Raw genomic sequence first — 57,671 nt, forward strand, 5'->3', positions numbered from 1 at the left:
CAGCGCCTCGATGTCGAAGGCCCGCAGGATCGGCTCGAAGTTCGCGCCCCGCACCGCCCGCGCCACCGGAAGAGCCTCGTCCGCCACGTTCGTGTGTCGCACGACGCGGAGGAAGATTCGCTCGTCGTCGGATCCGTTCCTCTCCCAGCGAAGGACCTGCGTATTCGCCTTCTGGCCTCCGTAGCCCATCCCCTCGGGAACCGCCGCCAGACGGCTCACGAGGAGGATGTCGCGCCCCAGAACCTCCTCCGGAATCTCGAACAGCCATTTGTCGTCCACCCGGTGGACGTGGACCATCCCCGAATCCGTGACCGCTTCCTCCGTGACGACTTCGGCATAGGGCTCCGGCCCGTCTTCGTCATCGCCGCCGCCGCGGGGGCCGGGTCCCCCTCCGGCCGAGGCGGTCGGGGCGGGCGCGGGCCTGGCGAAGGGCCGGATGCAGCCCGTGGCCACGACGAGGAGCGAGAGGCTAAGGATGAGGACGAGGGGGCGTGTACTGCGCACGATCTGGACCATGCTATGGCTTTCCGGTTCGGGAAAAAGTATGGAAGGGGTCACGGTCTTCGACCCGGGCGCTCAACGTAAGCGGGGGCGGAATGGCGGGCCAACCTCGCCGGTCCGGCTGCCCCGGCCGATCCGCACGCCCGCCGCATTGACGGATCCGCCTTGAAACGCCTAACGTTCCGGCAGTTACGCCTTGTCTCGTCGACGTTCGCCGCAGTGAAAGGCACGCGTGCGGAGGGCGCGGCGTCTTATTTCGAAGGAGGTACCCCGATGCGCATCCGCACCCTGGCTCCCTTCGCCCTGGCTCTGACCATCGCCTGTGGCGGGGCGGAGACGGAAGAAGCCGCGACGACGGAGGAGATGACGGAGGCGATGGACGATGCCCCGGCCATGTCCGATGCCGAAGCGGCGATGACGGAAATCACCGATTACTACGAGACTCATTTCAACATGGGTCACGGCAGCATGGTCGGCGGCCGCTACTCCGAGGACGGACTCCTCTGGAGCGCCTCCGGCGCCATGGTCTACGGGAGCGAGGCGGTCGGCGCCGCCCTCCAGGCGCGGATCGACGCGGAGGGCTCGCAGCTCGCGATCCATCCGGGCGAAACCATGGGCTTCGGCGACCAGATCGTTTCGCGCGGACACTACGTCCTCACCGGCACGGTGGACGGAGCGGAGGCCCGGAACTCCGGGTACTACATGGCGGTGGCCGAGAACGTGGACGGCGAGTGGTCGCTCAAGGGGGTCGTGAGCAACTACGACACGCCCGACCAGTCGATGTCCGCCGGCCAGATGATGGACATGCCCGAGGGGATGGGGGGCGACCTCATCCAGGCGAGCGGCGACTACTTCGCCACGCACTACAACATGGGGCACGCCTCGATGGTCGCGAACACCTTCACGGAGAACGCGGTCGCGATGATGCCGGGCGAGCGGGCCCGCGAGGGTCGCGCGGCCGTGGAGGAAGGGCTGCAGGCGATGTTCGACGCGGGCGTGACGTTCAGCGGGATCAGCGGCTGGTCCGCGCACGAGCTGGACGAGGGTCATGTGGTCGGCATCGGCACCTACGGCACCGAGGGTCCGGACGGGGCCGGGGGCGGCCACTTCGCGGGGCTCTACTCGCGAGGCGAGGACGGGGGTCTCATGCTGCACTGGCTCGTGATGGGAGCGCACGCCTCCGGCATGTAACCGCCGGTCCGGGCAGTCTCCAGGGGCTGTGGCGGCCGGGCCGTTCCCCGCGGTCCGGCCGCCTCCGCGGCCCCCCGCCCGTGATTTTTTCTGCTACGAGCCGAGGTGCGCCCAGTCCGGCAGGACGCCGGGCTCGATCCCGAACAGGAGCGGCCCCACGGCGCGGAAGATCAGCGTGATCACGATCGCGCCGATGAGGTTGAGGAACAGTCCCACCCGCGCCATCTCCGCGATCCTCACCCGGTTGCTCCCGAACACCACCGCGTTGGGCGGCGTCGCCACCGGCATCATGAAGGCGCACGAGGCGGAGAGCGTCGCCGGCACCATCAGCAGGAGCGGGTGAACGCCGGTCGCCACGGCCACCGCCGCGAAGATCGGGAGCACCATCTCCGTCGTCGCCGTGTTCGAGGTGAGTTCGGTGAGGAACGTCATCGCGAGGCAGATGACGAGGATCAGCACGAGCGGCGGCACCGTCGACAGCCCGCTGAATCCTTCCCCGACGAACCGCGCCAGCCCGGTGGTCTGGAAGCCGTGCGCGAGGGCGAAGCCTCCCCCGAACAGCAGCACGATGTTCCACGGGAGCCGGCGCACCACGCCGGGTCCCATGACCGTGGCGGTCTTTGCGCCGGGCGACCTCGTGGGGACGAGAAAGAGAATGGAGGCCATCGTGATCGCCACGGTCCCGTCGTCGATCAGGTGACCGTAGGGCAGGAGCGACGACCAGCCCGGGATCGCAAGCCGGCCGATCTCGATCGGCGCCCGGAACACCCACAGCAGGGCCGTCGCGGCGAAGACGGCGAGGATCGCCCGCTCCTCGAAGGCCACGGGGCCGAGCTTCCGCATCTCGGACTCCACGACATCGCGGTCGACCGAGACCTCATCGGGCACGCGGAAGAAGACCCGGGTGATCAGGATCCACGCGAAGACGAGCATGAGCGCCGCGATCGGAAGCGCCATGACGAACCACACGCCAAAGGAGATGTGCGGGGCGTCCGGGAAGGTGATCGCGAAGATGCGCTGGAGGGAGAGGTTCGGCGGCGTGCCGACCAGCGTCGCGATCCCGCCGGCCGAGCAGGCGTACGCGATTCCCAGCATGATCGACACCGAGAAGGCGCGCGTCCGGCCGCGCCCGAACTGCTCCTCCATGCGGAGGATGACGGCAAGTCCGACCGGGACCATCATGATCGCGGTGGCGGTGTTCGAAATCCACATGGAGAGGAAGGCCGCCGCGAGCATGAAGCCAAGCACGATGCGGGCGGGGCCGCCGCCCACCGCGCGGATGACCCAGAGGGCGATTCGCCGGTGGACGTCCCACTTCTCCATCGTGAGCGCGATCATGAAGCCGCCGAGGAAGAGCACGATCGTGCTGTTGAAGTAGATGGGCGCCGTCTCCCCGGTCCGTTCGATGCCAAGGACCGGGAACAGGAAGAGCGGAAGCAGCGCGGTCGCGAACAGCGGAATCGCGTCGGTGATCCACCAGGTGGCCATGAGAACGGCCACCGCCGCCATGCGGGTGACTTCGGGCCGACCCGGCTCGAGGTCGAGCAGCAGCATCAGCAGGAAAAGGAGCGGTCCGAGCCACAGCCCGATGCGTTGGCCGCGCGAGCGCGTCCCGGACCGGTTCTCCGATCGGTGTTGTGCCATGAGCTTCCTCGCCGCTCCGGGCCCCCGGGTTTTAGGCCCCGCCCGCGCGGGGCCCGGCGCGCGCCGCCCGAGATGGCGCGCCGCCGCCTAGGAACGTACCATCCGGCGCGAGACGCCGCGTAGTTTCCTCTCACGGGCCGCTGGGCTAGCTTTGCGTCCCTTTGCCACGGGCCGCCAGGCCGGGGTCGCTCGTGCCCCCGCCGCGGGCCCGCGATCACGAGACCCACGAAGAACGGTGACAATCTAGATGTTCGGTTCGGTACGCTGGCGATTGGTCTGGATCGCCGTTCTGGTAGCCATTTGCGGTTTCGCCCTGGTTCCCGAGACCATCGTGGACGAAGTCACGGGCGAGTCCGAGCGGGTCTGGCCGCTCAAGCTCGGACTGGACCTGCAGGGCGGCATGCACCTCGCGGTCGAGATCTACGACCCGGAGAACACCTTGAGCGGTCAGGACCTCGACGATGCGGTCGAACGCACGCTCACGACGATTCGGAACCGGATCGACGAGTTCGGCGTCCGCGAGCCGACCGTCCAACGCTCGGGCAACCGGATCATCATCGAACTCGCGGGGGTCGACGACTCGGAACAGGCGAAGCGGATCGCCACGGAGACCGCGTTCATGGAGTTCAAGATCGTCACGGACGGTCAGGAGTTCATGGACGCCCTCGAGCGGATCGACCGCGCGATCGTGAACGAGGTGGGGATCGAGAACCTCCAGGTCACGACGCTGGAGACCGAGCCGGAAGTCGACCTCAGCGACATCCTCGGCGGCGCCGCCGATTCCGCCACGGCGGAGGACGCGGCCGACGCGGAGGATGCGGTCGAAGGAGAGGGCCCGGCCGACGGGGAGGATCCGGCCGCCGATTCGCTCGCGACCGAAGAGGAGGCTGCCGACGCGGTGGATGAAGCCACCGCGCGGCCGCTCGCTGCCCTGCTCGGACAGGGACGGATCCTCGGCGAGTACCTGGTGCCGCAGGAGGATCAGCCTACGGCGGCGGCCTGGCTGGAACTCGAGGGCGTTCGGGAAGCGCTCCCCAGGGGCGTCACGCTACACTGGGGAGTGGAGCAGGTCGGGGCGGGCGCGGGATCCTACGTGCCGCTCTATGTGCTCGATGCGGAGCCACTCATCACGGGCGACATGCTTCAGGACGCGGGTCCGGCGAACCGCGACCCGACGTTCAACCAGCCGATCGTCCCCTTCGAGACGACCCGGCGCGGCTCGCGGGTCTTCGAGCGCGGTACGGCGCGCAATATCGGCCAGAACATGGCCATCGTCCTTGACGACCGGGTCCAGAGCTACGCCGTCATCCGCAGCGTTCTGAGCCGTCGCGCCCAGATCGAACTCACCCCCGGAGCGTCCTTCCAGGAGGCGCAGGAACTCGCGCTCGTCCTTCGGGCCGGTGCGCTGCCCATGCCGATCGAAGTGGTCGAGGAGCGCAACGTGAGCGCCTCGCTCGGCGAAGATTCCATCCGGCAGGGCCGCACCGCCTTCATCATCGGGATCGTCGGCGTGATCATCATCATGATGATCTACTACCGGGCGGCAGGAATACTCGCCGTCGGGGCGCTGCTCACGTACGTCATCTTCATGCTGGGCGGTCTGGCCGGCCTCGAGGCGACGCTCACCCTGCCGGGCATCGCGGGTCTCATCCTCTCCATCGGCATGGCGGTGGATGCGAACGTCCTCATCTTCGAACGGGTGCGCGAGGAACTCGCGGCGGGGAAGACGCCGCGCACGGCGGTGGACGCGGGATTCGGCAACGCCCTGTCGGCGATCATCGACGCGAACCTCACGACACTCATCACCGGGATCATCCTCTTCCAGTTCGGGACCGGCGCGGTGCAGGGCTTCGCGGTGACGCTCTGCATCGGGATCCTCGCGTCGTTCTTCTCCGCGATCTACGTGACGCGGACGCTCTTCATCATGTACCTGAACCGACGCGGCTCCCGGGAGTCCGTGAGCATATAGGAACGAAGTCATCATGAGGGTCTTCCAGAACGCGAGCTACAAGTTCCTTTCCATGCGCCGGCCGGCGTACTTCGCGTCGGCCGCGATCATCACGATCGGCCTCCTGTCGATCATCTTTCGCGGCGGGCTGCGGACGGGCGTGGAGTTCACGGGAGGCGTCCTGCTCGAGGTCCAGTTCTCGCAGATGACCGATGTGGGTCAGATCCGCGACGCACTGTCGGTCGGCGGCACGACGGGCGTGCAGATTCAGCAGCTGCGGACGGTCGGAGCGGAGACGTACGATTTTCTGTTGCGCGTGCCGGTCGGGGAGGAGGAGGACCAGAACGCGATCCGGGACCAGATCAGGGCGAGCCTCGAGACGCAGTACTCCGCGGCCAGCTTCGAGATCGCGCGCGGCGATACGTTGAGCGCCAAAGTGGGGGACGAGTTCCAGCGCACCGCGGTCATCGCCGTGCTGCTTTCCTTCCTCCTGACCCTGATCTACCTCGCCTTCCGCTTCGAGTGGCGGTTCGGCGTCGCCGCCGTCATCGCGACGGTGCACGACATGCTCATCACCTTCGGGTTCATCTCGCTGTTCGACATCGAGATCAACCTCGCGACCGTCGCCGCGATCCTCACGATCATCGGATATTCGCTCAACGACACGATCGTCGTCTTCGACCGCGTACGGGAGAATCTCAGAAAGAAGCGGAAGGAACCGTACGACGCGACGCTTAACCGCAGCCTGAACGAGACGCTGCCCCGAACGGTTCTCACCAGCGGCACGACGCTGATCGCGCTGCTCTCGCTGGTCGTGATCGGGGGTGCCGTGATTCGGCCCTTCGCGGGCGTGCTCATCATCGGCGTGCTCATCGGGACGTATTCCTCGATCTTCGTGGCGTCGCCCGTGCTCGTCGAGATTCACGACCGGGCGCGCAGGCGCTCCGCGATCGCCGCCCGCACCTAGCGGCACCGGGCCAGGCGTGACCGGTACGGGAGCCGGGACGACGCTCTTCGACTCGCACCTTCATCTGACGGCGGCCCGCTTCGCCCCCGATCTCGAAGAGGTGGTGGACCGGGCCCGCGCGCGGGGCGTACACCGGATGGTCACGGTCGCCTCGGATCCCGAGGACGCCGAGCAGGCGCGGGCGCTGGCCGCGCGGACGCCCGGTCTGTGGGCGACGGCGGGACTTCATCCCCACGCGGCGGACCGGACCTCGGCCTCCCTCATGAGCGAGATCGACCGCATCGCCGAAGCCCCGGAGGTCGTCGCGATCGGCGAGACGGGGCTCGATTTCCATTACGACAATGCGGCCCGGACGGCGCAGCTGGAGAACTTCGAGGCGCACCTCGGGCTCGCGGCCCGGCTCGGTCTGCCGGTCGTCGTACACTCGCGCTCCGCGGAGGCCGAGACGGCGGAGCGGGTGAGGGAGTACGGCGACGGCGCCGCCGGAGTGCTGCACTGCTTCACGGGAGGCGAAGCACTCCTCCATGCCGCCCTGGATGCCGACTGGTACGTCTCCTTTTCGGGCCTCATCACGTTCGTCCCCGAGCTGGCCGAGTGGGCCCGCGCGGTGCCGGCGGAGCGGCTCCTCATCGAGACGGACGCCCCCTACCTGGCGCCCGCTCCCCGCCGCGGACGCCGAAACGAACCCGCCTACCTCACGCACACGTGCGAGCGGCTGGCGCAGGTGCGCGGCATGTCCTTCGAGGAAGCCGCGGCGCTCACGGCGGGCAACGCCCGCCGCTTCTACGGCGTGGAGGACGAGGCGTGAACCGCCCGGGGGCGGGCGGCGTTCAGATCCTGCCCGACCATGTCGCGAACCAGATCGCGGCGGGCGAGGTGGTGGAGCGTCCGGCCTCCGTCGTGAAGGAACTCGCCGAGAACGCAGTCGATGCCGGGGCGCGTCGCGTCGAGGTCACGCTCCGCAACGGTGGAAAGACCGAGATCCGGGTCTCGGACGACGGGAGCGGGATGAATCGCGAGGACGCCGTGCTCGCCCTGGACCGGCACGCGACAAGCAAGATCCGGAGCGTGGACGATCTGCGGAGCGTGCGCTCCTTCGGCTTCCGCGGCGAGGCGCTGCCCTCCATCGCGGCGGTCAGCCGTTTCGAACTGCACACGGCGCTGAGTCCGGAAGAGGGCGTGCGGGCGCGCGTGGACTTCGGGCGCATCCGCAGCGTCGATGACGTCCCGCGTCGGCGCGGGACGACGGTGACGGTCCGCGCGCTGTTCCACGACCTTCCCGCGCGTGCGAAGTTCCTCCGGAGTTCGGCCGCCGAGACGCGGGCCGCGGGCGAGGCGCTCGTGCTCCTCGCGCTCGCGAACCCGGCCGTCGGCTTTCGCCTCGAGTCGAATCGCCGCGCGTCCATGGATCTCGCCCCCGCGCGGGACTGGCTCGCACGGATCGGACAGCTCTGGGGCGACCTCGCCCCCACGCTCATCCCCGTGGAAGATGCGGGCGGGGCCGTGCGCGTCCGGGGCTTCATCCAGCGGCCCGACGCGGCGCGCGCGAGGGGAGGGCGCCGCTACACCTTCGTGAACGGTCGACCCTTCCGGGATGCCGCCCTCCTGCGGCTGGTGGATGACGCGTTCCGGACGACGGTCGTCGAGGGTCTTCGGCCGAGCCTCTTCCTGCGCATCGAGACCCCGCCCGCAGCGGTGGACGTCAACGTCCATCCGGCCAAGGCGGAGGTGCGCTTCCGCGACCGCGAGAGCGTCGAGACGGCGGTTCGCGACGCCGTGCGCGCCGCGCTGGCCCGGCTCGATTCGACGAAGCCCGTGGGGGTCCGCGGCAGCGCGCCCGACGCCGAGCCGGGGCATCGAACGTCCGCCCGCGGCCGCGCCGCGAAACCTCGCGGCGAGCCGACCGCGGAGATGCCGCAGTTCGCGCTCTTCGTCTCCGGACGCGACGACGCCGGCGGGCCGGGCGGGCCGGGGGTCGAAGCTGGCGCGGCCGGGCAGAGCGGCGCGGCGGAGGCGCCGTTCGCCGGTCCGGAACTGTGGCAACTCCACGACCGTTACATCCTGGCCGCGACCCGCGAGGGGCTCCTCATCGTCGACCAGCACTCGGCGCACGAGCGCGTGCTCTACGAGGAGATCATGGCGCGGTTCGAAACCGGAGGAGGCACCTCCCAGGCGCTGCTCTTTCCCGTCACCCTGCAGTTCTCCCCCCCGGAGGCCGAGGCGCTCGAGGACCTGGCCGGATTGCTCGCCCGGCAGGGTTTCGAGTTGGAGCCGTTCGGCGAGCGGACCTGGATTCTGACCGCGGCCCCTCAGCCCCACTCCCGGTTCGACGCCGAGCGCTGCCTGCGCGAGATGGTGCGGGAACTGGCAGAGGGCTCGCCGCTCGTGGACACGGCGCGCAACCAGCACGAGCGCCTCGCGAAGAGCATGGCGTGCAGGGGAGCCATCAAGGCGGGCGAGCCCATCTCGCCGGAAGAGGCGAGGGAACTTTTCGACCGGTTGTTCGCGACGCCGCTGCCCGGACACGATGTCCACGGCCGCCCGACGATCGTGCGCCTGAGCGTCGAGGAGCTCGACCGGCGGTTCGGCCGCGGGTAGCCGCCGCACCCGTGGGGAGTTCGCCCGTGCCCGTCATCGCGGGGCCTACGGCCTCGGGCAAGACGTCCGTCGCCATCGAGGTCGCGCGCCGGCTGGATGGCGAGGTCATTTCCATGGACAGCCGCCAGGCGTACCGGGGCTTCGCCATCGGGACCGCGGCACCCTCGGTCGGCGAACTCGCGGCCGCGCCGCACCTCGGCGTCGGCTTTCTCGACCCACACGAACGCTACGGCGCGGGTCGCTTCGCACGCCTGGCGACCCGCTGGCTCACCGAGATCCGTGCCCGGGGTCGCGTCCCCCTCCTCGCCGGCGGGACAGGATTGTTCCTGCGTGCGCTCACGCACCCGATGTTCGAGGAGCCCCCGCTCGACCCGGCGCGCCGGGCGGCGCTGCACGCCTGGCTGGACCCGCTCGAACGGGAGGAACTCGCCCGCTGGGCGGCACGCCTCGATCCGGCGCTGGCCGAGCGGCGCCGTCCGCTCGACCGGCAGCGCGCCGCGCGCACGGTGGAGCTGGCGCTCCTGACGGGCGAGCCGCTCACCCGCTGGATGACGAGCGCCCCGTCCGAACGCGCGCCGCTGAGGACCGCGACCTATGTGCTGGAGTGGCCCGGGCCGCTTCTCCGCGAACGGATCGAGCACCGCGCCGAGGCGCTGATCCGCGGTGGCGCCTGGCCGGAGGAGGTTCGCGACCTCCTGGCACGCGGCCTCGACGGATCGCGCGCCTTCGACGCGCTGGGCTACGCGGACGTGGCGGCGCTCGTCCGGGGCGAGGCGGGGGTGGACGAAACGATCGCGCGCGTGTCGAGGGCTACCTGGCGTTACGCCCGCCGGCAGCGGACATGGTTCCGCCACCAGGTCCCCGAGGACGCTGTCGTGCTTCGGGTGCTGGACGGGTCGACGACGCCGGGGCAACTTGCGCGCCGCATTGCAGCCGACTGGCGCGAATCAGGATGAAGACGGGACGATGAAGATCGGGATCACGTGCTATCCGACGTACGGGGGCTCCGGGGCGATTGCGACCGAGCTGGGGCTCGGCCTCGCCCGCAGGGGGCACGAGGTACACTTCATCTCCTATGCCCAGCCGTTCCGTCTCACCCACTTCATCGATGGCGTCTACTTCCACGAAGTCGAGGTCAATCGCTACCCGCTGTTCGAGTATCCCCCCTACTCGCTCGCCCTCGCCGTCACGATGCACGAGGTGGCGCGGGGCGAGGGACTCGACCTCCTCCACGTGCATTACGCGATTCCGCACGCCACGGCGGGATGGATCGCGCGCGACATGCTGCGGGACGGGGGTCGCGACGTGAAGCTCGTGACGACGCTGCACGGCACGGACATCACGCTCGTGGGCCAGGATCCGTCCTACTGGTCGATCACGCGCTTCTCGATCGAGAAGTCCGATCGGATCACCGCCGTCTCCGAGTGGCTCCGCGAGCGGACCCACCGCGACTTCGACTGCAGTCGCTGCGCGATCGAGGTCATCCCGAACTTCGTCGATCCGAAGATCTACGACCGCGGGCGCCACCGGGGTCGGCACCGGCTCGCGCGGGCGGGAGAGAAGGTCGTGATGCACATCTCGAATTTTCGCGCGGTCAAGCGAATTCCGGACCTCATGGAGATGTTCGCGCGGATCCAGCGCGCCCTGCCGGCCCGCCTCATCCTGGTGGGAGACGGTCCGGAGCGGCAGCGCGCCGCGGAGATCGCCGGGGATCTGGGCATGGCGGACCGCGTGGTCTTCCTCGGCAAGATCGACTCCGTCGCCGAACTCCTTGCCAGTGCGGATCTCTTCCTGCTCCCAAGCGAGCAGGAGTCCTTCGGGCTCGTGGCGCTGGAAGCGCAGGCTTCCGGCGTTCCCGTGGTGGGGTCCTCCGGGACGGGCCTCGACGAAGTCGTGGAGCACGGCGTGACCGGCTACCTCCATCCGGTCGGAGCGGTCGACGCCATGGCGACATCGGCGATCGCGCTGCTGAGCGATGAGGCGCGCTGGGACGCGTTCTCGCGTGCGGCGCGGGACCGGTCCCTCGAGCGCTTCACGATCGACCGCATCGTCCCCCGCTACGAATCGCTCTACCGCAGCGTCCTGGCCGACGCGGACCGCTCCGGGGTTCGGACAGAGTGAACCCGTTCGAGGCCTTCGTCCTCGGCGTCGTCCAGGGCCTCACCGAGTTCCTGCCCGTGTCGAGTTCCGGGCATCTCGTGCTCGGGCAGGCGCTGTTCGGGATCGAACTCCCCGGCGTCCAGTTCGAGGTCACCGTGCACGTCGCGACGCTGTGCGCCGTGTGCTGGGTCTACCGCCGACGCCTCGCGGCGCTGGTGCGGGGCGTGTGCTCGGCGGATCGCGGGAGTATCGGAGATGTCGGACTCCTGGCGGTGGCCACGCTCCCTGCCGCCGCCGTCGGGGTCGGCCTGCGGGGTGCCTTGGAGCCCACATTCGAGCAGCCCGTGCTCGCGGCGGCGATGCTGCTCGTCACCGGGGCCGTCGTCTGGTCGATCCGGCGCCTGTCTCGCCGGGCCACGCGCACCCGGCCGGCGGTCACCGGGGCGCTGGCGATCGGCCTGGCGCAGGCCGTCGCCATCCTGCCCGGCATTTCCCGCTCCGGGAGCACCCTGGCCGCGGCGACCGCCGCCGGCGTCGAGCCCCGCCGCGCGGCCGAGTTCTCGTTCCTCCTCTCCATCCCCGCGATCGGAGGGGCGGCCGTGCTGCAGGCGCCGGGTCTCGGGGGAGGCGGCCTCGCGGCGGGCGTGCTGCCCCTCTCGATCGCCTTCGCGGCCGCGGTCCTGTCAGGGGTCTTCGCCATTCGTATCTTCCTGCGGATGCTTGAAAGGCGTGTATTCCACCGCTTCGCCTGGTACTGCTGGCTCATCGGCGGAGGGTACCTGGCCGCCGCCGCGATCTGGCCGGCGCTGCGCGGATGACCGTCGAATGACTGACGCCGGAGCGACCATGCTCGCAGAAGGAGTGGAAGACTGGGCGGGAAAGCCCATCGGAGCGCTGCGCGAGCGCTGGGACCGGGAGTCGGTCTTCGCCTTCGACCGCATCCCTTCGACGAACGATCTCGCCCGCGAGTTGATGGAAGCCGGGGCGCCGTCCGGCACGATCGTGCTCTGCCGCCAGCAGACGGCCGGGCGGGGAAGGGCGGGGCGGAGCTGGGCGTCTCCGGCGGGCGCCGGCGTCTATCTCACCATGGCGTTCCGCCCTCGTGCCGCCACCGTTCCGCCGCTCGTCACGGTCGTGGCCGGCGTCGATCTCGCGCGCGAACTGAACCAGCGCTTCCCGGGCCTCGGCGCGGCCGTGAAATGGCCCAACGACCTCATGGGGCGGGAGCGAAAGCTCGGCGGCATCCTGGCGGAGACGGCCCGGGCGGATGGCCAGGAGGCCTTCCTCGTCGTCGGTGTCGGCATCAACGTCGAATCCGACCGACTGCCGGATGACGTGGACGGCGCGGTGGCCCTGGCCGACTGCGTGGATCCGACGCCCCTCGTCGACGTCGCGGATGGGGTGGTGGCGGGACTCGAGCGCCGACTCCCCCGCGTACCGACTTCACTCGACGCGGCGTCGCTCGAGGAGCTCGACCGTCTCGACTGGTTGAAGAATCGCTGGGTCGAGCACCGGCTCTCGGACCGCGAACCCACCGTCGGCCTCGCGGCCGGGATCGCTCCGGACGGCGCCCTTCTGCTGCGGCCGCGCGGGGGCGCCCTGCGCCGCGTCGTCGCGGGTTCCATCGCTCCCGGCGTAGGCTGATCCCATGCTCCTCACCGTAGACATCGGGAACACCGAATCCGTCCTCGGGTGGTTCGAGGATCTCACCCCCGTGCACACGTGGCGGATCGCGACGGACCGCCGCCGCACGGCGGACGAGATCGGACTCCAGATCCGGGGGCTCCTCGGGGCCCGCGAACTGCCCGCTCCCGAGCGGATCGTGGTCGCCTCCGTCGTCCCCACGCTGCACCGCGTCTGGCTCGCGGTGGGGAGGACGCTCGACGCCCCGTTGTGCTTCCTCAACGGCGGCTCGCCGATCCCCGTCCGGCTGGACGTCGACCACCCCCTGGAAGTTGGCGCCGACCGCATCGCGAACACGCTTGCCGCGGCGGAACTCTACCGTCGTGACACCATCGTCGTGGATCTGGGGACGGCGACGACCTTCGATTGCATTACCGCCGATGGCGTCTTTGTGGGCGGCGTCATCGCGCCCGGGCCCACGGCCGGAACGGACCAGCTCGCGCGCGCGACGGCGCAGCTCCCGCAGATCCATGTGGAGAAACCGGCCCGGGTCATCGGCCGCAATACGAAGGACTGTCTGCGGAGCGGCGGCTTCTACTCGGTTGTGGAGGGGATCGACGGCATCGTGCGGCGGATCGTCGCGGAATGGGAGCGCGAGCCGCTCATCGTTGCGACGGGCGGACTCGCGCGAGTCGTGGGGCCGCACTGCCGCACCGTGGACCGCATTGAACCGGCGCTGACGATCACCGGCCTCGCGATCGCGGACCGATACCTGTTCGAACCGCCGGCCGGCGCCGACGGCTAGCAGCCAAGGGCCGCGAACGGCCCGCGTCCGGCTTCAGGACCCGCGGAAGTAAGCAGCGGTGCCGCAGCACTTCTCCTTCATCTTGTTCGCGAACTCCGGATTGATCATCCGCACGACCAGGTAGAAAACCGCGACGAAGATCGCGACCTTAACGACCATCCACACGAGGGGCAGGACGACGGAGAAGAGGATCCCCGTCACCCACAGACCCACCGCGCCCGCGGCCACCAGCACTACTGCTGCACGAAACATGTCGACCTCCCTTTCTGGCCGCCCCTACGATAGGCGTACAAGGCGGGTTTCATAACCCCCCGCAGCCGGCGGGCTCATCTCGCGAACCTGTGCGGCGGCCGCTCCCGACGGCCGGTGACGAGGCCGCGCGCGTCGGCTGTCCGAAGCCCCTTGATCGGAACCCTGCACCCGCATATCTTCGCCTCGCCTTAGCACTCGCCGTGCCAGAGTGCTAACAGCCGCGGGATCCCTCGCGGCTTTCACCGGAAGGACAACCCAACACCGAAGGTCCAAGGAGGGACAGGCAAGATGGCAACCGCCTCGAACACGAAACTGAACATCTCCCCCATGGCCGACCGCATCGTTGTCGCGCCGCTCGAAGAGACCGAGGAGATGCGCGGTGGTCTGTACATTCCGGACACCGCGAAGGAGAAGCCGCAGCAGGGCACCGTCGTCGCCGTCGGTCCCGGCCGCATGAATGACGACGGCGCGCGCATCCCGATGGAAGTCAAGGCCGGAGACCGGGTTCTCTACGGCAAGTACGCCGGGACCGAGGTGTCGCTGGATGGCGATGACTACCTGATCGTGAAGGAAAGCGACGTTCTGGCCGTCCTCTAGCCGCTGGAGCGGGAGACGGCGGTTCAAAACCGTTGACTGATGCGCCCGAGTGACCGGGCGAAGGAGACGAAATGGCGAAGGATCTTGAATTCGATACCGCGGCACGGCAGCGCCTGAAGGCGGGCGTGGACAAGCTTGCGCGCGCGGTCAAGGTCACGCTCGGCCCCAAGGGGAGGAACGTGGTTCTTGAGAAGAAGTTCGGCAGCCCGACGATCACGAAGGACGGCGTGACGGTCGCGAAGGAAGTCGAGCTGGACGACCCGGTCGAGGACCTCGGCGCGAAGATGGTGAAGGAAGTCGCGACGAAGACGTCCGACGCGGCGGGTGACGGCACGACGACGGCGACGGTGCTCGCGCAGTCGATCTTCACCGAAGGCCTCAAGAGCGTGACGGCGGGCGCGAATCCGATGGCGCTCAAGCGCGGCATCGACAAGTCCGTCGAAGCGATCGTCGCGAACCTCCACTCGATCTCCGTCGAGACCTCGGGCAAGACGGAAATCGCCCAGGTTGCCGCCATTTCGGCGAACAGCGACCAGGAGATCGGCGAGCTGATCGCCGACGCGATGGAGAAGGTCGGCAAGGACGGCGTCATCACGGTCGAGGAGGCCCGCGGCCTCGAGACCGAGCTGGAGACCGTGGACGGGATGCAGTTCGACCGCGGTTATCTGTCGCCGTACTTCGTCACGGATCCGGACAAGATGGAGGTCGTCCTCGACGAGCCGATCATCCTGATTCACGACAAGAAGATCTCGGCCATGAAGGACCTGCTGCCGGTCCTCGAGAAGGTCGCCCAGATGGGCAAGCCCCTCCTGATCGTGGCGGAGGATGTCGAGGGCGAGGCGCTGGCCACGCTCGTCGTCAACAAGCTGCGCGGAACGCTGAAGGTCGCGGCCGTCAAGGCTCCGGGCTTCGGCGACCGCCGCAAGCAGATGCTGCAGGACATCGCGATCCTCACGGGCGGCCAGGTGATCTCCGAGGAACTCGGCTTCAAGCTCGAGAACACGGTGGTCGGCGACCTCGGCCAGGCGAAGCGGATCGTCATCGACAAGGACAACACGACGGTCGTTGACGGCGCTGGCGACGCAGATCGGATCCAGGGCCGCATCAGCGAGATCAAGGTCGCGATCGACAAGTCCACGTCCGACTACGACCGCGAGAAGCTGCAGGAGCGGCTGGCGAAGCTGGCCGGCGGCGTGGCGGTGATCAACGTGGGCGCCGCGACCGAGACCGAGATGAAGGAGAAGAAGGCCCGCGTCGAGGACGCGCTGCACGCGACGCGCGCGGCCGTCGAAGAGGGCATCGTGCCCGGCGGCGGCGTGGCGCTGCTGCGGAGCCAGGGGGCGCTGGAGGGCGTCGAGGGCTCGGATGCCGACGAGACGATCGGGATCCGGATCGTGCGCCGCGCGGTTGAGGAGCCGGTGCGCACGATCGCGTCGAACGCCGGGGCCGAGGGCTCGATCATCGTCGAGAAGGTCCGGGAGGCGGATGGCCGTAACACCGGCTACAACGCGGCCACGGGCGAGTACGAGGACATGGTGAAGGCGGGCGTCATCGATCCGACCAAGGTCACCCGTACCGCGCTCCAGAACGCAGCCTCGATCGCGGGTCTGCTGCTCACGACCGAGGCGGTCGTGGTGGAGCGGCCCGAGGCGGAGGATCCCGCGGCGGCCGCCGGCGGCATGCCGGGTGGCGGCATGGGCGGAATGTACTAAGCCAACCGCTGAGTATGGCGGGGGCGGACAGCCGTCCCCGCCGTCCGCTGTCAGGGAAGTGCGGGAGGCCCGGCTTCGGCCGGGCCTTCGCGCATCTGCCCCCCGGGGTTAACGTCGTCCGATGCGGCATTTCGGATCCCGCCCCGGCCACCCCGCAGCTACAACGGCTCGCGCGCGTGTCGCGCGGTCGGCGCTATGTCTTGCCATCCTGACGCCGCTGGCCTGTGCGGACGCCACGGGCCCCGCGGGCCCCGCGGACGAACTCTGTCCCCTGGCGGTGGGGCGCGGCGCCACTCGGGTCACGCTGTCGCTCGCGGCCGGGGAGATGTGCGTGCTGCCGGCGGGAGGCGTCCAGATCGTGGAGATCGGAGCGGGCAACGCCGCGGCGCGGTATCTGATGGTCGTGCAGAGCGCCCTGCGGCGGCCGGGGGCGACGACGCTTCTCAGGCTCGATGCGCGGGCCAGGGGGGCGGCGGCGGCGCGGGTCCCACCGCTCGTCGCTCCGGCCCGGGCGCTGTCGGCCGACCTGTTCGGCTTCGAGAATGACGGACGCCGCCTCGATGATGCGTCGCGGGCCGACCTCACCTTCCGGACGAATGCCCGCCGCGCGGTGCTGGGCGCGCGCCCGCTCCGCCCGCTGCCCGCCGCGTCGCCGGCCCCGGGGCCGACGCGCGCGAATACGGCTCCCACGGTCCCGACCCGCCCTTCCGTCGGCGACACGGCGATCTTCAGCAACGCGGTGCATCCGAATCTCGACGTGGACTGCGATGGGATCCACGACGTGACGGCCGTCGTCCGGGCGGTGGGCCCGAACTTCGCGATCGTGGAAGATCTCGATGGGGCCGGCGTCGTGACCGGCGGCCGCTACGACGCCGTCCTCGGATCGCTCGAGAGGTCGGTCCGGCCCGTACTCTCGGCGTATTTCGGCGAGCCCGCGGATATCGACGGGAACGGCGTCGTATGGGTCCTGTTCACGCCCGTCGTGAACCGGACCACGCCCCGCGACAGCAACACCAGGATCCTGGGGTTCTTCAATCCGGCCGATCTGGCCGACCCCGAAGACTGCGCGGCATCCAACGGCGGGGAGATCCTCTACCTCCTCGCGGCCGATCCCGACGGTCGGTTCTCCAGACCCGTACCCCTGTCCTACGCGACGAACGGGGCGGTCGGCGTGGCCGCTCACGAACTGGCGCACCTCATTTCGGCCGAGCGCCGCACCGTGCTCGCCGCGGGTTCGTTCGCCTCCCTCGAGGAAACCTGGCTGAGCGAGGCGCTGGCGCACTCGGCGGAGACGTTCGTCGGAATGTCTGGCGCCTTTCTGAGTCCCGGCGGCAACTACGACTTCGCGGAACTCTCCGCCAATTCCGCCAACTTCGGAACCTATCTCTTCCCGAACTTCCGCCGCTCCGCGTTCTACATGCTCGGCCCGCACCGGACTCCCGCGCTGGGCGACGCCTACGCGCGGGACCCCGACGGAATCTCCTCGCTCGCGATGCGGGGCTTCGGGTGGCTCTTCCTCCGCTGGCTCGCGGATCAGTACGCGCCGGAGGGCGGCGGACTGCTCGGCGGTGCCGCCGAGGAGGCCATCTTCCACGACCTGGCGGGCGGCGGGCCTGCTCGCACGCGGGGCGTGGAGAACGTCGAGCGGGTCGCGCGGGCGCACGGCGCCCCGGGCGCATGGGAGGACCTGCTCGCGGCCTGGGCGCTGGTCCCGATCGCGGATGATCTGCCCGGCGCTCCCCCCGCGACGCAGGTGAAGACGGTGAACCTTCGCGATGTGTTCGCCGCCCTCCACCGGGAACTGGAGGGAAGGGCTCCCTTCGCGCGCGCCTTCCCGCTCGAGGCGCTGGATATTCCGCTCGCCGATGGGACGGATGCCCGGATCGACTTCGAACTTGCCGCCTCGACCGGATACTATTTCCAGTTCGAGAGCGACGGGCCGCACCCGGAAGTCCGCCTGAGGCTCACGACGCAGGCCGGACTTGCCGTCCCCTCTTCCGAGGGCGTCCGCATCGTCGTGCTCCGGACTCGTTGACCTTGCCACCCCCCGCGGGCACGGATCGCGAAGGGCGGGTATCTTGGCCGCCGGAGGGGTGCCGGCCCGCTGGCCCCGCCAGGGAGTCGGCGGGCGTCGTGGACCGTGCCAGGGAGATCGAACTGTGAGAGACGCACGCAGAGCATGCTGAGGCAGCGCATGCTGACGCGGAGCATGCTGAGGCGGAGCATGCCGATACTGTGCGGCAAGCGGCTTCGCCTGGCGCGCCGGGGCGAGACCCCGCGTCTGCCGGGCGTCGCGATCTCCGCTCTCGCGCTCGCGGCTTGCGGCGGCGGCACGACGGACCCGCCGCCTCCTCCGCCGCCTCCTCCGCTCGCCACGGGGTGCGGGGGGGCGGCCACGCCGTCGGTGTCCGTCACGCTGGACCTCACGCCCGGCCAGCACGCCACGCTCGACAACGCGGCGGATGTGCGCGCCTTCAAGCTGACCGGCTCGGACGCGCCCCGCGACTACGAAGTCATCGTACAGAGCGCATCCCAGGCGCCCGGCCAGAGCGTAAACGGCTGTATCCGGGTGCGCGCCGAGCGCGCCTCCGGGAACGTGACCCCGTCCCAACCCCCCCGTCTCACCTCCGGGGGGGGAGAGCTGAGCCGCGACCTTCGCCGCCGGGAGTCCTGGTTCGCGCGCGAGCGCGTCCTTCGGGAGCGGGAGCTGCAGGAACTCGCCGCGGTGGGGGCGCAGCCCATACGGTCCCGAACGCCGGGGCTCGATCCGCTGGACCTGGCCGATGCCCTGCGGCCGCCGGACCTCGGTGACACCCTGACCTTCCGAGTCGGCGTGGGCGCGAATCTCGTTGTGAACTGCCGCAACCCGACGATGGTCACGGGCGAAGTCAGGTACGCGGGAGAGTACTTCACCATCGTGGAAGACCTCCAGTTCCACAGTCAGCCGGACAGCGACCGGTTCTCGGAGGCCGAATTCGAGGCGATCGGCCGGCAGCTGGACGAAGTCGTGTATCCGACGGACGTCGCCTACTTCGGCGAGCCCGCGGACATCGACAACAACGGGACCGTGTTCGCTCTCATCACGGCCGAGGTGAACAAGCTCACGCCCGCGGGAGAGGAGAGCGTCGTCGCCGGCTTCTTCCTCGCGCGCGATCTCACGACCAGATCGAGCTGCGAGGCCTCGAACGAGGGGGAGATCTTCTATCTCGTGGGCCCGGATCCGGACGAGGACTACGGCTCGGACATCAGCCTCAGCTTCGCGAACGCCCTCGCGCGGTCGACGGTCGCGCACGAGTTCGCCCACCTGCTCAACACCCAGCAGCGCGTCACGCTCGGGAGCGGGAACATCTTCGGCGATCGAGAGGTCGCATGGCTCGATGAAGGCATGGCCCACCTTGCCGAGGAGATCGCTGGCCTCCGGGCCGCGGGGCTCGGGACCAGGGCCAACCTGGATCTGGACATGATCACGACGAGCGAGGAACAACTCACCGCCTACAACCACTTTCACGTCGTGAACCAGATCCGCCTCGGGCGCTTCCTGCGGGGCGGCTGTCCGCCGGATCCCAACGGTCCGGGTGCGGCCCCGGCGCTCGGCGACGCGAGCGGGGAAGATCCCGGCGGAGTGGAGTCCCTCTCATTCCGTGGTTTCGCGTACGGGTTCGTGCGCTGGCTCGGCGACCAGTTCGGGGCGTCCGGGAGCGGGGGAGCGCTGCCCGGGAGCCGGGAAGAGGAGTTATTCCGGTATCTGACCAGGGGCGGGCCCGCACACTTCAAGGGCGTCACCAACGTGGAGCGCACGCTCCAGGCGGTCGCCGGAGTGAACATGGAATGGGAGGAACTCCTCTCGCTGTACCTCACCTCCCTCATCGCGGACGACCGCGTGCCGGCCGACGCGGATCCCCGGACGCAGTGGGCGACCTGGAATCTCCCGGCGCTGTTCCGACAACTGAGCGAGTCCAATCTCGGAGACCGCTGCCCGTTCACGCGCAACTTCCCGCTCACCCCCTCGAGGGTGAACGTCCATGTCTCGACGAACAGTTCGACCGAGTTCACCGTGAACTCCTCCACGGGACGCTACTTCTCGCTCGTTAGCTCGGGCGCGACCCCCGTCTTGGTCGTGGAGGTCATGGACCCGACCGGGGCGAACCTCCCCGGACGGGCGCGGGCGCAGGTCACCGTGCTCAGGACGCGCTGAACGCTCCTCCCGAACGCGGCCTCATCCGCGACGCGAGGTGCCGGCGTTTGGCGATCCGTGCACGCTGCCCTAGCTTCCGCGTCCACCGAGAGTCCAACTCGAAATCGTGCATCGACGGGTAGGCCGATGAACGACTCCCAGATTTCCGTTACGCTCCCCGACGGTTCCTCGAAGCGGCTGCCGCACGGATCGAGCGCCGCCGACCTCGCCGCGTCGATCGGTCCGGGGCTGGCTCGGGCCGCCGTGGCCGCGCGCGTGAACGGCGCGCTCGCGGATCTCTCGGCCGCCCTTCCGGATGGAGCGGAAGTCGCGATCGTCACGCGCAGCGACGAGGACCCCGACGCGCTCTACGTCCTTCGCCACTCCGCGGCGCACGCGCTCGCCACCGCCGTGCGGGAACGGTACCCGGGGGCGGGGATCGGCTTCGGCCCCCCGATCGACGACGGCTTCTACTACGACTTCGAGGTCCCGGCGCCCTTCACGCCGGAGGACCTTGAAGAGATCGGGCGCACGATGGCCGAGGTCGCGGGGGCGGACGATCCGTTCGAGCGCCGCGAAGTCACGCGCGACGAAGCCCTGGAACTGTTCGCCGACGATCCGCTCAAGCTGGAGCGGCTGGAAGAGATTCCGGAAGGCGAGGCGATCTCCGTCTATCGGAACGGGCCGTTCCTCGACCTGTGCCGGGGACCGCACGCTCCCCGCACGGGCGAGATTCGCCATTTCCGCCTTCTCAGCGCCGCGGGAGCCTATTGGCGCGGCGACGAGCGGCGACAGATGCTCCAGCGCATCTACGGCACGGCCTTCTACTCGCGGGAGGCGCTCGAGGCGTACATCGCCCGCGTCGAGGAGGCCCGCAAGCGCGATCACCGGAAGCTCGGCAGGGAACTCGATCTGTTCTCGATCCAGGACGAGATCGGGCCCGGGCTCGTGTGCTGGCACCCCAGGGGCGCGCGCCTGCAACTCGAACTCCGGCGCTGGATCGAGGACCTGCAGGAGTCCCACGGCTACCAGTTCGTCTACACGCCGCACGTCTCCGGCGAGGCGCTCTTCCGGCGCTCCGGGCACCTCCCGAACTACGCGGAGAACATGTACCCGCGCATGGAGGACGAGGACGGGGAAGCGTTCCGCGTGAAGCCGATGAACTGTCCGGGCCACATCACGATCTACGCGGCGAATCCCCGCAGCTACCGCGACCTTCCGGTGCGGCTGGCCGAGATCGCGAACGTGTACCGCAACGAGCGGTCGGGGACGCTGCACGGGCTGCTGCGCGTGCGCATGCTCACGATGGACGACGGGCACGTCTTCTGTACGCCGGAGCAGATCGAGGACGAGATCTTCATCTGCCTCGAACTCGTGGACACCGTGATGACGACGCTGGGTCTCGACTACCGGTTCGATCTCTCCACGCGCCCGGACGGGGACAAGCGGATCGGCGGCGACGAGGTGTGGGACGTGGCCGAGGGCGCCCTGCGCGATGCGCTCGAGCGCGGCGGACTCGAATACAAGCTGGACGAGGGCGGGGGCGCGTTTTACGGCCCCAAGATCGACATCAAGTACAAGGACGCGATCGGCCGCGAGTGGCAGGGGGCCACGATCCAGCTCGACTTCAACCTGCCGGAGCGGTTCGAACTCGAGTACATGGGGACGGACAACAAGCCGCACCGCCCCGTGCTGATCCACCGCGCCATCTTCGGCACCCTGGAGCGCTTCACCGGCGTGCTCATCGAGCACTTCGCCGGGGCCTTCCCTCCGTGGTTGGCGCCCGTCCAGGTCCGCGTGCTCCCGATCACGGACGCGCACGCGGGGGCCGCCGCCGGAATTCGGGACCGGCTCGTCGCGGAGGGTCTGCGCGTGGAACTCGACGCCCGCTCCGACACGCTCGGCTACCGCATCCGCGACGGCGAACTCCAGAAGGTCCCCTACCTCCTCGTCATAGGAGACCGCGAAGTCGAGGCCGGCACCGTGGCCGTCCGCGCGCGCGGCGCCGAGCGCAAACAGGAAGTCGTCCCCCTCGACGGCTTCGTATCCCGGATCCGTGATCGCGTCGAGACCCGGTCCCTCGAAACGTGACGCCTGCCAGTTCACCCGCTGGCCGGCGTTGACAGCGCGGGCGTGCGGGGGCACTTTCCGGTCGTTGAAAAACTGACAAGCGGGGCCGCGATGCCCCCACCCTATCGGCGCACGGAATCGTGCTGCTGCCGGGTCGATGGCGCACTCCCCCGGAGGGGCGTGCCTTCGTGCCCGGTCGGTCGTCGCCGAACCGGGCTTTTTTTATGAGGTGAAGTGAACGGAGATCCCAGAGTCAACGACAAGATCCGGATCAGCCCGATCCGGCTCATCGATGAAGAGGGCAACCAGCTCGGCATCGTCGCGACGGACGAAGCTCGTGGCCTCGCGGCCGAACGCGGGCTCGACCTCGTGGAGGTGGCGCCCGGCGCGCGACCGCCCGTCTGCCGGCTCATGGACTTCGGAAAGTACAAGTACGCGCAGGCGAGGAAGGCGCGGGAGGCGAAGAAGAAACAGCACATCATCCACGTCAAGGAAGTGAAGCTGCGGCCGAAGATCGAGGCGCACGACATCGACTTCAAGATGCGGCACGCCCGCAGGTTCATCTCGGATGGCGACAAGGTGAAGTTCACGCTCATGTTCCGGGGCCGCGAGGTCACGCACCCGGAGCGGGGGCGACGGATCCTCGAGATGGTCAAGGAAGAGTTGGAGGACATCGCGGTGGTAGAGTCGGACATCTCCCACGAGGGTCGCACGATGACCATGCTGATGGGACCGCACCGCACGTAGCAGGGCCCTGCGAGGGGCTGCGACCACTCCAGTACGACGACTCCGTCGCGGACGGCCACGGACGGAGCAGAACCGGAGCATACGCAAGATGCCGAAAATGAAGACGAACCGGTCCGCCGCGAAGCGGTTTCGAAAGACCGGCAGCGGGAAGTTCCGGCGCCGGCGTGCCTACCACAGCCACATCCTGACGAAGAAGAGCCCCAAGCGTAAGCGTCGGCTCCGGCAGGGGACCCTTGTGGCGAAAGCGGACGAGAAGCGGGTGAAACGGCTCCTGGGAACCTAGTTCGGGCACGGGTTCGCCCAGTCCCCGCCCATTCCCGGGACAGTACCCGGACAGTCTCAGCATCAGGAATCAGGAGGTGCGGTCATGCCACGCGCGACGAGCAGCGTTGCACGCAACCGTCGGAAGAAAAAGATCCTCAAGGAAGCCCGCGGCCAGTTTGGGGCGCGTTCGAAGCTCTACCGTACGGCGAAGAACTCCGTCGAGCGCGGCTGGGCCTATGCCTACGTCGATCGGCGCAGGAAAAAGCGCGACTTTCGCCGACTGTGGATCGCCCGCATCAACGCCGCGGCCCGGCAGAACGGCATCTCGTATTCCCGGTTCGTCAGCGGGCTGAAGAGCGCCGGCGTCGACCTCAACCGCAAGGTGCTCGCGGACCTCGCCATCCGGGATCCGGCCGCCTTTACCAAGCTCGTCGAGGTGGCCAAAGCGCACGGCCCATGACCCCGGCCGGAGCGTCTCTCCTCGATCGGCTCGCCGCCATCGAGGGGAAGGGGCTCGCCGCGATCGGGGAGGCCGCGGACTCCGCCACGCTGGAGGCCGCCCGGGTCGAATACCTGGGCCGCAACGGTCGGCTGGCCGACGTCATGTCCCTGATCGGCACGGTCGAGGCCGGGGCCCGACGCGACGTCGGACAGCGCGCGAACGCCGTGAAGACGGTGTTGCGCGGCGCCCTCGAAGCGCGCGCGAAGGCGCTGGAGAGCGCCACCGCCGGGCCGAGCGCCCGCATCGACCTGACCCTGCCCCCCCGCGAACGCTGGGTCGGCGGCGTGCATCCGGTGACCCGGGTCATCGACGAGATCTGCGAGATCTTCGCCGAACTCGGCTTCACGAGCGTGCTCGGCCCCGAGATCGAGTCCACGTGGTACAACTTCACGGCGCTCAACATCCCGCTCGATCATCCCGCCGCGGACATGATGGACACCTTCTACCTGGAGAAGGATGTCGTACTGCGGACGCACACGTCGCCCGTCCAGGCGCGCGTGATGGAGGCCTTCAAGCCGCCCGTGCGCGTCGTCGTGCCGGGGCTCGCGTACCGGCGCGACTCCTTCGATCCCTCGCACGCTCCCGCCTTCGAGCAGATCGAGGGTCTCGCGGTCGATGAAGGCGTGGATTTCGTGGAGTTCCGCGCCGCGATCGAGCACTTCGTACACCACTTCTTCGGTCCGGGGACGAAGAGCCGGTTTCGGCCGTCCTTCTATCCCTTCACCGAGCCTTCGGCGGAGGTGGACGTATCGTGCACGGTGTGCGCCGGGGGCAGCTGCTCCACCTGCAAGCGCACGGGTTGGATCACGATCATGGGAAGCGGAATGGTGGATCCCGCGGTCTTCGAGGCCGTGGGCTACGACCCGGAGCGCTACACGGGCTACGCATTCGGGATGGGACCGGCCCGCATCGCGATGGTGCGGCACGGGATCCCCGACATGCGGCTCCTCTACGAGGGGGAGATGAGCTTTCTGCAGCAGTTCGCATGAAGATCTCGTTCAACTGGATCGATGAACTGGCCGGACTGCGCGGGGAGTTGCGCGACCCGCGGGTCCTGGCCGAGCGCCTGACGATGACCGCTGCCGCGGTGGAGAAGCTCGAGACCGTGGGCGCGGAGCTGGACGGGATCGTCGTATCCCGCGTCCTCGAGACCCGTCCGCACCCGAACGCCGACCGCCTCACCCTGTGCAAGGTGGACCGGGGCGCCGGCGCGGTGCTCGACGTGGTGTGCGGGGCGCCCGTCATCGCCACCGGAGGGTTCTATCCGCACGTGGCGCCCGGCGTCGAACTCCCCGGCGGCTTCCGCATCGAGAGCCGCAAGATCCGTGGCGAGTTGAGTCACGGCATGCTGTGCTCGGAGGCCGAACTCGAACTGGGCCGCGACAAGGGAGGCATCATGCGCCTCGCGGACGGGCTCGAGCCGGGAACGCCGCTCGCGGCGGCGCTCGGCCTGCCCGACACGCGTCTCACGCTGGACCTGAACCCGAACCGGGTAGACCTCGCCTGCCACGTGGGAGTGGCGCGGGAAGTGGGAGGGCCTCCGGCGCTGCGCGGCTTCGGGGGGCCGGCGTGGTCGCCCGAGTGGCGCGACGGCGAGTCCGAGGCGAGTGGAGCCGGGGTCACGGTTCGCATCGAGGATCTCGACCGTTGTCCGCGCTACATGGCCGCCGTCATCCGGGGGGTCAGCATCGGGCCGTCGCCTACATGGCTCGCGGGCCGGCTCCTCGCGGTGGGCGCGCGTCCGATCAGCAACGTCGTCGATGCGACGAACTACGTTCTCCACGAGTTGAACCAGCCGCTGCACGCGTTCGATCTCGCCCAGCTGGCCGGAGCGGAGATCCGCGTGCGTGCGGCCGTGGCGGGCGAGCCGCTGACGACGCTCGATGGCCAGGAGCACAAGCTCACGGCCGACCAGACGGTGATCGCGGACCGCGATCGCGCGATCGCCTTCGCGGGTGTGATGGGAGGGCTCGACACGGAGGTCACGGGAGACACGGTCGACCTGCTCATCGAGTGCGCGTCGTTCGATCCGGCCGGCGTGCGGCGGACCCGGACCGGGGCGGGGCTCTCCACCGACGCGTCCTACCGCTTCGAGCGGGGGATCGATGTCCACGCCCAGGAGCGGGCGCTCGCGCGCTGCGTGGAGCTCATCGTCGCCACGGCCGGCGGCGAGGCGGAGCTCGTCGGCCTCCGCGCGGGCCCGGCACCGCCCCCGGCCCCGCCGATCGACGTTCGCGTGAGTCGCGTGAACCAGGTCCTCGGCTTCGGCCTCGAGGGGGTGGACGTCCTCGCCGCGCTCGAGCCGATCGGCTTCGAGGCACTCCCCGGCGTGGAGGGCGGCGACGGCGCGAGCGGAGCAGCCGACGTGCTGCGCGTCTCCGTGCCCGGGTGGCGCACCGATGTCGCGCGGGAGATCGATCTCGTGGAGGAGGTTGCGCGCCGCGTCGGGTACGACGCCGCGGCCGGCCAGGACCGCAGGTTCCGGCCCAGCGCCGTGCCCGCGGATCCGCGCGTCGAAAAGGCGGCCAGGGTGCGGAAGCTGCTCACTGGACGAGGACTCCTCGAAGCGCGCAGCCTGAGCTTCATGCCGGAGGACTTCCGGGGGAATCGCGCCGCCGTCTCGGTGCCGAACCCCCTCTCGGCCGAGGAGAGCTGCCTTCGATCCGCGATGGTTCCCGTGCTGCTTCGCCGCCTGGAACACAACTATGCGCGCGGCAACCGAAACGTGCGCCTGTTCGAACTCGGCACCGTGTTCGGGTACGCGTCCGGCCCTGATCGGGAAAGGGACGTGGACGGCACCGGCCGTTTCGAGGAGTCGGGCAGAGTGGGGGCCGTCGTCGCCGGAGCCCGGCGCCCCGATCACTGGTCGGGGCCGGGACTCGACTTCGACCTGTGGGATCTCAAGGAGATCGCCGGATCGTTCGCGGATCGTCTCTGCGGGGCCACGCTGGAGCCGCGCGAGGACGCCTCGACGGCGGGCGCGCCGGAGAGCGGAGCGTCCCTCGCGGGACCCTGGCTCTCCCGTGGCGGGTTTCGCGCCGTGAAGGACGGCCGCGTGGTCGGCGTGGCGGGAGCCGTGGACGGAGTGTCCCTCGACGCTCCACCGTGGGCCGCGCCCGCATTCGCACTCGAGTTCGACCTCGCCGCCGTCGAGGGGCGGACCGTGCCCGCGTACCGGAAGACGTCGCCGTTCCCGGCCGTGCGCCGGGACCTCTCGATGACGGTGCCGAGAGGCATTCCCGCCGCGGAAATCGAGCAGGCGGCGAGAGAGGCGACGTCCGACCTCCTGCGTGACGTACGCCTCTTCGACGTCTACTCGGGCGAAGAGATCGAAGGCGGCCGCCTCGGACTCGCATGGACGTTTCGCTTCCGGGCCCCCGACCGTACGCTCACGGATCGCGATGTCGAATCGGAGATGTCCGCGCTTTCCAACGCCCTGGAGAAACGGTTCGGTGCCAGAATCCGGAAATCTTGACCGACAACGGGAAATCGAGCGACTGCTCGACCGCCTCTCCCGGGCGGCGGGCAGGATCCAGACCCCGCGGACGGAACCCGGGGTCGCGGGCCCGAGCGGACCGGCGACCCCCGACATGGAGGAGCGACTCAAGGCGGTGACGGCCGAGAACCGTCGCCTGCGCGAGATGCTGGCCGAGGCCAGGGCAAAGGCCGTGCGACTCCGCAACCGCCTCGCTCACGTGGAGGATGAGGTATGACTTCAGCGGATGATTCGCCTCCGATCAGCGTAACGATCTTCGGCGACCGATACCGGATCCGGACGGACCGGGGTGAAGCGCACACCCGGGCGTGCGCGAAGTACGTGGACGACGCGATTCAGCGTGCGCACATGACGGGTGCGGCCGAACTCCACCGCGCCGCGATCCTCGCCGCGCTCGAGATCACCGATGAACTCCTGCAGGCCCGCCGCGACGTCGAGCAACTCACGGCCGCCGTCGAAGCGCGGGTCACGGAAGTGACCGAACGGCTCGAGTCCATCGCGGGCAACACCGTGCCGTAGCTTGCGGCGTGCAGAGTCCCAAGCGACGTTTCCTGGCGTGAGTTAGAGGGAATCAGCAGCGGTGTGCTGTCCGTAAGGCGGCTTCGCACGAGCGTGGCCCCAGCTTCAGATAGATGATCGGTCGGAGCGCATCGTTCCGTCCGATCTGAGCGGCATGCACCGGTGGATGAGTCCGCCGGTTTTTTTGTTCATAGATGGTTCGAGGATTGGAGTCTGGCCATGCTGGAATCCATCACCGTGCCGACGATGCTGTTGGCCATCGCGGGTCTCGTGGCGGGGGGCCTGGCAGGGATTCTGATCGAGCGGCGGGGCCTGCGCCGGGCGCGTGGCCGCCTTGAGAGCGACGGGCGGGACATCGTCGAGTCCGCGAGGTTGGAGGCGGGCAGCCTCCGCAAGGCGGCGGAACTTGCGGGGCGCGAAGAGGCACAGCGGCTCCGGGAGGAATCGGCCAGAGAGGCCGAGCGCCGGCGCGCCGAGCTGGAGCGGCTGGAGCAGCGGACGCTGGAGCGGAGCGAGACGCTCGAGCGGAAACTTGAGAAGATCGACCAGCGGCAGGAGCGGGTGGATCGTCGCCGCGAGCAGATCGAGGCGGAGCGCGGCGAACTCGAAACGCGCGCGAAGGCACTCGTCGACCGCGAGCGGGAACTCGGCAGGCGGCTCGAGGAGATCGCGGGCATCAGCCGGGAAGCCGCGCGCCGTGAATTGGTGGGCCAGATTCGCGACCAGGCGCGGGCGGACGCCGCACAGCACGTGCGGGAGGTCACCGAGCGGGCCCGGGGCGAGGCCGAACGGGAAGCCCGCAAGATCATCTCCCAGGCGATCGAGAAGCTCTCCGTCGATCATTCCTCCGAAGCGGCCGTCTCGGTCGTCACTCTCCCCAGCGATGACATGAAGGGCCGAATCATTGGGCGCGAGGGCCGGAACATCCGGTCCTTCGAGGCGGCCACCGGCGTCGACGTGGTCGTGGACGATACGCCCGAGGCCGTCATCCTCTCCTGTTTCGATCCCGTCCGCCGCGAAGTCGCGCGGCTGGCGATGGATCACCTCGTCGGCGACGGCCGGATCCACCCCGGCCGCATCGAGGAGGTCGTGGAGAAGGCGCGGGACGACGTCCAGGCGACGATGCGGCAGGCGGCAGACGAGGTTCTGTACGAACTCGGCATCCACGACCTGCACCCGAAACTCCGCGAAGTGCTCGGCGTCCTCCGCTTCCGGACCAGCTACGGGCAGAACCAGTTGCAGCACGCGCACGAGGTCGCGCTCATCGGGGCGACGATGGCGGCGGAGCTGTCGCTCGATGCGCAGCTGGTGAAGCGCATGGGTCTGCTGCACGACATCGGCAAGGGGCTCACGCATGAGAAAGAGGGGAGCCACGTCGAGATCGGCTACGACCTGTGCAAGCAGTGCGGGGAGAAGGACGGGGTGCTGAACGCGATCCGCGCGCACCACGGCGAGGAGCCCGCCCGTTATCCGGAGACCTTCCTCGTCACGGCGGCGGACGCGATCTCGGGCGCCCGTCCCGGCGCCCGGCGGGAGTCTTTTGAGCACTACGTGAAGCGATTGGAGAAACTGGAAGAGATCGCGAGTTCCTGGGACGGGGTCGAGAAGGTCTACGCGATTCAGGCGGGGCGCGAGATCCGGATCATGGTGACCCCGGACAAGGTCTCCGACGAAGAGATGGCGAGGCTGTCGGAGCGGACGGCCCGCCGCATCGAGAACGAGTTGCAGTATCCGGGGCAGATCAAGGTCGTCGTCGTGCGCGAGTCGCGGACCGTGGACTTCGCACGCTAACCACCACGCTACCGGCCACGCTGACAACCACGCTACCAGCCACGCGAACAGCGGAGAGAATGAATGACGGCGCAGCTCATCGACGGGAAGCGGATCGCGGCCGAGATCCGCGCTGAAGTGGCGGAACGGACGCGGGCCCTTGCGGAGCGGGGGATCCGGCCCGGCCTCGGCGTCGTCCTCGTCGGCGACGATCCCGCCTCGCACGTCTACGTGCGGATGAAGACGCGGGCCTGCGAAGAGGCCGGGATCTACGCCCGCGACATCGCGCCGCCGGCCGACATCGGCCGCGCGGAACTTCTCGGCATCGTTGACGAACTGAACGCGGATCCGGCCATCCACGGGATTCTCGTACAGCTCCCCCTGCCTCGACACCTCGATGAGCGCGAGGTGACGGAGAGGATCGATCCGGCCAAGGATGTCGACGGGTTTCATCCCGTGAACCAGGGGCGAATGTCCCAGGGAGACGCCAGCGCCTTCCGCCCCGCCACCCCCGCCGGCGTGCAGGAACTCATCCGTAGGACGGGCGTGGAGACGTCCGGCGCCCACGTCGTCATCGTCGGCCGCTCGAACATCGTCGGCATGCCGATGTCCCAGATCATGCTGCAGAAGGAACCCGGGGCGAACGCCACGGTGACCGTGGCGCACAGCCGGACCGCGGATCTCGGCGCCGTGACGCGCCAAGGGGAGATCCTCATCGTCGCCGTCGGTGTCCCCGGCATCGTCCGCGGCGACATGGTGCGGGAGGGCGCCGTCGTGATCGATGTGGGCGTGAACCGGGTCGAGGACCCGACCACGGAGCGAGGCTATCGGCTCGTCGGCGACGTGGCGTTCGACGAGGCCGCGGAGCGCGCGAGCTGGATCACTCCGGTTCCCGGCGGCGTGGGGCCGATGACGATCGCCATGCTTCTCCGGAACACCGTGAGGTCGGCGGAGCGGACGGCGAGCCTCGCCGCGGCGGGGGCGGTGGCGGCGTCGAGTTGACCGTGACGCGTCAGGCCTCGCTGTTCGGCGCGGCGGAAGTCCGCGATGGCCGCTCGCCGGAGGGCGCGATCACCGTATCCGACCTGAACGAGGCGGCGCGCGGCACGCTGGAGAAGCGGTTCGGCGACCTCTGGGTCCGCGGCGAAGTGACGAACTGGACCCGATCGTCCGCCGGGCACCGCTACTTCTCCCTCCGGGACCAGGAGCGGGACGCCAGCGTCGCGTGCGTTTTCTTCCGGGGGGATGCCTGGCGCCTGCCCGCGGATCCGGAGGACGGCATGGAGGTCTTCGTCCACGGCTGTCCGACCCTCTACGCGCGGCAGGGCCGGTTCCAGTTGCGCGTGCGCGCCCTCGAGGCGGCCGGCGAGGGATTGTGGCGGATCGCCTTCGAGCGGCTCCGCCGGGAACTGGCGGCCGAGGGCCTGTTCGATCCGGAGCGGAAGCGTCCCCTGCCTGCGTTCCCTCGCCGCGTGGGCGTCGTCACCTCGCGGGGCGGCGCGGCCGTTCACGACATCATCACCGTGCTCCGTCGGCGGGCCCCCTGGGTCGATATCGTGGTGCGCCACTGCCGCGTGCAGGGCGAGGGCGCCGCCGCCGAGGTGCGGGCCGCCCTCGGGCGTCTCGCGGATTGGGGCGCGAGCGGTCCGGACCGGACGCTCGACGCGATCATCCTCAGCCGGGGCGGCGGGTCCGTGGAGGATCTGTGGTGCTTCAACGAGGAGACGGCGGTTCGCGCCGTCGCGGCGAGTCCGGTGCCGGTCATCTGCGCCATCGGGCACGAGGTCGACGTGACCCTGTGCGAGTTGGTGGCGGACCTCCGGGCGCCGACGCCGTCCGCGGCGGCGGAACTCGCCGCGCCGGACATCCGGAGCGTCCGCGCCTCGCTCGACGTGGCGGGGAGGGGTCTGGCCCGCGGGCTGCGCCGGCTCATCGTGCGCGGGAGCGATCGCGTGGAAGCGCTCGCGCAGCGCCTGCCGGCCTCCGCGGGCCACGCGCGCGATGTGGCGAAGCTGCGCCTCGACACGATGGCGGCCCGCCTCCCGGCGGGGATGGAGCGCGTGCTTGCCCGCTCTCGCACACGGCTTGCCGAAGTGGCCGCATCGCTCGACGCGCGGAGCCCGCTCAAGACCGTGGCCCGCGGCTACGCGGTCGCCACGGATCTCGATGGACGCCGTCTCACGCGGATCGACGACTTCACGCCGAGCCAACGCTTCCGCCTGCGGGTCACCGGGGGGCGGGTCGCGGCGACGACGGACGCCGTGGAACGCGACGCGGCGGAGCCGGATGCCGGGGAGCCGGACGCATGAGCGAGCCTTCGAGGGAGTTCGAATTCGAGACGGCGATCCAGGAACTGGAACGGATCGTCGCCCGCCTCGACCGGGAGGGCATCGGCTTGGACGAGGCGATCGCCCTCTTCGAGCAGGGGATCGGCCGTCTTGGGGAGGCTCGGCGCTGGCTCGAGACGGCGAGCGGCCGTGTCGAAGAACTCATCGCTTCGTCCACGGGACGGCTGGAAGCGACGCCGATGGAAGGTGCGGAAGCGGCGGGAGGCAAGCCGGAGGACCGGCCGGACGGCGAACCGTGACCCTCGAACCGCACGAGCTGCACGAGCTGCGTGCCGCCATCGATGATGAACTGGAGGGCTGGCTGTCCGAGACGCTGCGGGGGACGGGCCCGATCGCGGAGCCCATCCGGTACGCCGTGCTCGCGAAGGGGAAGAGGATCCGGCCTCTCCTCTTCGTCGGGGCGTGGGAAGCCGCGGGCGCCGCCGCCGGGTCGGGCGCCGGGAACGGCGCGCGTGCGCTCCATCGCGTGGCGCTGGGGCCCGAACTCGTCCACACGTATTCCCTGATCCACGATGATCTTCCGTGCATGGACGACGACGACCTTCGCCGGGGTCGGCCGACGGTGCACGTCCGTTACGGAGAGCGCGCGGCCGTCATGACGGGCGCGGCGCTGCTTCCGCTCGCCATCCGCGCCGTGGCCGAGGGAGCGGCGGGCCTGAAGCTGCCGGATCCCGTAGCGGCCCGGCTCATCGGGGTCCTCACCGCCGCGGCCGGCAGCGACGGCATGGTCGGCGGCCAGCTGCTCGACCTCCTCGCGGAGAAGAAGAGCGTCAGCTCCCAGGCGCTCGAACGCATCCATCTCGGCAAGACCGCTCAGCTGATCGCGGCCTGTTGCACCATGGGCGGCGTGGCGGCCCGCGCGTCCGAGGAGACGGTCGATCGGCTGACCCGCTTCGGGATCGCGATCGGGCTCGCATTCCAGACGGTGGACGATATCCTCGACGTCACGGGATCCTCGACCCGCATGGGGAAGATCGGCGGGCGGGACGAAGCCCTGGGAAAGGCGACGATGCCATCGGTCCTCGGTCTGGAGGGCGCGAGAGCCCGCGCGGAGGAGTTCGGCCGCGACGCGCTGGGCGCGATTTCACCGCTGGCGGGCGCGGACCGGCTGCGCGAAATCGGACGCCTCGTCCTCGACCGCGACCGTTGAGCGGCCCATGAAATTCTTCATCATCGGCATCGCCGACCACCCGGAACTGGAACCGCTCCTGCAGCGCGTCGAGCGGAAGGCGGACGAACTCGGGGTCTCGCTCCTCTTCGAACCGCCGCTCGCGCAGATGGCGGGCCGCGACTCCGCCGCGCCGGAGGAGATCGAAGGGGATGTGGCCCTCGTCCTGGCCCTCGGCGGAGATGGGACGCTGCTGCGGGCGGCGCGTCTGGCGGCGCCGCGCGGGATCCCGGTGCTGGGCTGCAACCTGGGCCGGCTCGGGTTTCTCACCATGGTCTCGGAGGATGAACTCGAGGCGGCGATGTCGATGGTGGCGAGCGGGGACTACGCGCTCGAGAAGCGGCTCGCCCTCCGCGTCCGGGTGGTTCCGAACGGATCCAGCGGGCCGGACGGACGGAGCTTCTACGCGATCAACGACGCCGTCATCCACAAGAGCGGCTTCGCCCGCCTGATCGGGCTGCGCGTGCTGGCCGACGACGACGAAGTGGGACACTACAGCGCGGACGGCATCATCCTCGCCACGGCCACGGGCTCGACGGCCTACAGCCTCTCCGCGGGCGGGCCCATCGTCTCGCCGACGATGGAGGGCATCGTCGCGACGCCGATCTCGCCGCACACGCTCGCCGTGCGCCCGGTCGTGTTCTCGGGAGACACGAGGATCTCCGTCGAACTCCTCTCGGGGGACCACGACCTGCAACTGACGGTCGACGGACAGCCCGGTTGCCGTCTCTCGGTGGGGGACCGGGTGGAGGTCGCCCGCTCGAGGCACGCCGTGGGGCTGGTCCGGCTGCCCCGCCATTCGTTCTTCACCGTCCTGAGGCGGAAGCTGCGCTGGGGCGACGTCCGCGAACACCCGACGGCCCCATCCGGGGGCTCCGGGCGGGACGGCGAGGAGCCAGGATGCTGAGGGAGCTTCGGGTCCGGAACTTCGCCGTCGTCGAGGAGGCGACGCTTGAGTTCGGACCGGGCCTCAGCGTGCTCAGCGGCGAGACGGGGGCGGGAAAGTCCCTCCTCGTCGAAGCGCTCGCGCTCCTCGTCGGAGGCCGGCCGTCGCAGGACATGATCCGGGCGGGCACGGGCGCCGCCCGCATCGAAGGCCGCTTCGAGATCGAGGACGTCGAGGGACTGCGGACGCTGTGCGAGGACGCCGGCGTCGATCACGAAGATGGCTGGCTCATTCTGTGCCGCGAGCTGCGCCGCGAGGGCCGGCATCGGGCCTGGGTGAACGGCTCACCCTCCACGGCGGGAAAGCTGCGCGAGTTCGGGGGCCGGCTCCTGGACCTCCACGGACAGCACGATCACCAGCGGCTCCTCGACCGCGCGTGGCAGCGCCGGATCCTGGACGCCCACGGCCGGCACGAGGCGCTGGCCACTCGGACGGCGGTCGCATTCGAAGCGTTGCGCGGGATCGAGGGCCGCCTGGAGGAGACGCGCCGCGCCGCGCGCGAGGGGCGTGAACGGGCGGACTACCTGCGCTTCAAGCGGGACGAGATCGCCGCCGCCGGGCTCGAACCGGACGAAGATGGGGCGCTCGAATCGGAGGCCCGACGCCTCTCGCACTCGGAGGAGCTGATCGAACTCTCGGGCTCGCTCCATCACGGGCTGTACGAGGCCGAGGGATCGATCGTCGATCGGCTGGGCGAGTTCGCGGCCCGACTCGAGGCCCTCGTTTCGATCGACCGCGAGGCGGGCCCCTTTCGCGACCTGCTCGACGCGGCGCTCCGCAACGTGGAGGAACTCGGACGGAACCTGGCGCCGTACCGCGATTCGATCGAGCACGACCCTCGGCGGCTCGACGAGATCCGCGTCCGGCAGGATCTCCTGTACCGGCTCAAGCGCAAGTACGGCGGCACGCTGGAGGATGTGATCCGGGTGGGCGAGGAGGCACGGCGCGAGTTGGAGACCGTGCGGGGCGCCGATGACGAGATCGAGCGCCTCGAAACGGCGCGAGAAGCCGCGTCCACCGACCTGGCCGCGCTGGCGTCCGAACTCTCCGAGCGGCGCCGGGAGTCGGCCCGCGCGCTCCTCGAGGCCGTGACGGCCGCGCTCCCGGAACTCGGTCTCCCTGGAGGCCGCCTCGAGATCGCGCTCGACGCATTCGGCGAGATCAGGGCGACCGGCGCCGAAAGGGTGGAGTTTCTTGTCTCCCTGAATCCGGGTTTCCCCCCGGCGCCGCTGCGGCGCGTCGCCTCGGGCGGCGAGATGAGCCGCCTCATGCTCGCGCTCGAGACCGCCCTCATCGAGGTGGACGACCTGCCGGTACTCGTGTTCGACGAGATCGATGCCGGGATCGGGGGAGAGGTGGCGCACCGGGTGGCGGCCCGGCTCGTGCGGCTCTCCGCCGCGCACCAGGTGCTCGTTGTCACGCACCTCGCGCAGATCGCGGCGCGTGCCGATGCCCACTACTCCGTCGGCAAGGTCACGGAAGCCGAAGGCGTCCGGACATCGGTCCGGGTGCTCACCGGCGGGGAACGCGTCCACGAAGTCGCTCGCATGCTCGGCGGCGACCCGGCCAGCCGTGCCTCGCGCGCCCACGCCGAGGAGCTGCTCGCCGGCCAGTTGTAGCGCCGGCCGAAGTGGGGTTGCGCCGCTAGAAGATGCTGATCGGGAAGCGGAGTTCGGCCCCGTAGCGGAAAGAGGCCGGCGTCCGTCCCCCGGAGCCGGAGATTGCCCGCCGCAGCGAGATGCCGAACTGGTAGGCGCCTCGCACCGGCTTGGCCCCCTGATGCAGTTCCTCGACGCCGCCGGCCTCGGAGATATCGATGAGGAGTCCGACGCCCAGCCGGTGGCGGGTCTGCGCTCCCTCCTCCGCCACCGTGTTCGGGTCCAGCCCTTCGATCATCCCGACGAACTGATAGGTGGGCGCGGGCAGCCGGAAGTAGTCGTACTCGAGTCCGACGCTGAGGCCCGTGTTGAAGCGCAGCGAAGGGCGGACCAGAACCGCGACGTAGTCCCCCAGATCCCTCCTCATCAGCGCCACCAGGTCCTCCTGGTTATAGGGGCGATCCGGAGGCGAGAAGCGGATCACCGCCTCGTCCGTGCGCTGCATCCCGTAGCGCGCGGACGCGCGGATCATGAAGCGGCTCCCGAAGGCGATGTCCTGGTACAGCGCCAGCTCGATGTCGGTCTGGCCGTCCCCGATCGGGATGTCCGCCGAATTCGACGGGTCGCCGAAGATCGTGAGGTTGCGGTTTCGGATCGGGAGGCGGGCGAGTGCGCCCACGCTTGTACGCAGCCGCACGCCGCGCTCCGGGTCCGCTCCGGAATCCGACCCCGCCGCCGCCGCCGCGCCCGGCCCCGGGATCGGCCTGCGGCGCGTGATGCCATCGAAGAGGTTCACACGGACGAAGACCTCGACCTCCCCCAGATCGAGCTCGTTTCTGCTGTCCCTCGGCAGTCGGTCGGCGAAGCCCTGACCGAGGAACAACGAATTGAAGTCATCTTCCGTCGCGAACTCGGGCAGGGAGAGCTCCGGCAGCGTGAGGCCGAGCGCGTCGAACGCCGCCGCAAAATCCGCGAAGCGCTGCGCCATCTGGGTCCCTGCCACGCTGGAAGCGGTGGGAATCAGGGCTCCGGCGGCGGCCCGCTGCCCCAGAGTGTTGACGAAGTTCCGCGTGGCGCTCTGGAGCGCGATCGCTTCCTCGAGCGCAGTCCCCGTCAGCGTGCCGCCGCGGATGAGCGAACCGAGATCGTCGAGCGCCGACCGCGCGTCCACGACAAAGGGCGCACCGGCCTCGAAGGCCACGCCGTTTCCGGTCACGGTCGCGGTGGAATCGAAGGCGAACCCCACCGTCATGTCCGTGAGCGTGAAGGGAGCCCGGGCGCCGACGCTGACCCAGTCGAGGACCCCCAGCTCGACGCCGAGCCCGAGTCGGCGTACCTGGGCCCGCATCGCCGAGAAGTCGAGCCCGCCGAACGAGAAGTCGTCCTCGGTCACGGGTTCGAAGCCGAGCACCTCGGCATCGCCGTTGAGTTCCTGGATGAGTGCGAAGGGAGGGGGGAACATGCGGCGGGCGAGCGGACCGTCGAAGTGGGCGGCCAGCGGCTCGCGCTCCCCATCGAGGATCCCCGCGCTCGAGTCGAGGGCGAACTGTTCGGTCCAGTTCAGCAGGGTCGGCGCCACGGTGAGCCACAGCTTCCCCTGCCTCGGCAGTCGGGCGTCGGTGAACTGCCCGGCCAGATGGACCGGAGCCATGGCCGTGGAGACGAGGGCGAGGAGGATCGGGAGGACGCGTCGGGTCAGCGGGGGCATCGCGCGAGTATAGCAGCCCGGGGCGCGATGGAGAACCGTCCGGCGGTGGCATCCGTATGGTCGCTCCATTAGGCTGTGCGAACTCCGGCGCCGTGGCCGAGTGGTTAGGCAGGGGCCTGCAAAGCCCCCTACTCCGGTTCGAATCCGGACGGCGCCTTTTTCTTCGGATCTCCCTTCGGATCTCCCTTCGCATTTTCCGCGAACACAGGAGGAGAACGGGTTGGCTCTCAAGCTGAAAGCGGACCAGGTTCTCCTGCTCCTTCTCGTCTTCGTTCCCATCACGCTCATTCTCGAGTACGTCGTCCACGCGTCGGCGACCACGCTGTTTCTTACCTCCGCGGTCGCGATCGTTCCCCTTGCCGGGATCATGGGGAAATCCACCGAGATGCTGGCCGAGCATGTGGGCGCCGGTCTCGGAGGACTGCTCAACGCGACGTTCGGGAATGCCGCGGAACTCATCATCGCGATCTTCGCGCTCCGGGCGGGCCTGCATGACCTCGTGAAGGCGTCGCTCACGGGGTCGATCATCGGGAACATCCTCCTCATCTTCGGGCTCAGCGCGCTGCTCGGGGGTCTGAAGTTCCGGACACAGACCTTCAACCGCACCGCGGCCAAGCTGGGCTCCACGCTATTGCTCTTGAGTGCGGTCGGGCTCGTCATCCCGTCGCTGCTGTACTATCTCCGGGACGGGGCGGAGGCCGGGACGGCCGCCGCGACGGGAGCGGCCGCGGCGGCTGGATCCGGTTCGGGGTGGTTGAGCCTCGAGATCTCCGTCGTCCTCATCGTCTGCTACGTCCTCTCGCTCGTCTTCGCGCTGCGGACGCACGCGGAGCTCTATCAGGGGACGGCGCACGCCGGCGGCGAGACGCACGCGGGTGGCGCGGCGCACGCGGATTCCGCGTGGTCGAAGGGCAAGTCGTTCGCCGTCCTCGTCGGGGCGGCCGCGCTCGTGGGCTGGATGAGCGAGATCCTCGTCGGCGGGGCAGAGGAGGCGGCCCACTCCCTCGGGATGACCGAGGTCTTCGTAGGCGTGATCGTCGTCGCTCTCGTCGGCAACGCGGCGGAACATTCGACGGCCGTGCTCGTCGCCCTGCGGAACAAGATGGACCTGTCGATTCAGATCGCGGTGGGATCGTCGCTCCAGATCGCGCTCCTCATCGCCCCGCTCCTCGTCTTCCTCTCCTACGCGATCGGGCCGGAGCCGATCGACCTCGTCTTCTCGCCGCTCGAGGTCGTGGCCGTCGCGGTCTCCGTCCTCGTCGTGGGACAGATCGCCGATGACGGCAAGACGCACTGGATGGAGGGCGTCCTTCTCCTCGCCGTCTACATTCTGCTCGGCCTCGCCTTCTTCAACCTCCCCGGCTAGCAGCCCCACCCGGCCCTCCGTCCGCCGGACCGGGGCAAAGCAACGCTTCCCGGACTCGGCGCGTCTCAGTGTTCCGGACGCGCGGAACCTTTTAGCGCTCCGCGGGGTCGGGTCTTGCGGGAGAACTGAAGCCGGGGCGGCGGATCACCCTCCTGTGGCAGGGACGACGTTGGGATGAAGTCGGATGTACCGAAGTGGTCGCGTGCGCCCCGGCCTCTCCTATCGCCCATCGTCGCCGTACAGTTCCTCGCGGCTGCATCGGAATCCCTCCGGCCAGGGCCCAAAGTCGTGCGGCGTGAAGATGTCGTCGACGGTGAACCGTCGGCCGGGTTCCGGGTCGGTCTCCACCTCGATCCCGTCGCGGTCTTCCGGCTCCTCCCGAGGAAGGGGTTTCTCGGTTTCGCGCATTTCCGTGTCATCTCCTGATCCGATCGTCCGGGCACTCAATCTAGTGGCTTGTCGGGCAGGGTGTTTCTCCGCAGTCTGAGTTCCTAGGGCAGCTCGGCCCGAACCAGGATCGGCCCGTCTCAACCACAGGAGTAGCGTGTGTCCGCAAAGCACGAACCAGAGATCGGAGAAGGCGGCGTGGAGATGTCACGCGGAGGGATCCGACGGCGAGGGTTTCTGAAGGCTGCGGCCGCAGCGACGGCGGCGGGAGCCCTGGATCCCCGGGTGCTGGTGGCCGCTCCAGACGCGATTCCCGCCGCTCCCGGCGCTACGGGGCCGAGGGCACCGCACGCTGCCGCGCAGGAGGAGGTGATTCCGCTCGGGAACGGGGAGCCGCCGGCGCTTCAGTTCCAGGCGTATCCGGGCGGGACGGGGGCGTTGCTGGAGAAGTACTGGCGCGCGGGGATGAACCCGTTCGAGAGAACCACGATCGATGTCGAGCCCTGGGAGGGGCCCGTGCCGTCCACCGAGGAGGAGATCGCGTTTCTCCCCGTACACCGGCTGTCGGCCCTCGTCAGGGAGCGCCGGGTCTCGCCGACGGAACTGTTCGACATCTACATGGAGCGCATGAAGCGGTACGACCCCGTGCTGCTGTGCGCCGTGACGATCCTGGAGGACCGGGGGAGGGAAGAGGCGGAGCAGGCGGAGGCCGAGATCCGCGCGGGCGAGTGGCGCGGGCCCCTGCACGGGATTCCCTACGGTTTGAAGGACCTCTTCTCGACCGTCGGGGCGCGGACGACGTGGGGCTCGGCCGCGTTCCAGACCCAGATGATCGAGGAGGATGCGGAGGTCGTGCGCCGGCTGAACGCGGCGGGCGCCGTGCTCATCGCGAAGCTCGCGACGGGCGAGTTCGCGCGGGGCGACCGCTGGTACCGCGGCCGGACGCTGAATCCGTGGAACCTGGCCTGGGGATCGAGCGGGTCTTCCGCGGGGCCGGGGTCGGCGACGGCGGCGGGCTGCGTCGCGTTCTCGATCGGGACCGAGACGCGCGGGTCGATCGTCTCCCCGAGCCGCCGCAACGGGCTGAGCGCCCTCCGCCCCACCTTCGGGCGCGTGAGCCGCTACGGGGGCATGGTGCTCTCGTGGAGCATGGACAAGACGGGGCCCATGTGCCGCACGATCGAGGACTGCGCGCTCGTGTTCAACGAGATTCACGGGTCGGACGAGAAGGACCCCGCCTCCATCACGATGCCGTTCCGTTTCGAGCGGAACCCGGACCTGGGCGCGCTCTCGATCGGCTACACCGAGGACGCGCCGCACTCCTTCGTCGAGAAGCTGGAGGAACTCGGGGCCCGGCCGCGGCTCATGCGCGAGCTGCCCGCCCAGTCGGCGAGCTCGCTCGGCGCTGAGTCGTCGTCGGCCTTCGACTTCCATGTGGCCCCGGGCGGGGAACTGCCCCCGGTGCCCGAGGGGCTCAGCGAGGTGGAGGAGCGCGACTTCACGCGGTTCCGCCGCGGGCGCGAGGGTCTGGCGATGGACTACGTGCACGCGCAGCGGCGGCGCCTCATCGTGATGCAGCGCATGGCCGAGGCGATGGAGGGTTTCGACATGTTCGCCACCGGCTCGGGAGAGGTGGGGCTCACGAACGAGACGGGGCACCCGGCGGCCGTCGTCCAGTACGGCTTCGGCCCGCTCGGGCCCGAGGGCGAGGAGGCGGAGCAGCCCCTGACGACCACGCTCATCGGGGATCTGTTCGCGGACGACAAGATCCTGAGCGTGGCGCACGCCTTCCAGGCGGCGACGGACTGGCACACGCGGCATCCCGCGCTCGACTGACGGGGGCCCGGCCACAGACGGAAGCGCGACAGACGGAAGCGCGACAGACGGAAGCGGAGGACGAACGATGAACAGAATGCCCAGGCGCCTCCTGTGGGGCGTACTCCCGGTGCTCGTGGTCGGAGGGGCGCTCGCCGTGGCCCGTGCCCCGGGGTCGTCGGCGGCCGAGGCGGACGCGGGCCGCCTCGAGCGGCTCAGCGGCGCCCTGGAGTCCTACGTGGAGGAGGGGGAGCTGGCCGGCGCCGTGGCCCTCGTCGCGCACGAAGGCGAGGTCTCCTACCTCGAGGCGGTCGGCCACCGGGACGTCGCGGCGGGCGACCCGATGGAGACGGACGACATCTTCCGCATCGCCTCGCAGACCAAGGCGATCGTGAGCGTCGGCGTCATGATCCTCCAGGAAGAGGGAGGACTTCTGATCTCCGACCCGCTCGGCCGCTATCTGCCCGAGTACATGGAGACGACGGTCGCCGTCCCCGATGGGGCGGGCGGATACGACATCGTCCCCGCGAACCGGCCGATCACGATCCGGGACCTGCTCACGCACACGGCCGGGATCGGCTACGGGGGCGGTCCGGCGGCGGAGCTCTGGGAGGAGGCGGGCATCCAGGGCTGGTACTTCGCGCACCGCGACGAGCCGGTCCGGGAGACCGTGCGGCGCATGGCCGCCCTCCCCATGGACGCGCAGCCGGGCGAACGCTACGTGTACGGCTACGCGACGGACATCCTCGGCGCCCTCGTCGAAGAGGTGTCGGGCGAGCCGCTGGACGCCTTCCTCCGTACGCGGATCTTCGAGCCGCTGGGCATGGTCGACACGCACTTCTACCTGCCGGAGGAGAAGCGCGACCGGCTCAGCGTCGTGTACTCGGCCTCGGAGGGCGGACTATCGCCGGCGCCCGACCCCGGCGGCATGGTCGGCCAGGGCGCCTACGTCGACGGCCCGCGGACGAGCTTCTCCGGCGGGGCGGGGCTCCTCTCCACGGCGCACGACTACGCACGCTTCCTCCAGATGATGCTGAACGGAGGCGAACTCGACGGCGCGCGGATTCTGTCGAGCAAGAGCGTGGACCTCATGACGGTCAACCACGTGGGGGACCGGTTCAACTGGGATGGCGGGGTCGGCTTCGGCCTCGGGTTCAGCGTGCTGGCCGATCTCGGCGCGCGCGGAACCCCCGGCTCGGTAGGCGAGTACGGGTGGGGCGGCGCGTACCACTCGACGTACTGGGTGGACCCCGCCGAGGATCTCGTCGTCGTCTACTTCACGCAGCTCATCCCGACGGGCGGCTTGGACGACCACGCGAAGCTGCGCACCCTGGTGTACCAGGCGCTCGACGAGATGCAATAGCCGCGCGCGGCCCGCTGTTGTAGATCTGAGGGCCGCGCTCGCGAGCCGGAGTGGCGGAACTGGCAGACGCGCCGGACTCAAAATCCGGTGGGAGCAATCCCTTGAGGGTTCGAGTCCCTCCTCCGGCATCACGCTTCGCCCCCGTTTCCCCGACGTTTCTCTGACCGTGTCAGGCCCGTGACCCAGCCCACGATTCGAACCGTCGCCGTCGTCGGGGCCGGGGTCATCGGCCGAAGCTGGATCCGCGTGTTTGCCCGCGCCGGTTGCGAGACGCGCGTCTTCGATCCCGACCCGGAGCAACTGGCGCGCGCGCTCGAGTGGTCGCGGGCGTCCGCGGACGAGGACGAGGCCCTCGGGTTCATCGATGCCGGGGCCGCAGCCGGAGAAGGGCGGGCGGTCCGCCGCTGCGACACGCTGGAGGAGGCGCTGTCGGGCGCCGGATGGGTGCAGGAGAGCGGGCCGGAGACGCTCGCGGTCAAGCAGCGGATCTTCTCCGACCTGGACGCCGCGGCGGAGCCTGGCACGATTTTGGCCAGTTCGACGTCCGCTCACGACATGTCGCGGATCGCGGACGGTCTCCCGGGCGCCGGTCGCTGCGTCGTCGCGCACCCCGTGAATCCGCCGCACGTCATCCCCGTGGTGGAGCTCCTTCCCGGGGAGGGCACGCACCCCGAAGTGCTGACGGCCGCGCTCGCCTTTCTCGAAAGCGTGGGCCAGTCTCCCGTGCAGATGAACCGCTACCTGCCCGGTTTCCTCCTCAACCGGCTCCAGGCCGCTCTGCTCCGGGAGGCCGTCTTCCTGTACGGATCGGGCGCCGCCTCGGTGGAAGCGATCGACACGGTGGTGCGCGAAGGCCTGGGGCTGCGCTGGGCGCTGCTCGGGCCGTTCGGCACCGGACACACGAACGCGGACGGCGGCGCGGGCGAGTACTACCGGCGGTACGGCGATGCGTACCGCGAGACGTGGCGGGAACTCGAAGCGGATCCCGAGTTCTCGGAGCGCGTGATCGACGGGATCCACGCCGAGACCGAGGGGATGTACGGAGCCTCCGCCACCGAAGCCCTCTGCGCCTGGCGCGACCGCGTCGTGCGGCGCATCCGCGCGCTGAAGGAGGACGACCCTCCGCCCGGAGGTTCGACGCCGGGGATCGGGCGTTGAAGCGCGGGCCTCGTCTCATTCCTCAAACGCCGGAGCGCGCGCGCGTGTCTACTCACTTGCGCCGACAGGGCATTACTGCCACTACTGCGCCCACGAGCACCACCACAGTCAGGAGCCGCGAATCATGCTGAAGCGTGCGTTTCTCCCCGTCCTCTTCGCGACCACCGTCCTCGCGGCCCCGGGGGCCGCCCAGGAGGCCGTGGCCGATGAAGACTTCATGGCCGAGATGGAATGGCGTTCGATCGGCCCGGCGAACATGGCCGGGCGCGTCACCGACATCGAGGGAATCCCCGGCACCGGGACCTTCTTCATCGCAGGCGCGTCGAGCGGGATCTGGAAGACGACGAACAACGGGACGACCTACCGGCCCGTCTTCGACAACGAGCGGGTCGTCTCGATGGGCGACATGGCGATCGCGCCGAGCAACCCGGACATCGTGTGGGCCGGGACCGGCGAGGAGGACTCGCGCAATTCGATCTCGCCCGGAGGCGGCATCTACAAGTCCGTCGACGGCGGCCTCACGTGGGAGCTGAAGGGGCTCGAGGACACGCAGGCGATCGGCCGCATTGTCGTCCACCCGACGAAGGCGGACTGGGTGTACGTCGCGGCGCTCGGACACCCCTGGGGGGACAACGAGGAGCGCGGGCTCTACCGCACGAAGGACGGCGGCGACACGTGGGAGCGCATCAACTTCGTGTCCGACAAGGCGGGCTTCGTCGACGTCGACATGCATCCTCAGAACCCGGACGTCCTGTGGGCGACGAGCTGGGAGCGCGTGCGCGGCCCGTACTTCTTCAACAGCGGCGGCCCCGGGAGCGCGATCTGGAAGTCCACGGACGCCGGCGACACGTGGGAGAAGGTGGAGGGCAACGGCCTCCCCGAGACCATGCTGGGGAGGCTCGAGGTCGCGATCGCGCCGAGCTACCCGCAGGTCATGTACGCGATGGTCGAGGCCGAGGCTCCGGAGGAGGCGGATGAGGACGGAGACCGCCACGCCTCAGGCCTGTACCGCTCCGCCGACGGCGGCGAGACGTGGGAGTTCATGAACTCGAACAACTCGCGCCCCTTCTACTATTCCGGCGTCTGGGTGTCCCCGGACGACCCCGACTTCATCTACTGGTCGTCCCTCTTCTTTTCCCGGGACGGGGGCCGCACAGTCGGGAACCCCGCCCAAGGCGTGCACGTCGACTATCACGCACTGTGGTGGGATCCAACCAATCCGGATCACTTCATACTGGGCAACGACGGCGGGATCGCGATCACGTGGGATCGGGGCGGCAACTTCGAGTTCCCCAACCGTATCCCCATGGGACAGTTCTATGCGGTCAGCTACAACATGGACACGCCCTACCGCGTGTGCGGCGGACTGCAGGACAACTATACGTGGTGCGGGCCGAGCGCCCGCGCCGGCGGCTCCATCGACAATCACATGTGGTATTCGATCGGGGGCGGCGACGGCTTTTACGCGCCGCAGGACCCGACGAACCCGGACATCGTGTTCGGAGAATCGCAGCAGGGGCGGATCTACTGGCGGAACACGCGCACCGGGGAGCGTCACCAGTTGCAGCATCCCGACTGGCGCGAGCGCACGCAGACGCTGCGCGACTCGATCGCGATCCTGACGGGGGACGACCCCGACAGTCCGCCGGCCGGCAACGTGGCGCAGATCGAGGAACTGCAGGCCCTCGTCGCGCAGGACTCCGCGCTGTTCGATATGCGGTTCAACTGGAACACGCCGCTCGAACTGTCGCCGCACGATCCGCAAACGCTGTATATCGGCGCGAACCGGGTCCTGAAGTGGACGTACGACACGGACGAGATGACGCCGATCTCCGAAGACCTCACCTACGCGGATCCGGAGAAGATCGAGATCGCCTACAACACGACGGGCGGCATCACGCCGGACGTCACGGGGGCGGAGAACTTCGCCACGATCGTCTCGCTCGCCGAGTCGAAGCTCAATGAGGGCGAACTCTACGCGGGGACGGACGACGGCCGCGTGTGGCGGACGCCGGAGGGTGCGGAGTGGATCGAACTCACGGACCGCTTCGACGGCGTTCCCGAGGGAACGTACGTGAGCCGGATCGAGGCATCGAGCCACGATCCGAACCGCTTCTACGTGACGTTCGACAACCACCGGCGCGACGACTACACGCCGTACGTCTACGTGACAGATGACGCCGGCGAGAGCTTCCGCTCGATCTCGTCGAACCTTCCGACCGGGGCGCCGGACTTCGTGCACGTGGTCCGGGAAGACCCGGTGAATCCGGATCTCCTCTTCGTGGGGACGGACGTCGGGGCCTACGTGTCCACGGACCGGGGCGGTTCGTGGTCGCGCTTCATGAACGGCTTGCCCACGGTGCCCGTCCACGATCTGAAGATCCATCCGCGCGAGAGCGAGATCATCGCAGGAACGCACGGGCGCTCCATCTTCGTGGCGGACATCTCGCTCCTGCAGCAACTCGACGGTGGGCGCCTGCCGGAGGCCGTGACGGTGTTCGAGCCGAAGACGGCGATCCAGTTCGGGGATCCGCCGGTGGGCGGCGAGTTCGTCGCGCAGAGCAACTTCCAGGCGGACGCGGGCGACTACGGCGCGCAGATCTCCTACTACGTCCCGGAGGACGTAGCGGAAGCGCTCGCCGAGGCGGCCGAGGAAGAGGCTGAAGCAGCGGCGGAAGAGGAGGCCGAGGAAGAGGCTGAAGAAGAGGCTGAGGAGGAGGGCGAGGAGGAAGAGGCCGAGGAGGAAGAGGAAGCTGCGGGCGCCGTGGTGGTGGGCCGCGCCGTTGCAGCGCCCGCGGGCGCCGGGGGCCGCACTTTCGTGATGTCCGGGATCGTGGCGGCCGGGCGAGGCGGAAACCGCCCCCAGGCGTCGATCGCGATCCTGAACGCGGCCGGCGACACCGTGCAGACGCTGAACGGTTCGGCCGCGGCCGGCGTGCAGCGCGTGCGGTGGACCTTCAACCGGCGGAGCGCGCCGCGGGAACCGTCGCCCGCGGATCGGCTGGACAGCCTGCGGACGGCGCGGCTCTACGAGACCGTGGGAGACTCGCTGGTCGAGCACGAAGGGGTCGCGCGGGAGACGATGGACCAGGTGCTCGAAATGATGCAGGGCGGCAACCAGGGCGCGATCGTCCGCATGTTCACCGGCGGCGGGGGCGGTGGAGGCGGCGCCGCCGGCTGGCGGGAGCGGCCGGCCGAGCGCTACCCGCCGCCTGGGCAGGCGGGGCGGGGCGGAGGCCGGGGAGGGGGTCGCACGGCGGCAATGGCGGCTGCCGCGGCTTCCGCGAGCGGCGCCGACCCGGCGGCCATGCGCGAGGTCTTCCAGCAGGTGGGTGAGGCCGTTCGGGACCGGGGTGGCATGTCGACCATCCGTCGCTTCTTCGGCGGCGGTGGCGGTGGGGGCGGTCTGGCCGACCCGGGGAGCTACACCGTGGCGATCACGATCGGCGACGAGACCCACACCGTCCCGCTCGAGGTCGTACGGAAGGAAGGCTTCGGCTTCTGGGACGAACCCGACGGAGAGGACGACCGCGAGGACCCGTAGCTTTCGTGGCCCGCCGGAGCGGCAACCGTTCGCCGCTCCGGCGGTGTCGCAAGGCTCGATGGCGGACCAGGGCAGCTCCGGAGACCGGGACGGGCGGATGATGATGAATGATGAATAGAGAGGGAAACGGCGCGTCGATCCTGGAGAAGATCCGGAAGCGGCGCATGGTGCAGATCGCGCTCGTGTATGTGGGCGCGGCCTGGCTCGGCGTGGAGATCACCGACTTCATCGTCGGGACGTACGCCTTCTCGAGGAAGATCCTCGACACGGTCGTCTTCCTCGCCATCCTCGGGTTCCCCGCCTTTCTCGTCATCGGCTGGTTTCACGGCGAACGCGGTCCGCAGCGCATCCGCCGGGCCGAAGCCTGGCTTCTGCTCACCCTGGTTTCCCTGGGCGCCATCGGCACCTACCGGATCGCGACCGCGATACCGGCGGAGGCCGGCGGCGTGGAGACAGCGGCGCCCGTCACGGCCGCGGACGGTGCGGACGGCAGCGACGAGGGGCTGAGTTTAGCGGGGTCGGCGCCCGACCTGGGGCCCAACTCGCTGGCGGTCCTGCCCTTCCGGAACAACGTGCCCGACCCGGAACTCGAGTGGCTCGGTTCGGGTCTCGCGGACCTGCTCACGACGAACCTCGCGCAACTCCCCGGCCTGCGCGTCGTCGGCCGGCAGAGCCTCTACGACCTCCTCATGGAGGGAGGCGTCTCCGAGGAGGAGGAAATCCCGGAGGCTCTGGCGCTGACCGTGGCGCGCGGGAGCGGCGCCCGCCTGCTGCTCTGGGGCAGCGTGACAGGATCGCCGGAGGACATGCGCATCGACGCCCAGTTGATCGAACTCGAGAACGGGACCATCGCGTCGGCGGACTTCGCCCGGGGCGACGACGTGTTCGAACTCGTGGACACGCTGACCGTGCGGCTCGCCGCCAACCTCTCCGGTACGACACAGCCGTCCGAGGCGGTTCGCATCAGCCACCTCGGCACGCGGAATCTGGAAGCCCTCGCCGCCTTCCACCGCGGCAACGCCCTGCATCGCGAAGGCCGCGCCGACGAGGCGGAGGCCCACTACGAACGCGCCGCCACCATCGACAGCGCCTTCGCCCTTCCGCTGCTCGCCTCACGCGAGGAAGTCGAACCTGATCGGGAGTTCGGCGCCGGCTGGGTCGAGGTGTGGGAAGGAATCGACCCCGCTCGTCTCGATCCCGAGGATATCGATCCCGAGAACCTCGGTCGCGCCCTGGCCGCGGGGTTCGTGAACGACGAAACGTTGCAGACGATCGTCGTGATGGCGGACTTCGACGAAGACGACATGGCGGAGATGGAGCAGGTGCGGGAGGAGGCGACGCGCCGGAGGACGGAGTGGCAGCAGCGCCGCGCGCTCCAGCTCATCCGTCGGCTCCCGGAGGGTCTACGGCGTCGCGTCGAGGGCTTGAGTGGAGAGGAGTTGTACGCCGCCATCGATTCCCTGACCGGCCGCGCGAGATCGGCCATCGGCCTGCTCGTCGGAGAACCCCCGCCACGCCGTGCCGACCGTCCCGAGCGCCCCCCGGACCCGCCGCAAGGACGCGACTCCACACAGTCGCGCTAAGGCCGAGTTCCTCCGTATTGGCTGACGCCGTGTTGAATCCTAGCCGTGGCCGTCGTCGGCTGTTCGATACTCGATCAGCGCGGACTGGCCAACGATACTCACGATCCGGATGAGCAGTTCGGCCCCCTCGCGGTCGGTGACGAGCAGTTCCTCACCCGGCAGGAAGGCGACGGGCTCCCGCCGTCCCTCGTCTCGTTGGGGAACAGCACGAGCAGCTCGACGCCGGGCACCGGAGCACCGGCCTCGCTCGCGCGGATCACGGCGGTCGCCGGCGTCGGCGCGGTGGGGGCGGCGGGAATCGTGAGAAACAGGTCCGCGTCGTCCACGAGTCGGTACCGGGGCTCCTTGCCGCTCAGGCCACGCGTCTCGCGCAAGATCGTCGGAACCCCATCCCCCCTTCGTTCCATGAAGAACTGTCGCCCGCCCGACCCGAGGATCTTTCCCACCGGCATGCGGCCCAGCATGGAGGCGAGCGTCTGGTTACGGGTCGCCTGCCGGGAAGCCATGCTCTCGACGGTGAGGTTGTTCGGAAGGGCGCCGGGAGAGTTGATCTCGACCCGGTCGGCAAACATCGAGAGCCGTATCCGGCGCCGCGAATCGAGTAGTCCCGGTGCGCCACGGCGTTGACGATGGCCTCGAACAAGGCCTTCTCGCTGTACTGCGGGAGATCGACGCGTGCGGGCTGCTTGTGCGCGCCGACTCGCATATTGCGGACCGCGAACTTGACGGCCTCCGCGATCTGACGTTGCAGCGGTCCCGTAATCGTCTGGGCGTCCAACTGGCCGGACGCCCTGTCCACGCCCCGGTATTGCGTCGCGCTGATGCAGGCGTTCGGCAGCCACTCTTCGGGAGCGGCGGAGCACAGCAGCACCCCGGCCACAGTTGCGCGGCGGACCCCACCTTCGTCGCGAGTCAGAAGCCCCATTGTCTCGAGCGCCAGCTTTGGATCGGCGGCGCCCTCGGCACTCAGCAGTGGTGCCCAGAGTTCCTCGTCGAGCGTGCCGAAGCCGGTGCCCGGCACAGGCTGCTCATCGAACCACAGGAAGCGCGTACAGAGGTTGACGACGAGTTCTTCGAGCGCATCCATCTCGCCGCGGGCATCCCGTGGACCTCACCGTCGTCGGTGACGCCGCAGTACATCACGCCGCCCCGGGCGTTGGCGAACGCGCCCAGTTCGTCGGCGATGCTCCTCCTCTCCGGGCGTATCGGACGGTTGCCGCGGAACTCGAATTCCTTGAATTCCGTGCGGCTGTCTTCGCCGAGGCGAAGCCGTTGCCGGATCTCGTTTTCGTCGAGGGTCATCGGTCAACTCCGAAACCGGATGTCCACGCATGACGCGCGGGGTGCGGGCACCGACGGAACGTAATGGACCCGGCCTGCAGAGTGGTAGCCGCCATGCTGGACGAATTCCGGGACAACGGCCATGTTGCAGGGGTCGTTGTACAAGAACCTCAGGGAGGCCATATGAAGCGAAGGTCGTTTCTCCGAGCCGGACTCACGGGCGCCGGCGTTGCCGGCATCGCCGCCGCACCCCTTGCCGCACCCCTCGCGGGCGCGACGACGGCGCGCGGCCTCGACACCCTCTTCAACCCCCGCCGACCGGGACGCGACTACAACGGACCCGTCCGGCTGAGTTCGAACGAGAACCCGCTCGGCATCGCTCCGTCGGCGCGGCAGGCGATCATCGACGGGCTCGACGAGGCGAACCGCTATCCCGGCGCGACCGGCGAACTCGTGCGCGAGGCGCTCGTTGCCCGCTTCGGCGTCAAGCCCGGCCAGCTCTTCTTCGGCTCCGGCTCGACCGAGATCCTGCGCATCGCCTCCGCGGCCTGGGCGGCGCCCGGCGGCCGGCTCATCTACGCCGAGCCGACGTACGAGGATGTCCCGAGGTACTCGCAGCCGTTCGCCTACGATCACGTCACGGTTCCGCTCACGAGCGACTATGCGCACGACATTGGCCGCATGCGCGAGGAGGTCGCGAAGTCGTCCGCGCCGAGCGTGATCTACTTCTGCAACCCGAACAACCCGACGGGCACGCTCACCCCGACCGGACCGATCATGGACTGGCTCCGCGACGAGGGCGAGCAGCACCTCTTCCTCGTGGACGAGGCGTACTTCGAACTCGCGGACGATCCCGGCTACGAGACCTTCGTCCCCCTCATCGAGCGCCATCCGAACCTGATCGTCGCCCGCACCTTCTCGAAGGTGTACGCGATGGCCGGAATCCGCCTCGGCTACGGGATCGCGCACGAAGCCACCGTCCAGCGGGTCCTCCCGTTCGCGACGCGGAACGCGCCCAACCACGTCGCGGGTGTGGCGGCCGTCGCCTCGCTCGCCGACGACGAGTTCTTCGCGAAGAGCGTGAAGACGAACGACGAGGCGAAGGCGATCATGTACGACGCCCTCGGCCAGCTCGACATCGAAGTCCTGCCGAGCCACACGAACTTCGTCATGCACCGGATCAAGGGCGAACTCGCGACCTACAACGAGCGCATGTTCGAGGCCGGATTCAACGTGGGCCGCCCCTTCCCGCCGATGACGGACTGGAGCCGGCTCTCGATGGGCCTCCCGTCGGACATGGAGAAGCTCGCCGAGGTCATGACCGACTTCCGCAAGAAGGACTGGATCTGACGTATGGGGAGGGCGGCATCGCGCGATGCCGCCCTCCCGCCGTTATGGATTGCTCCGCCCCCTCCGCACCGCTCCCGCGCTCTCCGCTCTACTATTGAATTAGTTGACCCGGCGCCCTCGTCCGTCTAGGCTCCCCCGCTGGGCGAACTAACCGGCCCGAGGTCCGTACAACGGTTGGGACACGTTCCCGTGTCAAAGCCTCGATCTCTGACGGTTGATAGCCGGTTGACAGTCTTGCGATAGATTTAGCTAGCCGCGACCATTCGAATTGGTCCACCACGCGAACGGAACACAGCGGTGCGAGGCTTATGAAGGCACGTCATTGGGTCACGTTGATCGTCCTGCTCGTCGCGGGTGCGGCCGTCGTCGGCATCTTCATGCGGCTGAACGAGGACGAGGAGGAGGGACCGCAGAGCTTCGGCGACGCCGCGGCCGATTCCGTGGCCGAGGCGGTGCGGGGGACGGCTTCGGCGGCCGCTTTCGCCACGGACATCTTCCTTCCGGTCGAAGGGGCCGTCATCCAGCGCGACACCTTCGTGCTCTGGGTCACGGCGAGCGGTCACGCCGCTTCCCTCCGCCAGGCTCCCCTCCACGCGGAAGTCGAGGGGCCCGTCACCGCCGTGCCGGTGCAGGAAGGCGGGCTCGTGAGTGCCGGTCAAACTCTCGCCCGGATCGACCCCGCGCTCTACGAACTCCGGGTGCAGGGGGCGGAAGCCGGGGTGAAGCGAGCTCAGGCGGAGTACGACGACCGCGTGCTCTTCGACGACCAACTGCCGGACTCGGTACGCATGGCCAGGGCGGAACAGGCGCGGATCCGGGTCGGCCTCGACGAGCAGGAAGCAGCGCTTTCCGAGAGGCGGTATGAGTTGGCGAAGACTCGTATCGTCGCTCCCTTCTCCGGCCTTGTGGCGAACCTCTCGGTGGCGCAGGGGAGCCGCGTCCGAGCGGGGGACTCGATCGCGACGGTGGTCGATCTTTCGGAGATCGACATCGATGCCGGAGTGCTCCATTCCGAACTGCCGCTGGTGGAGGTGGGGCGACAGGCGACGGCCACCTTCCCTGCGCTCCCCGGCGAAGTCTTCCAGGGGCGCGTCGTGAGCGTGAACCCGCTGATCGATGCCGAGACGCTGACCGCACGGGTCACCGTGCGGCTGTCGAACCCGGAGGCGCGGATCGTCCCGGGCATGCCGGGGAACGTGCGGATCGCCGGCCGGCAGCTCGAGGACCGGACGTTCGTGCCGAAGGAGGCGGTCGTGGAGCGGAGTCGGCGCCAGGTCGTGTTCGTGTTCGAGCCGGGGTCGCCGGGTGCGGAGACGGGGCGCGCCCAGTGGGAGTATGTGACGCTGGGCCTCGAGAACGACACACAGGTCGAGATCATCCCCAGCCCGGACGGAGACGACACATTCGTGCCCGCGGGCGGCGAAGTCGTGCTCGTCGACGGTCACGCCACGCTGACGCACGATGCCCAGGTGCGCATCGAAAACCACAGCGACCTCGTGGCGCCCGCGGAACCCGCCCCGGACGGTTCGCGGTGAGGCCGGCGGCGAGTCGGCGCATGCCACGGCTTCTTGCAACGGCCCTGCTGGCGACGGGCGGACTTGCGGCCGCATCGCCGGCGGTCGCGCAGGGACGGATGCTCCCGGATACGCTCGATATCGAGCGGGCGGTCCGAATCGCCGTGAGCGAAAGCCCGGTGCTGATGAGTTCCCGCGCCGCAGCGGACGGAGCGGGCGCCGACCGGTTGGCGGCCTGGGGGGCGTTTCTTCCCCGGGCGTCGGTGGGCCTGGATCTCAGTCGCTCGAGCGCCACCCGCTCCACGTACGATGCCCAGGAAGGACCCGCCGAGCGGCTGCAGGAACGTCTCACGTACACGTCTCAGTCCGCCGGCCAGGGGTTGAATCTCGGTATAACAGTGCTCGAGGGAGGTCGACGCTTCGCGGAACTTCGGCGGAGCGCGGCAAACTTCAGGGGCGCGCAGCGACGTTACGACGATGAGCAACGGAGGGTTGTCGCGGCGGTGCGGCGTGAGTTCCTCGACGCCCTGCGGCGCCAGGAGTTGCTGGAGTTGACGCGGACCCAGATCGCCGACCGGGAAATCGAACTCGAAATCGCCAGCCGGCGGTACGAGATCGCGGCCGTGGAACGCACGGACCTTCTTGGCGCCGAGCTCCAACTGCTGAACGCCCGGATCCGGCTCATTGCGGAACAGAACCTGTTGCGGGTCGGGCTCCGGCAGCTCGCGGTCTCGATGGGGCTGCCGCCCGAAGCGGGCGAAGGACTCGTACTGGCCGGAGATGAGGGCCTGCCCGCCGGGGCGCCGGACATCGAGTCCATCGTCCGCACCGCCGTGATCTCCGATCCCGGACTTGCCGCGCTGGAGGCCGATCGGTCCGCGGCGTCCGCATCGCTGTGGTCCGCCCGCATGATATACCTGCCCCGGATCGACGTAGGCTTCAGGTTGAACCGCAACGAGAGCTTCGGCTCCGATGTTTCGTTCTGGCAGTTCGACCCGGGCGATACGAGCAGTGGGTTCAGCGTCTCGGCTTCCTGGAACCTCTTCGACGGTTTCGGCCGGGAACGCCAGAACGCCCAGGCGTCGGCCGCCAAGCGACGGGCCGAGGAAGATTATCGGCGGTTGCGGTTGGAGATCGAACGCGATGTCAGGCGCTTCGGTACCGAGATCGAGGAGCTGGCTCAGACGCTGGGGTTACTGGAGCAGGCGTATGAGATATCGAGAGAGCGTCTCGATATGGAGCAGGAACGCTATCGGCTTGGCACCACGAGCTATCTTGAGCTTCAAAACGCGGTCACCGCGTTGCAGAACGCCGAGACCTCGCTGATACAGAACCGGTACGACTACCAGATCGCCTGGTCGAATCTGGCCGAATACGTCGACGGCGGGCCCGGCGGCCGATGACGAACCCCCGCCGCATTCGAGTCCGCTGACCTTGGCGCTTCCCGACGTTTCGCTTCGGCGGCCGGTGGCTACGGCGATGCTCTATGTGGGCATCGCCGTGCTGGGCGTGGTGTCGTTCCTTCGTCTGCCCATCGACCTCCTGCCGGATGTCGCCTTCCCGACGCTCTCCGTGTGGACGACGTACTCGGATGCGGGGCCCGCGGAGGTCGAGCGCTTCATCACGGAACCCATCGAACAACAGTTGTACTCGATCCCGGGGGCGCGCCGCATCTCGTCGCGATCGCGCGAGGGGCAGTCGCTCGTCCAGCTCCAGTTCGCCTGGGGCACGGACATGGAGTTCGCGACCCTCCACACCCGGGAGAAGCTGGACAATCTGACGGAGAGGCTCCCGGAAGGCTCGGAGCGGCCCACGATCCTGAGATCGGATCCGACGAGCGATCCGATCATGACGCTGGCCGTGAGCGGGACCGACCTGCGCGGCCTGCGCGATCTCTCCGAAGTCGTCTTCAAGCGCCGCCTGGAGCAGTTGGACGGCGTCTCGCTCGCGGGGCTGACGGGCGGTCCCGAGCGGGAGCTGCGGGTCATCGTGGATCCGGAATACCTGGATGTGCACGAGGTTTCGCTCAGCGAGATCTCGAACGCGCTCGACCAGGCGAACTACAATGCGCCCGGCGGCACGATCCAGCGGGGCCGGTTCGAGTACAGCCTGCGTACGCTGGGCCAGTTCCGGGAGGTCGAGGAACTGCTCGACGTCGTCATCGCGCGGCCGCGGGGCGTCGGGGCCCGTCCCGTGCGGCTGACCGACGTCGCCACCGTGGTCGACACGATCGCGGATCTCGAGACGATTGCGCGTTTCAACGGGGAGCCCGCGATCGGGCTGCAGGTGTTCAAAGAGGCGGGGACGAACACGGTCCGCGTAGCGGACGGCGTGCGTGAGACGCTGGATCAGTTGCGGGAGGAGTTTTCGGGCATTTCGATCGAGATCGCCTCCAGCCAGGCGGCGTTCATCCGGGACGCGATCTCGAACGTTGTCTCCGCCCTGCTGCTGGGCGGAGCGCTGGCCTTCCTCGTCCTCTTTCTCTTCCTGCGCGATCCGAGGTATCCGCTCGCGATCGGACTCGCCATCCCGATCTCGGTCATGGCGGCCTTCGGGCTCTGCTATGCGTTCGATGTCAGTCTCAACATCATGTCGCTCGGTGGCCTCGCGCTCGGGGTCGGGCTGCTCGTCGACAACTCCATCGTCGTGCTCGAGAACATCTTCCGGCACCGCGAGGAGTCGGGCGGGAGCGCGCGGGAGTCGGCCGGGCGGGGCGCCCGGGAGGTGGCGGCGGCGATCACCGCGTCGACGCTCACGACGATCGCCGTATTCGGACCGGTGCTGTACGTGGAGGGCGTGGCGGGCGCCCTCTTCGGCGACCTTTCGCTCGCGGTGACGTTCTCCCTCCTCGCCTCGCTGCTCGTGGCGCTCACGCTGCTCCCGGTGCTCGCCGCGCAGGTGGCCCGGGGGAGGCGCGGAGCGGAGGCCGCGGGCTTCGACGGCGAGACGTCCCCGTCGGCGTCCGTCGCGGCGGAAGCCGAGCGGCCGGGACGCGTGCGCCGGGTCGGCCGAGCCGTGCGGGCGGGCGCCGTCGCGGGCGTGCGAGGCGTCGGGGGCGGGGTCGCCTACGTGGGGCGCTCGGTCAAGCTCACGGGCGTCGATGTCGCGACCGGCGGCGGCAGAGTCCTGGGCCTGCTCTTCGGCCCCTTCCTGCGGGCCTTCGAGCGCGCCTTCCTCCGTTTCGCGGGCCGGTACGAGCGGACGCTCGAGTGGGCTCTCGCGCACCGGCTGGAAGTCCTCTCGATCGCCGTCGTCGCGCTGGCCGGCGCGGTCATGCTCGCCGGATCCCTCCCGCGGGGGCTCATGCCGCGCGTGGACGAGCAGCAGTTCTGGGTGGAGCTCAACCTCCCGCAGGGGACGCCGATTCGGACGACGGACGAGACGGCCGGAGAGGTGGAACGGCTGCTGCTCGACATGGCGGACGTCTCGGGCATCTTCACTCGCGTGGGCCGCAGCCGGGGCAGCGAACTCGCGGCGCGCGACCTGACCGGACTCAACAACGCGGCGCTCGACGTCCAGCTCGCCGGGTCGTCGCGGCCGACGAGCGAAGCGATCGCCGAACTGCGCGCACGGCTCCCGGGCAGCGGCGTGGATCCGGCTTTCGTGACCATCGAGACCGGGCGGGCCACTTCGCTCGGCAGGGCGCTCGCGATCGGAGAGGCCGACCTCGCGGTGAAGGTGCAGAGCGGGGAACTGGAGGAACTCGTGCCGGTCGCCGAGGCGATCGAGACCCGGCTCGAGGGCGTCCCGGCGCTAGCCGATGTCCGGCTGGACTTCCTCCGCACGCAGCCGGAACTGGTCATCGAAGTCAATCGGGAGGTGGCGGCCCGGCACCAGATCACCGTGACGTCGGTCGCGACGGCGATCGAGGACTATCTGCGGGGGTCGCAGACGAACAACGCGTACTCGGTGTTCGCCGACAAGGTCGACATCCGGGTCACGATTCCGGAGACGGCCCGGCGGGAACTCGACCGGGTGCTCGCGCTTCGGCTGCAGGGCGTACCGATCGGGGAACTCGTGACGGTCCGGCAGGGGTTCGGTCCGGTCGAGATCCGGCGCGAGGACCAGAACCGCACGATCCAGGTACTCGCGGACGTGGCCGAGGGCGGACTCCGGACGGCGGTCCGGGAGGTGGAGGCCGCGATCGCGGACATCCCGCGGCCGGCGCTCACGACCGTGCGCGTCGGCGGCGAGAACGAGGAGATGCAGGACAGCTTCCGCTCGCTCACCTTCGCGTTCGGTCTTGCCCTGGCCCTCGTCTTCCTCATCATGGCCGCCCAGTTCGAATCGCTCGTGCAGCCGCTCGTCGTCCTCACCGCGGTGCCGCTGGCGGCGATCGGGGCGGTGACCGCGCTCTGGATCGCCGGGGGCGGCCTCAACGCGATGAGCGGCATCGGGTTCGTGATCCTCATCGGCATTGTCGTCAACGACGCCATCGTGAAGGTCGACTTCATCAACCAGCGCAGACGGGCCGGGCTGGCCAAACGGGCGGCGATTCTCGAGGCGGGCCGGCTGCGGCTCCGTCCGATCGTGATGACGACCATCACGACGGTGGTCGGACTCCTGCCGCTCGCCGCGGGGCTGGGGGCAGGGGCCGACCTCCGTGCCCCGCTGGCCGTCGTGGTGATCGGCGGCCTCATCTCCGCGACCTTCCTCACGCTCATCGTCGTGCCCGTCGTATATTCGGTCCTGGTCGAGCCCTCGGTGTCGGTGGGGCCCGACCCGGGCCCGCGGCCCGAGCGCCGCGACCCGTCCGGGCTCCGGCCGACGCCGGGGTACGGCCTCGGCGGCCGCTCCGGGCCGGCCGCTCCGGGCATGGCGCGAGGGAGCGTGGAACCATGATCGATCTGGCCATCCGCCGGCCGGTGGCGACCGCCGCGATCTACATCGCGCTCTTCGCGCTCGGCGTGACGAGCTTCCGCCTCATCCCGGTCGAGGACCTGCCCGAGGTCGAGTTCCCCAGTCTCACGGTCACGGCCATCTGGAATGGCGCCTCGCCCGAGGCGCTGGAAGCGTTCGTGACCGCCCCGCTCGAGACCGTCATTCAGCAGGTCGGCGGGGT

Annotated in this window: 47 protein-coding genes and 2 tRNA genes (1 of these 49 running past the window's edge); 43 read left to right on the forward strand and 6 right to left on the reverse strand. The window is 69.4% G+C overall.

The features are described from left to right. Positions 1-516: DUF5118 domain-containing protein (locus OXN85_05610; GenBank protein ID MCY3599426.1), on the reverse strand; the 516-nt coding region annotated here is incomplete at its 3' end. 258 nt (positions 517-774) lie between these two features. Between OXN85_05610 and OXN85_05615 the strand changes: the two genes are divergently transcribed. Continuing rightward, positions 775-1,692 carry a nuclear transport factor 2 family protein gene (locus OXN85_05615; GenBank protein MCY3599427.1) on the forward strand — a complete coding sequence of 306 codons (918 nt, stop codon included), beginning with the start codon at positions 775-777 and terminating at the stop codon, positions 1,690-1,692. A 93-nt stretch (positions 1,693-1,785) separates the two neighbouring features. On the opposite strand, the gene OXN85_05620 is transcribed toward OXN85_05615, so the two are convergent. Beyond that, on the reverse strand, positions 1,786-3,336 hold the full coding sequence (locus OXN85_05620; GenBank protein MCY3599428.1) for an SLC13 family permease: 1,551 nt from the start codon (positions 3,334-3,336) through the stop codon (positions 1,786-1,788). A 247-nt stretch (positions 3,337-3,583) separates the two neighbouring features. Here OXN85_05620 and secD point away from each other — a divergent pair, with 247 nt between their 5' ends. The 9 genes from secD to OXN85_05665 are packed head-to-tail and all read left to right on the forward strand — an operon-like array spanning position 3,584 to position 13,377. Continuing rightward, the gene (gene secD, locus OXN85_05625) at positions 3,584-5,305 is read left to right on the forward strand and encodes a protein translocase subunit SecD (GenBank protein ID MCY3599429.1); all 1,722 of its coding nucleotides are present in this window, start codon (positions 3,584-3,586) and stop codon (positions 5,303-5,305) included. A gap of 13 nt (positions 5,306-5,318) precedes the next feature. After that, positions 5,319-6,251, forward strand: coding sequence for a protein translocase subunit SecF (secF, locus tag OXN85_05630; GenBank protein ID MCY3599430.1), 933 nt, complete (start codon positions 5,319-5,321; stop codon positions 6,249-6,251). 16 nt (positions 6,252-6,267) lie between these two features. Then, a complete protein-coding gene (locus OXN85_05635) occupies positions 6,268-7,059 on the forward strand; it encodes a TatD family hydrolase (protein MCY3599431.1) in 792 nt (263 codons plus the stop codon). Then, positions 7,056-8,849, forward strand: a complete 1,794-nt coding sequence (gene mutL / locus OXN85_05640; protein ID MCY3599432.1) for a DNA mismatch repair endonuclease MutL — start codon at positions 7,056-7,058, stop codon at positions 8,847-8,849. Before OXN85_05635 ends, mutL begins: the two co-directional genes overlap by 4 nt. A gap of 26 nt (positions 8,850-8,875) precedes the next feature. Further along, positions 8,876-9,805 (forward strand): tRNA (adenosine(37)-N6)-dimethylallyltransferase MiaA, encoded by a 930-nt coding sequence (miaA, locus tag OXN85_05645; protein MCY3599433.1) that lies wholly within the window; start codon positions 8,876-8,878, stop codon positions 9,803-9,805. Between the two features lie 10 nt (positions 9,806-9,815). After that, positions 9,816-10,970, forward strand: coding sequence for an N-acetyl-alpha-D-glucosaminyl L-malate synthase BshA (bshA, locus tag OXN85_05650; GenBank protein ID MCY3599434.1), 1,155 nt, complete (start codon positions 9,816-9,818; stop codon positions 10,968-10,970). Then, positions 10,967-11,767 (forward strand): undecaprenyl-diphosphate phosphatase, encoded by an 801-nt coding sequence (locus OXN85_05655; protein MCY3599435.1) that lies wholly within the window; start codon positions 10,967-10,969, stop codon positions 11,765-11,767. Before bshA ends, OXN85_05655 begins: the two co-directional genes overlap by 4 nt. Before the next feature lie 7 nt (positions 11,768-11,774). Continuing rightward, positions 11,775-12,593, forward strand: coding sequence for a biotin--[acetyl-CoA-carboxylase] ligase (locus tag OXN85_05660; GenBank protein ID MCY3599436.1), 819 nt, complete (start codon positions 11,775-11,777; stop codon positions 12,591-12,593). A gap of 4 nt (positions 12,594-12,597) precedes the next feature. Beyond that, positions 12,598-13,377, forward strand: coding sequence for a type III pantothenate kinase (locus tag OXN85_05665; protein MCY3599437.1), 780 nt, complete (start codon positions 12,598-12,600; stop codon positions 13,375-13,377). A 33-nt stretch (positions 13,378-13,410) separates the two neighbouring features. On the opposite strand, the gene OXN85_05670 is transcribed toward OXN85_05665, so the two are convergent. Continuing rightward, on the reverse strand, positions 13,411-13,629 hold the full coding sequence (locus OXN85_05670) for a hypothetical protein (GenBank protein ID MCY3599438.1): 219 nt from the start codon (positions 13,627-13,629) through the stop codon (positions 13,411-13,413). Positions 13,630-13,917: 288 nt separating this feature from the next. Here OXN85_05670 and groES point away from each other — a divergent pair, with 288 nt between their 5' ends. From groES to recN, 19 genes are all read left to right on the forward strand, one after another. Beyond that, complete coding sequence (gene groES, locus OXN85_05675) at positions 13,918-14,226, forward strand: co-chaperone GroES (protein ID MCY3599439.1); 309 nt, start codon at positions 13,918-13,920, stop codon at positions 14,224-14,226. 71 nt (positions 14,227-14,297) lie between these two features. Beyond that, a complete protein-coding gene (gene groL, locus OXN85_05680) occupies positions 14,298-15,938 on the forward strand; it encodes a chaperonin GroEL (protein ID MCY3599440.1) in 1,641 nt (546 codons plus the stop codon). Between the two features lie 121 nt (positions 15,939-16,059). After that, on the forward strand, positions 16,060-17,973 hold the full coding sequence (locus OXN85_05685; protein MCY3599441.1) for a hypothetical protein: 1,914 nt from the start codon (positions 16,060-16,062) through the stop codon (positions 17,971-17,973). Between the two features lie 159 nt (positions 17,974-18,132). Next, positions 18,133-20,133 (forward strand): hypothetical protein, encoded by a 2,001-nt coding sequence (locus OXN85_05690; GenBank protein ID MCY3599442.1) that lies wholly within the window; start codon positions 18,133-18,135, stop codon positions 20,131-20,133. Positions 20,134-20,259: 126 nt separating this feature from the next. After that, positions 20,260-22,203 carry a threonine--tRNA ligase gene (gene thrS, locus OXN85_05695; GenBank protein MCY3599443.1) on the forward strand — a complete coding sequence of 648 codons (1,944 nt, stop codon included), beginning with the start codon at positions 20,260-20,262 and terminating at the stop codon, positions 22,201-22,203. Between the two features lie 213 nt (positions 22,204-22,416). Next, a complete protein-coding gene (gene infC, locus OXN85_05700; protein MCY3599444.1) occupies positions 22,417-22,929 on the forward strand; it encodes a translation initiation factor IF-3 in 513 nt (170 codons plus the stop codon). An 88-nt stretch (positions 22,930-23,017) separates the two neighbouring features. Continuing rightward, positions 23,018-23,212 carry a 50S ribosomal protein L35 gene (gene rpmI / locus OXN85_05705; GenBank protein ID MCY3599445.1) on the forward strand — a complete coding sequence of 65 codons (195 nt, stop codon included), beginning with the start codon at positions 23,018-23,020 and terminating at the stop codon, positions 23,210-23,212. 84 nt (positions 23,213-23,296) lie between these two features. Then, positions 23,297-23,653, forward strand: coding sequence for a 50S ribosomal protein L20 (gene rplT / locus OXN85_05710; GenBank protein ID MCY3599446.1), 357 nt, complete (start codon positions 23,297-23,299; stop codon positions 23,651-23,653). Continuing rightward, a complete protein-coding gene (gene pheS, locus OXN85_05715; protein MCY3599447.1) occupies positions 23,650-24,684 on the forward strand; it encodes a phenylalanine--tRNA ligase subunit alpha in 1,035 nt (344 codons plus the stop codon). The genes rplT and pheS overlap by 4 nt, the downstream gene beginning before the upstream one ends. Next, on the forward strand, positions 24,681-27,170 hold the full coding sequence (pheT, locus tag OXN85_05720; protein ID MCY3599448.1) for a phenylalanine--tRNA ligase subunit beta: 2,490 nt from the start codon (positions 24,681-24,683) through the stop codon (positions 27,168-27,170). Before pheS ends, pheT begins: the two co-directional genes overlap by 4 nt. Then, positions 27,148-27,408: a hypothetical protein gene (locus tag OXN85_05725; GenBank protein ID MCY3599449.1), complete on the forward strand. Its 261-nt coding sequence runs from the start codon at positions 27,148-27,150 to the stop codon at positions 27,406-27,408. The genes pheT and OXN85_05725 overlap by 23 nt, the downstream gene beginning before the upstream one ends. Next, positions 27,405-27,710 (forward strand): cell division protein ZapA, encoded by a 306-nt coding sequence (locus tag OXN85_05730; protein ID MCY3599450.1) that lies wholly within the window; start codon positions 27,405-27,407, stop codon positions 27,708-27,710. The genes OXN85_05725 and OXN85_05730 overlap by 4 nt, the downstream gene beginning before the upstream one ends. A 219-nt stretch (positions 27,711-27,929) precedes the next feature. Further along, positions 27,930-29,501, forward strand: a complete 1,572-nt coding sequence (gene rny, locus OXN85_05735) for a ribonuclease Y (GenBank protein MCY3599451.1) — start codon at positions 27,930-27,932, stop codon at positions 29,499-29,501. A gap of 63 nt (positions 29,502-29,564) precedes the next feature. Beyond that, on the forward strand, positions 29,565-30,482 hold the full coding sequence (locus OXN85_05740; protein ID MCY3599452.1) for a bifunctional 5,10-methylene-tetrahydrofolate dehydrogenase/5,10-methylene-tetrahydrofolate cyclohydrolase: 918 nt from the start codon (positions 29,565-29,567) through the stop codon (positions 30,480-30,482). Between the two features lie 2 nt (positions 30,483-30,484). Then, a complete protein-coding gene (gene xseA, locus OXN85_05745; GenBank protein ID MCY3599453.1) occupies positions 30,485-31,789 on the forward strand; it encodes an exodeoxyribonuclease VII large subunit in 1,305 nt (434 codons plus the stop codon). After that, positions 31,786-32,067 (forward strand): exodeoxyribonuclease VII small subunit, encoded by a 282-nt coding sequence (gene xseB / locus OXN85_05750; protein ID MCY3599454.1) that lies wholly within the window; start codon positions 31,786-31,788, stop codon positions 32,065-32,067. Before xseA ends, xseB begins: the two co-directional genes overlap by 4 nt. Further along, positions 32,064-32,978 (forward strand): polyprenyl synthetase family protein, encoded by a 915-nt coding sequence (locus OXN85_05755; protein MCY3599455.1) that lies wholly within the window; start codon positions 32,064-32,066, stop codon positions 32,976-32,978. Before xseB ends, OXN85_05755 begins: the two co-directional genes overlap by 4 nt. Before the next feature lie 7 nt (positions 32,979-32,985). Beyond that, positions 32,986-33,903 carry an NAD(+)/NADH kinase gene (locus tag OXN85_05760; GenBank protein ID MCY3599456.1) on the forward strand — a complete coding sequence of 306 codons (918 nt, stop codon included), beginning with the start codon at positions 32,986-32,988 and terminating at the stop codon, positions 33,901-33,903. Further along, complete coding sequence (gene recN / locus OXN85_05765) at positions 33,897-35,561, forward strand: DNA repair protein RecN (protein MCY3599457.1); 1,665 nt, start codon at positions 33,897-33,899, stop codon at positions 35,559-35,561. Before OXN85_05760 ends, recN begins: the two co-directional genes overlap by 7 nt. 25 nt (positions 35,562-35,586) lie before the next feature. Here recN and OXN85_05770 read toward each other — a convergent pair whose 3' ends face one another. After that, a complete protein-coding gene (locus OXN85_05770) occupies positions 35,587-37,248 on the reverse strand; it encodes a hypothetical protein (GenBank protein MCY3599458.1) in 1,662 nt (553 codons plus the stop codon). Between the two features lie 86 nt (positions 37,249-37,334). Here OXN85_05770 and OXN85_05775 point away from each other — a divergent pair. Beyond that, positions 37,335-37,405: transfer RNA gene (locus OXN85_05775), tRNA-Cys, on the forward strand. 63 nt (positions 37,406-37,468) lie between these two features. Continuing rightward, on the forward strand, positions 37,469-38,614 hold the full coding sequence (gene cax, locus OXN85_05780) for a calcium/proton exchanger (protein ID MCY3599459.1): 1,146 nt from the start codon (positions 37,469-37,471) through the stop codon (positions 38,612-38,614). Between the two features lie 219 nt (positions 38,615-38,833). Here cax and OXN85_05785 read toward each other — a convergent pair whose 3' ends face one another. Further along, positions 38,834-39,022, reverse strand: a complete 189-nt coding sequence (locus tag OXN85_05785) for a hypothetical protein (protein ID MCY3599460.1) — start codon at positions 39,020-39,022, stop codon at positions 38,834-38,836. Positions 39,023-39,205: 183 nt separating this feature from the next. Between OXN85_05785 and OXN85_05790 the strand changes: the two genes are divergently transcribed. The 6 genes from OXN85_05790 to OXN85_05815 all read left to right on the forward strand — a co-directional run bounded on the left by OXN85_05790 (position 39,206) and on the right by OXN85_05815 (position 48,464). Next, complete coding sequence (locus OXN85_05790) at positions 39,206-40,837, forward strand: amidase (protein ID MCY3599461.1); 1,632 nt, start codon at positions 39,206-39,208, stop codon at positions 40,835-40,837. Positions 40,838-40,913: 76 nt separating this feature from the next. After that, the gene (locus tag OXN85_05795; protein ID MCY3599462.1) at positions 40,914-42,179 is read left to right on the forward strand and encodes a serine hydrolase; all 1,266 of its coding nucleotides are present in this window, start codon (positions 40,914-40,916) and stop codon (positions 42,177-42,179) included. A 44-nt stretch (positions 42,180-42,223) separates the two neighbouring features. Further along, a tRNA-Leu gene (locus OXN85_05800) sits at positions 42,224-42,307 on the forward strand. 49 nt (positions 42,308-42,356) lie between these two features. After that, on the forward strand, positions 42,357-43,337 hold the full coding sequence (locus tag OXN85_05805) for a 3-hydroxyacyl-CoA dehydrogenase NAD-binding domain-containing protein (GenBank protein MCY3599463.1): 981 nt from the start codon (positions 42,357-42,359) through the stop codon (positions 43,335-43,337). Between the two features lie 124 nt (positions 43,338-43,461). Next, complete coding sequence (locus tag OXN85_05810) at positions 43,462-46,881, forward strand: hypothetical protein (GenBank protein MCY3599464.1); 3,420 nt, start codon at positions 43,462-43,464, stop codon at positions 46,879-46,881. A gap of 107 nt (positions 46,882-46,988) precedes the next feature. Next, positions 46,989-48,464, forward strand: a complete 1,476-nt coding sequence (locus OXN85_05815) for a hypothetical protein (GenBank protein MCY3599465.1) — start codon at positions 46,989-46,991, stop codon at positions 48,462-48,464. A gap of 98 nt (positions 48,465-48,562) precedes the next feature. On the opposite strand, the gene OXN85_05820 is transcribed toward OXN85_05815, so the two are convergent. Continuing rightward, positions 48,563-49,306: a hypothetical protein gene (locus OXN85_05820; protein MCY3599466.1), complete on the reverse strand. Its 744-nt coding sequence runs from the start codon at positions 49,304-49,306 to the stop codon at positions 48,563-48,565. Positions 49,307-49,568: 262 nt separating this feature from the next. Here OXN85_05820 and OXN85_05825 point away from each other — a divergent pair, with 262 nt between their 5' ends. The 6 genes from OXN85_05825 to OXN85_05850 form a co-directional block, all read left to right on the forward strand. Continuing rightward, positions 49,569-49,799, forward strand: a complete 231-nt coding sequence (locus tag OXN85_05825) for a hypothetical protein (GenBank protein MCY3599467.1) — start codon at positions 49,569-49,571, stop codon at positions 49,797-49,799. 129 nt (positions 49,800-49,928) lie between these two features. Further along, positions 49,929-51,095 carry an aminotransferase class I/II-fold pyridoxal phosphate-dependent enzyme gene (locus OXN85_05830; GenBank protein MCY3599468.1) on the forward strand — a complete coding sequence of 389 codons (1,167 nt, stop codon included), beginning with the start codon at positions 49,929-49,931 and terminating at the stop codon, positions 51,093-51,095. A gap of 308 nt (positions 51,096-51,403) precedes the next feature. After that, the gene (locus OXN85_05835; protein ID MCY3599469.1) at positions 51,404-52,630 is read left to right on the forward strand and encodes an efflux RND transporter periplasmic adaptor subunit; all 1,227 of its coding nucleotides are present in this window, start codon (positions 51,404-51,406) and stop codon (positions 52,628-52,630) included. A 20-nt stretch (positions 52,631-52,650) separates the two neighbouring features. Next, positions 52,651-54,012, forward strand: coding sequence for a TolC family protein (locus OXN85_05840; GenBank protein ID MCY3599470.1), 1,362 nt, complete (start codon positions 52,651-52,653; stop codon positions 54,010-54,012). 31 nt (positions 54,013-54,043) lie between these two features. Then, a complete protein-coding gene (locus OXN85_05845; GenBank protein ID MCY3599471.1) occupies positions 54,044-57,451 on the forward strand; it encodes an efflux RND transporter permease subunit in 3,408 nt (1,135 codons plus the stop codon). Further along, on the forward strand, positions 57,448-57,671 hold the beginning of the coding sequence (locus OXN85_05850; GenBank protein ID MCY3599472.1) for an efflux RND transporter permease subunit. It continues 2,881 nt past the right edge of the window; 224 of the gene's 3,105 nt are visible here — the first part of the coding sequence; its start codon is at positions 57,448-57,450; its stop codon lies beyond the right edge, outside the window. Before OXN85_05845 ends, OXN85_05850 begins: the two co-directional genes overlap by 4 nt.

It is taken from the genome of Candidatus Palauibacter australiensis (assembly GCA_026705295.1).
GTDB lineage: Bacteria > Gemmatimonadota > Gemmatimonadetes > Palauibacterales > Palauibacteraceae > Palauibacter > Palauibacter australiensis.

Bases quoted from the DNA above. Each gene is read 5' to 3' on its own strand.
- OXN85_05670 (MCY3599438.1), bottom strand. From the start codon at position 13,629: ATGTTTCGTGCAGCAGTAGTGCTGGTGGCCGCGGGCGCGGTGGGTCTG.
- OXN85_05830 (MCY3599468.1), top strand. From the start codon at position 49,929: ATGAAGCGAAGGTCGTTTCTCCGAGCCGGACTCACGGGCGCCGGCGTT.
- OXN85_05815 (MCY3599465.1), top strand. From the start codon at position 46,989: ATGATGAATAGAGAGGGAAACGGCGCGTCGATCCTGGAGAAGATCCGG.
- rplT (MCY3599446.1), top strand. From the start codon at position 23,297: ATGCCACGCGCGACGAGCAGCGTTGCACGCAACCGTCGGAAGAAAAAG.
- OXN85_05795 (MCY3599462.1), top strand. From the start codon at position 40,914: ATGCCCAGGCGCCTCCTGTGGGGCGTACTCCCGGTGCTCGTGGTCGGA.
- OXN85_05660 (MCY3599436.1), top strand. From the start codon at position 11,775: ATGACTGACGCCGGAGCGACCATGCTCGCAGAAGGAGTGGAAGACTGG.
- groES (MCY3599439.1), top strand. From the start codon at position 13,918: ATGGCAACCGCCTCGAACACGAAACTGAACATCTCCCCCATGGCCGAC.
- OXN85_05740 (MCY3599452.1), top strand. From the start codon at position 29,565: ATGACGGCGCAGCTCATCGACGGGAAGCGGATCGCGGCCGAGATCCGC.
- OXN85_05665 (MCY3599437.1), top strand. From the start codon at position 12,598: ATGCTCCTCACCGTAGACATCGGGAACACCGAATCCGTCCTCGGGTGG.
- OXN85_05770 (MCY3599458.1), bottom strand. From the start codon at position 37,248: ATGCCCCCGCTGACCCGACGCGTCCTCCCGATCCTCCTCGCCCTCGTC.
- bshA (MCY3599434.1), top strand. From the start codon at position 9,816: ATGAAGATCGGGATCACGTGCTATCCGACGTACGGGGGCTCCGGGGCG.
- groL (MCY3599440.1), top strand. From the start codon at position 14,298: ATGGCGAAGGATCTTGAATTCGATACCGCGGCACGGCAGCGCCTGAAG.
- OXN85_05690 (MCY3599442.1), top strand. From the start codon at position 18,133: ATGCTGACGCGGAGCATGCTGAGGCGGAGCATGCCGATACTGTGCGGC.
- recN (MCY3599457.1), top strand. From the start codon at position 33,897: ATGCTGAGGGAGCTTCGGGTCCGGAACTTCGCCGTCGTCGAGGAGGCG.
- OXN85_05835 (MCY3599469.1), top strand. From the start codon at position 51,404: ATGAAGGCACGTCATTGGGTCACGTTGATCGTCCTGCTCGTCGCGGGT.
- secD (MCY3599429.1), top strand. From the start codon at position 3,584: ATGTTCGGTTCGGTACGCTGGCGATTGGTCTGGATCGCCGTTCTGGTA.
- OXN85_05760 (MCY3599456.1), top strand. From the start codon at position 32,986: ATGAAATTCTTCATCATCGGCATCGCCGACCACCCGGAACTGGAACCG.
- OXN85_05790 (MCY3599461.1), top strand. From the start codon at position 39,206: ATGTCACGCGGAGGGATCCGACGGCGAGGGTTTCTGAAGGCTGCGGCC.
- rpmI (MCY3599445.1), top strand. From the start codon at position 23,018: ATGCCGAAAATGAAGACGAACCGGTCCGCCGCGAAGCGGTTTCGAAAG.
- OXN85_05730 (MCY3599450.1), top strand. From the start codon at position 27,405: ATGACTTCAGCGGATGATTCGCCTCCGATCAGCGTAACGATCTTCGGC.
- OXN85_05785 (MCY3599460.1), bottom strand. From the start codon at position 39,022: ATGCGCGAAACCGAGAAACCCCTTCCTCGGGAGGAGCCGGAAGACCGC.
- OXN85_05615 (MCY3599427.1), top strand. From the start codon at position 775: ATGCGCATCCGCACCCTGGCTCCCTTCGCCCTGGCTCTGACCATCGCC.
- OXN85_05685 (MCY3599441.1), top strand. From the start codon at position 16,060: ATGCGGCATTTCGGATCCCGCCCCGGCCACCCCGCAGCTACAACGGCT.
- OXN85_05840 (MCY3599470.1), top strand. From the start codon at position 52,651: ATGCCACGGCTTCTTGCAACGGCCCTGCTGGCGACGGGCGGACTTGCG.
- pheT (MCY3599448.1), top strand. From the start codon at position 24,681: ATGAAGATCTCGTTCAACTGGATCGATGAACTGGCCGGACTGCGCGGG.
- rny (MCY3599451.1), top strand. From the start codon at position 27,930: ATGCTGGAATCCATCACCGTGCCGACGATGCTGTTGGCCATCGCGGGT.
- xseB (MCY3599454.1), top strand. From the start codon at position 31,786: ATGAGCGAGCCTTCGAGGGAGTTCGAATTCGAGACGGCGATCCAGGAA.
- OXN85_05620 (MCY3599428.1), bottom strand. From the start codon at position 3,336: ATGGCACAACACCGATCGGAGAACCGGTCCGGGACGCGCTCGCGCGGC.
- secF (MCY3599430.1), top strand. From the start codon at position 5,319: ATGAGGGTCTTCCAGAACGCGAGCTACAAGTTCCTTTCCATGCGCCGG.
- OXN85_05810 (MCY3599464.1), top strand. From the start codon at position 43,462: ATGCTGAAGCGTGCGTTTCTCCCCGTCCTCTTCGCGACCACCGTCCTC.
- pheS (MCY3599447.1), top strand. From the start codon at position 23,650: ATGACCCCGGCCGGAGCGTCTCTCCTCGATCGGCTCGCCGCCATCGAG.
- thrS (MCY3599443.1), top strand. From the start codon at position 20,260: ATGAACGACTCCCAGATTTCCGTTACGCTCCCCGACGGTTCCTCGAAG.